Raw genomic sequence first — 56760 nt, 5'->3', positions numbered from 1 at the left:
CAGGAGAGTGGTCGACTGTGGCGGAGCTCACGCTGCCGCCGGCGGAGTCGGTTCGGGCGGCTCCGAGGCGTCAAGCGACACGCCAGTCGGCAGCGATGCGGGCTCTTCGAGGTTGCCGTCACGGTCGATGCCCCGCCGCTGGGAGGGACGGCTCGAGGCCAGTTCCTGCTCGTGGACCTGCATGCGCTCGGCATAGCGCTGCCACTCGACGAGGATCTTCACGATGAACGCGGTCATGCCGAAGCTCAGCGCGAGCCATGGCCCGGTGCCCCACCAGTGATCCAAGCCGAATCCCGCCGCTGCGAATATGGCCGGCGTCACGACGATCTCGATGGCCTTGGCCAGACCGTCCTCGCTGCCGTTGCTGACGACGGGGCCGCGTGCCATGCGCACAGGCTACGAGCGTCAGCGGTCGTAGGGCGGGTGGTCCGCGCAGAGCTCGGCGACCTCGGCGCGCACCTGGGCGATGACGGTCTCGTCGTCGGGGGTGCGCAGCACGCGCGCGGTGAATTCGGCGATCTTTGCCATCTCGTCAGGTCCCATGCCTTGGGTGGTGACCGATGGGGTACCCATACGCAGGCCGCTGGTGACGAAGGGCGAACGGGGGTCGTCGGGGATGGCGTTGCGGTTCAGCGTGATGCCGGCCGCATCGAGGGCCTCCTGGGCCACCTTGCCCGTCAGTTCGGCGTCGAAGGTGCGCAGGTCGATCAGCAGCAGGTGGTTGTCGGTGCCGCCGGAGACCAAACGGAAGCCGTGATTGCCGAGCGCGTCGGCCAGCGCCGCGGCGTTCGCGACGATGCGCGCCTGGTAGTCGGCGAACTCAGGACGGGCGGCCTCGGCGAAGCCCACCGCCTTGGCCGCGACGGCGTGGTCGAGCGGCCCGCCTTGGCTGCCGGGGAACACGGCTGAGTCGATGCGCTTGGCGTATTCCTGGGTGGACAGGATCGCTCCGCCGCGCGGCCCGCGCATCGTCTTGTGCGTGGTGAACGTGACGATGTCGGCGAACGGGACCGGGTTCGGGTGCACCCCACCCACGATCAGCCCCGCTATGTGGGCGGCGTCGAACATGAACACCGCGCCGATCTCGTCGCAGATCTCGCGGAACGGTGCCGGGTCGATGCGGCGGGGATACGCCGTGGCGCCGGCCACGATCAGCCTGGGCCGGTGCTCGCGGGCCAGCGCTGCCATGGCCTCGTAGTCGATGCGCTCGTCGCTGCGAGTCAGCCCGTAGCTGACGAAGTTGTAGAGCTTGCCGCTGGCATTCACCGGCGACCCATGGGTGAGATGACCGCCGTGATCCAGGCTCATGCCCATCACCGTGTCGCCGATGTCGAGCATGGCGAGGTACACCGCGGCGTTCGCCTGCGACCCCGAATGGGGCTGCACGTTCGCATGCTCGGCACCGAAGAGCGCCTTCACCCGGTCGATGGCGAGCTGCTCGGCGGTGTCGGCGTTGGCATTGCCGCCGTAGTAGCGACGGCGCGGGTAACCCTCGCTGTACTTGTTGGTGAGCACGCTGCCCGTGACCGCCATGACCGCGGGCGAGGCGAAGTTCTCCGACGCGATGAGCTGGATCGTCGTCATCTGGCGCTTAAGTTCGGCTGCCAGCACGGCATCGATCTCGGGATCGCCGAGCGGTGCCCAGCTCGCTGCAGTGGGGTGCGTTCGGGTCATGAAGCTGTGTCTCCTTGCGATGTTCGTCCTGCCACGTTTTGCTTCCCGCTCATGTTCGCTCCGCTCACGGGCCGCTCGGGCCACGACGGCGCCTCTCGGCGCAGCCTCTCGGGATGGTCTCAGCGCCGGCCGAGTGCGTCGATCTTGTCCACCCGTCGCTGATGCCGTCCGCCTTCGAACGCCGCTGCGAGGTACGCATCGAGTGCGGCTACCGCCCCGCCGGGATCGGTGAGGCGAGCGCCGAGGCAGATCACGTTGGCGTCGTTGTGCTCGCGGGCGAGTCGGGCCGATGTCTCGTCGTGCACGGTGGCCGCGCGGATGCCGTCTACCTTGCCGGCGGCCATCGCGATGCCGATGCCGCTGCCGCACACGGCCACACCGAGGTCTGCCGTCCGGTTCGCCACCGCCTTGCCGACGGCCTCGCCGAAATCGGGGTAGTCGACTGACTCCGGGCCGTTGGTGCCCAGGTCGACCACCTCGTAGCCGCTGCCGCGCAGGTGTTGCGCCAAGCGATCCTTGAGTTCCCAGCCGGCGTGATCGGCAGCGAGCGCGATGACGATCTCGTTCGGGGCGGACGAGTTGCCCTGTGCCACGGCGCCAGTCTCGCAGCGCTTGCCGCCGCTCAGGTGCCGGTTTCGGTAGGAATTTCAGGGAATTCCAGCGCAACGGCGGGGACGGCGCCGGCTCGCAGGATCACCGGCTTGTCTCCGGTGACATCCACGACGGTGGAAGCGGTCTCCCCCGCCGCGCGGCCGCGGATGACCTGCCCGGGCGCCTTCGTTTCGCCCTGGCGAGCGGCCAGGAGCGCTGCTGCCTCGGAAGCATCGGCCGGTGTGGGCAGACCGTGCCGGTTCGCGCTGGTGCCCGTTACCGGCCCGACGTCGTCGATGAGCCAGCGCAGCCAGCCCAGCGCGGGTGCGCGGACGCCCAGCGTCTCGCGGCCGTGCAGCGGGTCGGCCCCGCCCCGGCGTTTCGCGACCAGCGTCAGGCCGCCGGGCCAGTGCTGCTCGGCCAGCACGCGGGCGGCCGGGCTGAGCTCGACCAGCTCATCGGCCTGAGCCAGCCCCGAGACCAGGATCGGCATCGGCTCCGTGCGAGGACGCTCCTTGGCTTCGCATACCCGGGCCACGGCCTCGGTGTCGGCGTAGCGAGCCATGACCCCGCAGAGGGTGTCGGTGGGCGCGACCACAAACCCGCCCGCGCGCAGCCATTCGACGGCGGCGCTGAGCTCGAGCTCATCGGGCTCGGCATGGGGGCGCGACGCAACCAGCACTCGATCGGTGCCGGCCAGGTCACACTCGATGCGCACGTCTTCGTAGCCACGGGCGATCGCCATGGCGGTGGCCGCTGGGGCCTGCGTCGCCCCGAGTTCCAGCACCAGCAGGCCTCCAGGTGCCAGCCAGCCGCGGGCATCGCCGATGATCGCACGGAGCGCGCTCAGCCCGTCAGGCCCGGCGTACAGCGCCTCGTGCGGCTCCCAGTCGTCGATATCAGGAGCCAGCACCTCGCCATCGGCGACGTACGGCGGGTTGGAAACTACCAGATCGAGCCGTCCTCGCAGGGGCCCTGCGGCGCGGCCGTCCGCATGCGGATCCTGAACGCCAGCCAGGGCTTCGAACCAGTTTCCCTGGTGCAGCGAGACGCGACTCGCCGCGCTGCCCAAGCCGGCCAGGTTGGCCGCGGCCAGCGCCAGCGCGTGGGCGGAGCTGTCGGTGGCGAACACCCGGGCGTCGGGAACCTCGTTCGCTATCGACAAGGCAATCGCGCCACAGCCTGTGCCGAGGTCAGCAGCGTTCAGTCCGGCGGGATGCCGGTGCCGGGCTCGCCCGTTGAGCCAGTCGATGGCGGTGCCGGCAACCACCTCGGTTTCGGGGCGCGGGATCAGCGCCCGGCTGTCCACTGCCAAGTCGAGCATTCGGAATCCCCAGCTGCCCAGCACGTACTGCAGCGGTTCGCCCGCCACCCGACGGGTGGCCATGGCGTCGGCGTGCGCCACCATCCGCACGGTCATCGGCGTCTGCGGTGCCAGTGCAACCTCGGCGGCACTGGTGCCGCTGGCCTCCGCCGCGATGCGGCGCGCGCTCACTTCGGGCTCGGGCACGCCGGCTGCTGCGAACTGCTCGCGCAGCCCGCGGTACAGATCGCCGAGCGTCAGCCCGTCTTTAGAGGACACAGTCGAGCCTGCTGTCGAGCCGGGTCGGCTCACCCGCCGCCGTCGGCGACTGCAGCGGCAAGCTGCTCGGCGCGCTCCGCGCTCGCGAGGGCGTCGATGATCTCGTCCAACTCGCCGGCGAGCACCCGATCGAGCTTGTAGATCGTGAGCCCGACACGATGGTCGGTGACGCGGTTCTCCTTGAAGTTGTAGGTGCGGATTTTCTCGGATCGGCCGCCGCCGCGGACCTGGTCGCGCTTGTGAGCAGCTACCTCGGCAGCGTGAGCCTCCTGCTGCAGCTGCAGGAGCCGGGCCCGCAGCACGCGCATTGCCTTGGCCCGGTTCTGCAGCTGGCTCTTCTCGTCCTGCATCGACACCACGACCCCGGTGGGCTTGTGGGTGATCCGCACCGCCGAGTCAGTTGTGTTGACCGACTGGCCGCCCGGGCCCGACGAGCGAAACGTGTCGATGACCAGATCGTTGGGATCGATCTCGATGTCGACCTCCTCGGCTTCGGGCAGCACGCTGACTGTCGCAGACGATGTGTGGACGCGGCCTTGGGACTCGGTGACCGGCACGCGCTGCACCCTGTGCGGCCCTCCTTCGTGCTTCAGCGAGCGCCAGACATCAGGGCCGCGCACCGCAAAGGCCACATTCGTGAACCCGCCCATATCGCTGTCCTGGCTGCCCAGCAGCTCCAGCGACCAGCCGGACTGCGCCGACGCATACGCCCGGTACATCTCGAAGAGATCGCGTGCCCAGATGTTGGCTTCCTCGCCGCCCTCAGCACCTTGGATCTCCACGATGACATCGCGCTTGTCGTTCGGGTCCTGCGGCAGCAGCAGCACCTTGAGTCGCTCGTCGAGCTCAGCTTCCCGCGCAGTCGCCGCCTCCAGCATCTCGGCGGCTTCGACCGCGTCGTCGCCGTCGCTGGCATCGAAGAGGTCCTTGGCGGCCGTCGCATCAGCTTGGGCTTGGCCGGCCTCGTGAGCCACATCGATGATCTCGCCGATGCGCGCGAGCCGTCGGCCGAGATCGGCGAACTGCGAACGATCGCCGGATGCCGCACCCTCGCCCAGCTTCCGTTCGAGTTCGGCTCGCTCGGCTTCCAGCGCGTCCAGCCGCAGGGATTCCAAGGCGCCCGACACGCGTTCAGGCTAACTGGGGGGTTTCAGGCCGGATCAGGCGCCCGCGGTTGACAGCGTGCGCCATTCGTCGTCGATCTCGGCGATCTCAGCGGGACTGTCCAGCCTCGCAGCCATGGCCCTGATGACGTCATGTGCGTCGCGTCGCGGCAGCGCAATGGTCAATTCGGCGTCAGGATCGAGGAACAGCCGGGCGTCTGCTGCGAACGGCACCACGTCGAGGTCGATGCCGACGCAGACCACCACGACGAGGCGGCGGCCATCGGGCGTCAGGCCATATGCCACCGCCGGCGACAGTTCCTTGGGACCCCCTCGGGGCACTGGCGGCGATGCCGCCCGCAAACGGCCAGCGTCGACGAGTTCTGGCTGGCGGATGAGCAGCGAGCGCAGCCAGCGAGCCGCACCCATCCGGTTGAGCGGGTGCGGCGATGCGCCCGGCGAGCGGTGAGTTCGCACGACTTCGGCGACCCGGCCGATGGCCTCGGCGGTGGGCTCGTCGGCGTGCAGCAGCGCGAAGGCCTCCCGGTCATGCGCACCGACGCCGACCTCGATCTGCCACGCAGTCGCAGATTCGTGGCCGTCGTGGGGGTCGATGTCGCCGCTGCCCTCACTGGCGTCGCTGGCTTCGGCAGCCGGCGCAGCGGGGACGACGCGGGCCACTTCGAGACCCTCGACCTCACCGGTGATGACGCCGTGCTCGACCGCAATCTCGACACCGGCGCTGGCGAGCAGCGACACGAGCTCAGGCACGCGCGGCGGCGTCGGTTCGACCGGTCGGGGCGCCGGTTCTGCGGCCGTCGCGCCCGCACCCTCGATGCTCCAGACCACGGGCGCCGGCACGAAGCACGCCGCCCGTCGAGCGAGCACACCGCTGTGATCCTCAGCGAAGATGTGCACGTCATCGCAACCGGTCCGCTCGGCCAGCGCCAATGCGCCGCCGAGCGCACGTTCGGGGCGCTCCTGCGCGAGGCACACCACCGCAGGCTCAGCACCGGCGGCCACGGCGAGCGCGCCGTCGTCGGTACCCGAGACCTCGGCCAACTCCACATCGAGCACGCTGCGGGCCAAGGCTCTCAGCTTGGCCGCGTGCAGGGCCCGGATGCGATCAGCGTCAAGCGTCATCGCGGCTGCCGGCCGTCACGAGTCGTGCCTGGCCGTTCGCGATGCTCGGCGCGCACTGGGGCCGCGTGGTGGCCCGACGGCGTCAGCTTCGCCGCTTGCGCTGACCGTAGCGACGCTCGAATCGTTCCACCCGGCCCGCCGTGTCCACAATCTTCATCTGGCCGGTGAAGAAGGGGTGGCTGGCGCTGGACAGTTCAACGTTGGCCAGCGGGTACGTGTTGCCGTCTGTCCATTCGATCGTGTCGCTGGTCTCGATCGTGGACTGCGTCAGGAACGCAAAGTCGGCGCTGGCATCCCGGAAGACCACGGGCCGGTAGTTCGGATGGATGTCGCTCTTCATCGTGTTTCCTGATTCGAAGGCTCTGGGCCAATCAGCCTAAGGACTCCGGGCCTTGGCGACGAGTTGGTCAGCGGTGATCGCCGAGGCTGAAGCTGCGGTCGCTGTCGAGGGAAACCTCGCCCGCGTCCAGCTCAGCGGTGCCGGGCAGGCCCTCGCCGAGCGCGATCTCCAGGTTCGCAGCCTCTTGCAGCCGTGCCGCCACGAGGTCATCGACCTGGTTGCCCGTCGAGGTACGCGCTGTCGCCAACATCGTGATGGAACCAGCGTCTTCCAGGTTGCGGGCGCCGCCGAAGAATCTCAGTGTCGAGGTGATGGCCGCACCCACGGTGTCGGTCGGCTGATGTCTCCCGTTGCTCCCGGCCGCGTAGGCACGCGCAAGCCGCGTCAAGCCGTCGAAGAGGATGACCACGTCGGCACCGGCCTCTGCCATGCGCTTCGTGCGCTCCAGCGTGAGCTCGGCGACCGCAAGGTGCTCCTCGGGAGGCCGATCGAATGTCGATGCCAGAACCTCGCCCGACGTCTCGAGCCGGCGCGTCATATCGGTGACGTCTTCGGGCCGCTCCGCAATGAGCAGGACAATCAGATGTACGTCGGGATGCTGATCGCCGACCGCAGCGGCCATGGCAGCGATCAGCGGGGATGCGGACCGCGTCCCGCTCGCGGTCAGCAAGCCGCGAGAGCCGAGTCCGATCAACGAGAGACGGTCGATGGCTGCCAAGGCACCGGCGCTCTGCTCGCCGGCCAGCGGCAACGCTTCGGTGGGCAACACCGGCGTGAGGTCGTCGAACAGCGCTCGTTCGGGTTGCTCGGGCGGCGGCTCGCCATTGAGCGTGTCGAGGCGCAGCAGCGCAGGGTTGCGCTCGCTGCGGGCGGCCGGGCGGCTGACACCGGTGATCCGGTCGCCGCGGCGCAGGTCGTACTGGCGCACCTGGCGGGCTGCGACGTAGACATCGTCGGCCGACGGCAGCGGGCCGTTCGTGCGCAGGAAGCCGTAACCCTCGTCGCGCAGGTCGAGCAGGCCGTCGCAGTGCACGGTCTCGCCGACAATCTGCGTGTCATCGCGCCCTCGACCTCGCCGGCGGCTCCGTCGGTTGCCTTCCTCGGCCACCGGAGCATCGGGCGCGGCCGCCGCGGAGTCGGCTGCGTCGCCGGCTTCCCCCTCCGCTTCGGCGGCACTTTCGGTTGACGCACGCGGGTCGCCCGCAGCTGCCGGCTGTTCTGCCGGAGCGTCAGCAGCGGCCCCATGCGCTGCATCGGCCGGCGGCGCGGGCGTGCGGGTGCGCTTGGTGACCGCCGGAGCCTCGGGCGCGGCCTCGGCGTCAGCCGAGCCGTCGCCCTGTTCCTCGCCGGTGCTCGCCTCGCCCTCGGGCGCCAGGATCGCGCCGATGATGGTGTTCTTGCGGGCGCGGGGCGCTACCTCAACGCCGAGCGCTGCGGCGATCTGCAGCAGCTCGTCTCGCTCCTTGGATTCCAGCAAGGCACGATCCGGCATGTCTGACATGGCTACCTCGCAAGCTCCCGCCTGCTCCCACCGCGCCCAGCGGGTGAGCGAAGTGAGTCTGTCTTTCCTGTGACAGGCCTTGTCGCCCGACCCAGCGATCCGGTCCCGCGACGCCCGAGCGAACCCTGCACTAGGGAACCGTCGATCAGCGCCGACGCTACCGCCAGCCGTCCCGTGCGACTACCGGCGGAGAGAGACACGCCGGACAGCGCAGCATTCCGCTGCTCCGGGAGACGGCGCTCTCCTATTCGTCATCAATCGCGCTGCCCGGTGCGAACGCGCCTCTGCCGCCGTTGCCCCAGCACGTCGCGGTGCCCTCGGCGCGCAGTGCACACGAAAAGTTCCTGCCGACGGCAATGTGGGCAAACGGTCCTGGGGGGACCTCGAGCTCGCCCTCATTGTTGTCGCCCCAGCACGTCACCTCGCCATCGAAGCCGAGAGCGCAAGCGTGCCAAGCGCCAGCCGATACAGCGACGAAGCGTCCGTCGGGCGCTTCTGCTTGGCCCCACAGGTTCGAGCCCCAGCACACCACCGTGCCGCCAGTGCGCAAGCCGCACGTCAAGCCGTCGCCCGCGGACACCGCCGCAAACCGGCCGGCGGGAGCGACAGCCTGACCTTGCGAGTTCGAGTCCCAACACTCGACCTCGTCATTGGTCGACACGCCGCACGCGTGCCCGTTTCCGACTGAGATCGAAGAAAACTGTTGCAACGGCGATTTCACGGGCCCTGAAGAGTCCCAACACAGCACGGTTCCGTCAGCTCGAAGGCCGCATGCCCTAGAGCCGCCTGTGCTGATCGCGCTCAGATGTCCGGGCGGCACGTAGTGGCGGCCTGTCGCGGTGTTGTGTGAGCTTCCCCAGCAAACGGCCGATCCGTCAGTCTTGATCGCACACGTGTGGTAGCGGCCGCCGTCGACTGCAGCGAACTGATCCGCGGGCGCGTCGAGCTGTCCATGGTGATTCTCGCCCCAGCATTCGGCGGTGCCGTCGCCGCGCAAGCCGCAGGCGTGCGATGAGCCGGTGCCGAGGAACGCGAATTCTCGCCCGGGCGCGCTGTCGCGGCCGTCATACTGGAGTCCCCAGCACACTGCGGCGCCGTCGACTCGCAAGCCGCAATTCCGGCCCTCCCGGGAGACGACGTCGGTGAACTCCCCGGCCGGCGCTTGAGTCCGGGACTTTTCTGGCTGCCCCCAGCAGGCAATTTCCCCGCTAGCGCGCAACGCGCACGAATGAAACGACCCCATAGCGATCGCCGTATAGCGGCCCGCCGGCGCCCTCGACTGGCTGGCTCGGTTGTCGCCCCAGCACGCCAACGTTCCGTCTCCGCGGAGTCCACACGCGTGCCAGCCGCCGGCTGCGATGGCAACGAATTCGCCAGATGGCACACCCCAGTCCTGTGAGTACTCCCGCCCCCAGCAGTGAGCTGTTCCGTTTGTGCGCAAACCGCAGGCGACGCCACCGTCATCGCTGACAGACATGGACACGAAGGGTCCTCGGGGTGCCTTGACGCGCCCGAGGAAGCTTCCGCCCCAGCACTCGATGTAGCGCCCGACCGTCAGGCCGCATGCCGCATTCTCGACGGCTTCGACCGCCGTGAACTGCAGGGATGGCGGTTCGGCTTCGCCGCTGTCGTTGGCACCCCAGCATGCGGCCTTGCCGTCGGTACGCAGGCCGCATGCGTGCCAACTGCCCGCTGAGACAGCGACGAACTCACCAGCGGGCACGTCAGTCTGACCCTTGTGGTTCCAACCCCAGCATTCGAGCGACCCCTCGGTGTGCACGCCGCAGGAAAAGCTGTTGCCTGACGCAACATCTCGGAATGTTCCGTCGGGAGCATCGGCTTGACCCGAGCTGTTCGATCCCCAGCACCCGATTGTCCCCTCGGCCTGCAAGCCGCACACGTGGTTTGCGCCGGGCGCCAAGAGGGTGTAGCGCGCCGACGCCGGATCAGCGCGAGAGACATCGAGTATCCCCACGGGCTGGGTGTCGTCGGACTCAGGCTCTTGCGGATCAGCTGCCTCTGTGGGCCGGTCGGTGACCGCAGTGGAGTCAGTTGCCCCGGCGCCGTTCCCGTCATCGAGGAGGTGTTGGCCGACGTCCGACTCGCGGACTTCATCGATCGGCTCGGGTGCGATCAGCACTGTTCCCCTCGCTTGCTGGGGCTCCCCGCGCAGTGCCTCGTCGCCCCCGCCGACGGTTGGGGTGGCGTTGACCGTTGCGCTCCTGCCGGTCGCATCGGCGCCGTCGACGTCTGGTGACCTGTCAGCCAGCAGCACTGCGATGAGCAGCACAACGAGCACCGCCAGCGCTGCAAACTCCCACCGCATGACGGACGCCGCCCGACGTTCCTCGTTCGAATCGCTCAACACATCGACCAGACTCGGCCGGTACGAGTCTGTCAGTCGGCACCCTCACCTACCGACCGAGGCAGCATTGGCGGCGACGCGCCGCTATCTGGAGACTCAGCGGGCGCAGCGGGCGGTGACGAAGTCGCGGAGGGTGGCTAAATCGTTCGGAAGCGCGGTGAGGTGCTCTTCGCGGCTTGCGAGAGCCGCTAGCGCAGGAGGAATCTCAGGTTGTTGACCAGTGGCCTCGAGTACTGCTTCGCCGAACTTGGCCGGGTGCGCGGTGGCCATGACTGCGATGGGCGTAGTCCAGCCGTCAGTGGGAGCATCGCGTCGTGCCACGGTCAGTGCTACGGCCGTGTGGGGATCGATGAGCCGCTCGTCGACCTCGTTCACTGCTGCGATGGTGGCCGATACCTCGTCCTCGCTCGCCGAGCCAGCATCGAAGCCCGCTTGCAGGCCGTCCATCACGTCGAGCGTCAGCGTCAGCGAGTTCTCGGCCCGAAAGTGGGCCATGTCGGCAGCCAGCGCAGCACCTTGCCGGTCCCCTAGCTCGAACAGCAGCCGTTCGAAGTTGCTCGACACCTGGATGTCCATCGCAGGGCTGGTGGAAGGCCGGACCTCGGTGATGGCCATTGCGCCGGTGCGGTAGGTGCGGGCCAGGATGTCGTTGTGGTTGGTGGCTACCACCAGACGGTCGATGGGCAGACCCATGCGCCGGGCCACATCGCCTGCGAGCACATTGCCGAAGTTGCCGGTCGGCACGCAGAACGACACGGCCTGCTCGGGAGCGCCGAGCCTGACTGCGGTCGTCACGTAGTAGACGGTCTGGGCCGCGACGCGGGCCCAGTTGATGCTGTTCACCGCGCCCAATCGCATTCGCTCGCGGAATGGCCGGTCGGCAAACAGCGCCTTCACCAGGTCCTGGCAGTCGTCGAATGTGCCGTCGATGGCCACGTTGTGGATGTTCGGGCTGTCGATGGTGGTCATCTGGCGTCGCTGGATCTCGGTGACCCGGCCAGCGGGGTGCAGCATCACCAGCTCGATGCCTGCCCGGTCGCGGCACGCTTCGATCGCTGCAGAGCCGGTGTCCCCCGAGGTGGCTCCGACGACAGTCATGAAACTGCCGCGCCGGTCCAGCTCGTGCTCGAAGAGCCTCCCGAGCAGCTGCAGCGCGACGTCCTTGAACGACAGCGTCGGCCCCCAGAACAGCTCCACCAGGTGCTCGCCAGCCGCCAGCGCGCTGAGGGGAACGACATCGGTGTGGGTGAACGTGGCGTAGGCGTCCTGTACGAGCGGTGCCAGGTCGTCGGGGCTCAGTGACGGCGCCACGAACGGTGCCAGCACCCGTGTCGCCACCTCGTGGTACTCCAGCTCGGCAAAGTCCCTCAGATCGCTCGCGCTGAGCGCGGGCAGTTCACGGGGCACGTATAGCCCGCCGTCGGCGGCCAAGCCTTCGAGCAGCACGTCGCCGAAGTCCAGGACCGGGGCGTCACCCCGCGTGCTCACGTAGCGCATGGTCGCCTCGGCAGATCCCGGCAGTTACTCGCCGATCACGCGTATCGCGTTGCCGATACGCCGCACCGCGTCGAGATCGCGCACGTCCCGCAGTGTGGAGGCCACGTCAGCTTCGCGGGCGCGGTGGGTGATGAACTCCAGGTGAGCGATGTCGTCGGCTGCCCCTGCCCGGGTGGTCTGCTCGACCGAGCGGATCGACACACCGTGCTCGCCGAACACGCCGGCCACCGCAGCGAGTACGCCTGGCTTGTCGGTGACATCGAATTGAAGGTGGTACGCGGTGTAGGTCTCGTCGATGGGCCGCAAGCGGGCCGCAGCGAGCGGGCCGAAGCCGTCGCACACGCCGCGGCGAAGATTCTGCGACACCGTGATGAGGTCGCCCAGCATGGCGCTGGCAGTCGGGAACCCGCCCGCACCGCGCCCGTACAGCATCAGGTCGTCGACAGCCTCACCCTCCAGAAACACCGCGTTGAAGGCATCGCGCACCGAGGCCAGTGGGTGGTCGACCGGCACCATCGCCGGGTGTACCCGCACGGCGATCTCGCCGTTCTGACGCTCGGCCACGGCAAGCAGCTTGATGACATGGCCCATGCGGGCGGCTGCTGCGATGTCGCCCTTGCCGATGCCGCTGATGCCCTCCTGGTAGACGTCGCCGGCCACCACCTTGGCGCCGAACGCCGTCATGGCCAGGATCGCCGCCTTGGCGCCCGCATCGAAGCCCTCCACGTCAGCGGTCGGATCGGCCTCGGCATAGCCCAGCCGCTGCGCCTCGCCCAGCACGTCGGCGTAGTCGGCCCCGTCCTCGGTCATGCGGGTGAGGATGTAGTTGGTGGTGCCGTTCACGATGCCCATCACGCGGGCAATGCGCTCGCCGATGAGCGAGTTGCGCAGCACGCCGATGAGCGGGATGCCGCCGGCGACAGCCGCCTCGAATGCCAGGTCGACGCCGTTGGCAGCAGCCAGGGCGAACAGCTCCTCGCCGACGTTGGCGATGAGCTCCTTGTTGGCCGTCACGACCGGCTTGCCTGCACCGAGTGCGGCGCTGACCAAGTGCCGAGCCGGCTCGATGCCGCCCATCGCCTCCACGACGACGTCCACATCGTCGTCCACCACCAGCGACTCGCTGTCGCGGGTCAGCACGCCCTCTGGCAGCTCCACTGTCCGCTCAGCACTGAGATTGCGGACCGCGACCCGGGTGACTTCGAAGTCCAGCCCGGTGCGGCTTGCCAGGTGCGCTGCATCGCGCCGCAGGATCGCAACGAGCGCGGCACCGACGTTTCCGCAGCCCAGGATGCCGACGCGCAGGGGCCGTGGCCCGGCCGCATGAGCGGCAGAGGACGGCGCAGGCTCGGCAGCAGCTTCAGGCACGGCCGAAACGGTACCGCCAGCGCACCGGCACCCCCGCAACGATTTTGCCGAGCACCCTCGCGTCGCTTGTCGGCCTAGGCGGTCACACAGCCGTCCCACTCGAGGATCGGCTGTGCGTTTCCGGATCGTCGTCTGATCTCTCGGCATTGGCTTGCGATGGCGGAACCGGCGCCAGATAGCCGACGACCAGCAGCACGATTCCGACGCCGATGAACGAACCGGCCTTCGGCAGCGCGGCCAGGCTTGCGAGGTCGACCAAGAACAGCTTGATCACTACGACGCCCATCCAGGACGCGCCGACGATCCAGATGCGCCGGTCGGCCGCCCTCACACCGACGACCATCGCCGCCAACGCGGTCGCAGCCCACAGGATCGACAGTGCCACCTGCAGCTCAGTGGAGTACACGAGTGACCTCAGCTCGAACGGCACGTCCGCCCAGTGGTGGACCGTCCGAGCAGCGCTCATCGTGAGCACTGCCACACCCGCCACGCTGAGAGCCGCGAGCCAGGGTGTCGCCGCCAGGCGCAGCAGACTCCCGATGGCAGGTGTCAGGCTGTCCTCATCAGCAGACAGCTCGGCGACCATCTCGCGCTTCCATCTCAGCAGCAGGATGACCGAGGCCGCGGCGAAGATGTCGATCGGATTCAGGATCGGCAGGAACAGCAGCGGATCGACAGCTCCAGGGTGGTTCACCACAGCAATGCCTGCACCCGCAGCAGCCGTCCAGACAACCGGAGTAATGCCATACAGCAGGCAGCAACGCCAGCCGTCGCCCACGATCCATGACGCGACCGGACGGGCACGCACGGTTGCCTCCAGCCACAGCAGCACCGCAGCAGCGGCGCCGTAGAGCGGCCATTCACCACCAGCGACCTGTTCCAACTGGCCGTACACCTCAGCGGCCAGGAACACGCTCAGCACGCAGTACAAGCCGCCGTAGAGTCCGGTTGCATTCAGCCGGTCGCTGCCGGTGCACAAGAACGCCACATAGGCCACGATCATGATCGGCCACGCTGTCCAGCCCCAGTCCGCAGACGGGTAGTCCTTGGTGGCCAAGGCGATCACCAACGCCACGCCGAGCGTCGGCAGCATCAGCACGCCGGCCCACTCCAGCTCGTTCCACCGCAGCGATCGACCAGCGGTCACCAACGCTGACAACGTGCCAACCACCAGCAATGACAATCCCCACAACCGGTAGTCGTCAGTCACCACCCAGATCTGCGCCGCGACGGCGTAGAACCACCAGCCGACACCCCACAGCAGCGACAGCCACATCAGCGGGACACGGAGTTCGCCGAGCGCGGAGGACGACCGGTAGACGATCACGGCGCTCGCAACACCGCAGGCAGCCAGCAATACGGCAACGCCGAAGTACTGGTTGAGCAACGGGGTCTCGTCTGCCCAGAAGCTCAGTGCAGACGCGCCATTCGCACCTTCCGCAGCCAAACGGTCCTCAACCGACCGAATGGCATAGACCGCGCCGGCAGCGAACTGCAACAGGGTGCCGAGCACCGCTCCAGGCACCATCCGGCGCCGCGCTGCGAACCACACCAGCGCCGCTCCTTCGAGCGTCCACAGCGCCGACAGGGCAAAGGGCCCCGCCCGCACCCACATCTCCACGGATTCGGCGAACAGGAACCAACCTCCGCCCAGCGCCAGGGCCGAGTACATGACAGCGCGCCAGGCATCATCACGGCCGCCGACGAATCGGGAGACAGCTGTGGCGCTGGCGATGCCGCACACCGCCAAGAACACCGTGATGGCGAAGTACTGATTGACGACCGGCGGCGTGTCCGCCCAGAACTCGAACGAGCCAGGCGACCGACCCGCAGCGTCGTCGCTCAGCTTGAACCCGGCCGCGACGGCCGCCGCTGCCTGCATTGCGATGCCCACGACCGCGACCGGCATCAAACGGCGTCTCGATGCGACCCACGTCAGGGCAGCGCCCTGCACCGCCCACAGCCCGACCGTTGGCAGCAATCCAAGCCGTAGCCAAACAGCGGCAGTCTCAGCAAAGAGGAACCAGCCCGCACCCCACACCAGTGCCAGGTTCTGCGGCCATGGCCGCCAAGCCGCGAAATGCGACGACCGGCGCAACGACTCTGCACTGGCGAGTCCGCAGGCCGTCAGCATGGCCGCGCCGAGCGCGTACACATTGATCACCGGTGTGGCCTCAGCCCAGAACCCGAAGACTGCGGGCGAGTCCAAGTCGACGGAGTCGGCCGCAAGCCGCACCCCGTACGCGACCGCAGCGATGGCCTGCAGGACAGTGCCGCCGAGCAGCGCCAACCGCGAGCCCCACCGTGAGGCGGCCCACACGAGCACCGCACCCTGCACCGCCCAGATGGCTGAGGTGGCCGACGCGCCCAGGAACAGCGGAACGGCCGTGGCGCAGAACACCACGGCGAGCGCCGCGTAGGCGACCTCGATCTGCTTGCCCGTGCCCCTCAGACGACGCGAAAGCTGCTGGTACGCGGCGTGCACGACAGCGAGCGCGGCGCTGCTGACCGCGACCCCGTAGCGCAGGTGGCTGACCAGCAGCGCCTGCATCGCCAGCCCGGCGAATGGTGTGCAGAACACCAGCGGGGTGATCCACGTGTCCTTGATGCCGACGGGCTCGTCGCGATCCGCTGGCACCGGCGGCCACGCCAGCGGCACAAGCGTGTACAGCAGCACGAAGAACGCCACGAACGGCTGCAGCTGCATCCAGTCGCTGTTCCCCTCGCGGGCAAAGAGCCACAGCCCCGCGACGACGAACGTGAAGAGGTAGCCGGACAGCACCAAGGTCGGCCATGCCATTCGCCTGCCCACGGCTACGACGGCGACGCCGAGCACCGCATAGAAGCCGAACACCTCGAAATGATCCTGAGGCCACGCGAAGGCCAGCAAGGGCGCGGAGAAGCCGCCGACGAGCCCCAGCATCGCCAGCGTGAGCGAGCCTTGGATCATGGCCAGCGCACCGGCTGCAACAGTGATCAGCACCACCGCAACTAGGGCCGGCAGCGGTGCCAGCAGGTCGTACAGCGCGTACGCGGCCAGTGTCACCAGGTACAGAACGGCGATCCCGCCTCCCTGCAGACTGCGGCCGTAGATCGGTCGTCTCGTTCGTTGATGCCAGCCGAAGCCCAGCAATCCGAGCCCGAACACCGTCGCTGCTGCCAGACGGATCTCGATCGTGAAGTCCACCCAGCCGCGCACAGCCGCTTCCCGCAGAAGGAAACCGAGCCCGATCAGCGAGACGATGATCCCGATCTTCACGGGCGAGTTGCCGGTCAGTAGCCACGTACGCGCACGGGCAACAGCACCTGCGACCCAGCCCGGCTCTGCGGGCCGCGCCGGCCGACGAGGCACCCGCTGCCGTCGAGCCGCGGGCAGCCCCGGCCGGGGCACGGGAGCTGGTCGCCGCGCCCCGGCCGCCGGTGCAGGTCGCGGCGCTGGCGCCGGGCGCGGTGCTGTCGCTGGGCGGGGCGGTGGCGCCGGACGCGGCGCGCGGGGCGGCGGCGCCGGTGCGGACTCAGCTTCGGACACTTCGGCAGGCGGCTCCCGCTCACGCTGCGGCTCAACCTCGTGCTCGAGTTCCTGTGCGCCGTCTGATGCAGATTCGAGCTCGGACTCGGCCTCAGGCGAGTCGGGCTCGCGTTCTGGCTCGGGCGCACTCTCGGGTGTTGGCGGACGATCTGGGTCGGGCGCGGGAGTCGGGTGCGTAGTTCCAAGAGCCTCTTGCAGCGTCTCCGACGACGTGGGCGGAGAATCAGAGCGGCGCAGGCCCTCGACCGATCGTTCGAGCGAGTCCAGGCGAGAGCGCATCTGACGAGACCCGATGTCCCGTCCGATCAGGTAGCCGATGGCAGCCCCCGCGGGGATGCCGGCGGGACCAGCAGCCGCGCCGACGAGCGCACCGACGACGGCAAGGACAGCCGGGAGCACTCAGTCAGCCTGAGTTCGGTCGAGGCACGGAACACCCCCGTAGCGCGGCCTGAACGACGACGCCCAACACAGCCGCACCGGACCCGCAGCGAGGGCCCGAGCTATCGCCCATCCCACAAATCTATGTCCAGACGCAATACTCGGCGTGTGAGCGACTCCCAACGTCGAGCCGCAGACGCCCTGCGCCGGCTGAGATTCGGTCGACGAGTGCAGGCGCAGTACGCCGACTTGCGCGACAACTGCGAAGCGTGGGCCGACTATTTGGCAGAGGCCGAGTCGACCCATGTGCGCGATGGCCTCGATTGACGAGTTCTGGCTTGCCGATTTCGGCGAGCCATACCCGAACGAGCCTGTCTCGCTGCGGCCTGGTCCCCGGCTACGGCGGGGTCAGAGAACGTCGAGGGCGAGCATGTCGTCGACGGTCTCGCGACGGATGACGAGCTGGGCGTCGCCGCCGTCCACGAACACGACTGCCGGGCGGCCGATGCGGTTGTAGGGCGCGCCCATCGAATAGCCGTAGGCTCCCGTCACCGGCGTGGCAACGAGATCGCCCGGGGCGAGTCCCGCCGGCATCGGGGCAGAGCGCACGATCACGTCGCCCGACTCGCAGTGCTTGCCCACTATCCGCACTCGATCGGGACGGGGCTCGCCCGCACGAGCGGGCATGAATGCGGTGTAGTCGCTGCCGTACAGCATCGGGCGCGGGTTGTCGCCGTAGCCGCCGTCGACGGCGACATAGGTGCGCACACCTGGCACCTCCTTGATGCTGCCCACCGTGTAGAGCGTGACCGCGGCCGCAGCCGCGACGGCACGCCCGGGCTCGGCCACCAGACGGGCTTCGAAGCCATAGCGCTCGCTGAGCGATCGCCAGCGCTCACGCAGCGCTGCCCCCCATTCGGTGATGGTGGGCGCCTGCTCCGATTCGACGTATGCGACGCCGAGTCCCCCGCCGATCGACAGCTCCTCGAGACTGCCAGCAGCTGGACCAGCGTCACCGAACAAGGGCGCTGCGAACTCGGCGACGACATCGAGCGCTCTGGCCAGGCTCTCCACGCGGAACACCTGGCTGCCGATATGGCAGTGGAGGCCCACGAGCTCGATCGACGACATCTCGGCTGCACGTTCAACGGCGGCGACCGCCACTCCCTGCCCGATGCCGAAGCCAAACTTGGAGTCGGCCTGCCCGGTCGAGATGTACTCGTGCGTCTCAGCCCGGACACCCGGAGTGACCCGCAGCAGGACTCGCGGCACTGCCCCATCGGCACGGTGCAGCTCGTCGAGGCGGTCCAGCTCGGCAGTCGAGTCGACCACGATGCGGCCCACGCCTGAATCGCGCGCCATCGCCAGCTCGGCGACCGACTTGTTGTTGCCGTGCAGCACGACGCGCTGCGCCACGTCGCTATCAGCTGCGGCGGCGTCGCCGTCGAAGGCTCGCAGGACCGTCTGCAGCTCACCGCCGCTGGCGACGTCGATGTCCATGCCCTCGGAGATGGCGAGCCGGGCCATGGCGGCGCACAGGAAGGCCTTGGCGGCATAGGCCACCCCCCCGTCGAAGGCCCCAACGGCTTCCCGGCAGCGGGCGCGCAGGTGTGCTTCGTCGTACACGAACAGCGGTGTGCCGAATTCGGCGGCGAGGTCGACGAGGTCGCAGCCACCGAGGTGCAGATGCCCCTGCTCTGAAACGCGAGCGGTGTCGGGGAGCAAGCGCAGCGGAATCGGGCCGCTGGGATCGTCGCCCGGCGCCTCGCCTTCAGCGGCCGCCGTGCTGTGCGGTTCAGTGATCATTGCCAGACCGTCGCTTCCCGCTCACATCGCCTCGGGCGCATCCACGCCGAGCAGGTCGAGGCCGATCGCCAAGCCGATGCGCGTGCCCTCGGTGAGGCAGAGCCGGGCATCACGCACCTCCGGCGACACTTCGCTGTGCAGGATCGGGCAGTCGTGGTAGAAGCCGTGGAACGCAGCCGCCAGGTCGCGCACCCAAGTCGTCACCTTGTGCGGCGCTCGCTCTCGGAGCGCGATCTCCACCACCGACGGCAACACTTCGAGCGCCCGCAAGAGCGCCAGTTCCCGATCGCCGGTGAGCGGGGAGAGTTCGGTGCCTGGCGGCGGCCGGGGGGCAACGCCGTCGGCTTCAGCGCGACGGCCGACCGACGCGATGCGAGCGTGCGCATATTGCACGTAGAAGACCGGGTTCTCCGCAGCCTGCGCCGAGAGCAGGTCGATGTCGATGGTCTGGCGGGAATCGATCGACTGCAGCAGGAACGCGAAACGCGACACGTCGGGACCCACCGCGTCGATGAGCTCGCGCACCTCGACCATCGTGCCGGTGCGCTTGGACAGCTCGATGACCTGGCCGTCGCGCATGAGGGTCACGTTCTGGCCGACGATGGCCTCATAGGACTCGGCGCGATGCCCGAGCATCTGCATGGCCGCCGCAATGCGCGGCACATAGCCGTGATGGTCGGCACCCAGCACGTCGATCACGCGGTCACCGCGGCCGAACTTGGCGTGGTGGTAGGCGATGTCGGGCACGAAGTACGTGGGCTCGCCGTCACTGCGACGCAAGACCCGGTCCTTGGCATCGTCGAACTCGCTGGTCGCGAGCCAGACAGCGCCGTCCTCTTCGTACACCCGCCCTGCATCGCGAAGCCGCTCGATGACATCGTCCATGGCGCCCGAATCCACGAGCGATGCCTCGCTCTGCCAATGGTCGAAGCCCACGTTCATCGCCGCTAGCGACTCTGCGACGTCGCGCAACGCCCGCTCGCGGCCCCACGATGCCGCAAAGGCGGTGCCACCCCGGGCCTCGAGCGCGGCCCGAGGACCTGAGTTGTCAACTGCGGTGTCTGCCACAAGCTCGACGGCCAACTCGTTCGCCCACTCGGTGACGTACTCGCCGTGATAGCCGTCATCGGGTACCGGTTCGCCCGCCAAGCGAGCCGCCAGCGAACGCCCGAACAGGTCCATCTGCGTGCCGCGGTCATTGACGTAGTACTCAGTGACGGTGTCGTAGCCGCAGCGGCGGAACAGGCGGGCGAGGCTGTCGCCGAAAGCGCCCCAGCGGCCACCGCCGGCATGCAGCGGGCCGGTGGGGTTGGCAGACACGAACTCCAGGTTCACTGTCTGCCCGCTGCCAACATCGAGGCGTGCGTACTGCTCGGTGCCCTCCCGCAGCACCGCGCCGAGTACCTCGTGCAGCCATGACGGCGCCAGGTGCATGTTCACGAATCCGGGTCCGGCCACCTCGGTTCGTTCGAGATGCGGCAAGGCGGCGCCGTCGAGCTCCGCGGCGAGCTGCTGGGCCAGCTCGCGAGGCGCCAGCCCCGCTCCCTTCGCGCTCACCAATGCGGCGTTAGTCGACCAGTCGCCGTGATCGGTGCGAGTCGGGCGTTCGAGGCCGATGCGCGACGGGTCAGCGTCGACGCCGAGGCGCGTCAACGCTGCCGAGATAGCGCCTGTCAGCGCTGCTTCCATCACCACAGCTCCATCACCGAAGCGAACCTATCCCTGCCGGATGCCGAACCTCGGGACAATTTCGGGCACCAGCCCGATGCTCGTCGCCGGAGCGGGGCGCGACGGCGGTCGGTAGCTTGACCGGTCGGTGAGCCCCGGCAACCGTCCGGGCGTGCAGCCCTCGTAGCTCAGGGGATAGAGCAGTGGCCTCCGGAGCCATGTGCGCAGGTTCGAATCCTGCCGAGGGCGCTCAGCCGGTGGCGGACCAGCCAGTGAGCTCGGTGCGCTGGATGACGATGGCGGCGCCGACGGGCGGCTCCGCGGCGTACTGCGGGTAGCGCTTGCACAGCAGCTCGATCGCATGCCGGTGCTGCGCACCCTCGGTGTGCACCGCAGCGCGCCCTCGCAGGCGCACCCACCACAGGCGCTCCCAGTCTGTGTCGTCGTAGTGCTCGATCAGCATCGTGACCTCGGGGAAGCGCCGAACATTGTCGAGCCGCTTGAGGTCCATGGTCGTCTTGGGCTTGTGGTCGACCGCTGTCACCACCACGTCGTCCTCGAACGCATAGGTGCATGGCACCAGGTCGACGCGACCGTCGGACCGGATCGTCGCGAGGGTCGCCACCCGTCCCTGCTCGAGCAGCTCCAGCAGTTCAGCCTCTGTCACGGCGCGCCACCCTAGAGCCCTGAGCAGCGGTTTCAGCTACCAGGCAATCGACTCGTAGCGCTACGGGGCACCTGACGTAGCCTGTGACCATGACCATGACCGAGTCACCTCCGACTCCCAACGGGGCGCCGCAGCGCTGGACCTTCCAGTGGAAGGAGCTGTACGACGAGGTCATCACCACCGGGCTGTGCACCGGATGCGCCGGCTGCGTGATCTCCTGCCCGCACGACGTCATCGGCTACGAGCACGTGCAGGGCGGGTTCACGCCATTCCACCTCGAAGAAGAACTCGGCCTCGAAGACTGCGGCCACGGCCAGAAGGGCTGTACGAGCTGCACCCGCGCCTGCCCTCGATTCCGCACATGGGAAGACGAGGCCGACGACTTCATGTTCGGCCGGCACCGCACCGTCGACGAGCCATCGGGTGTGTTCAAGGACATCATCCTGACTAGGGCGTCCGACGACTTCGTCCACGAGATCGGTCAGGACGGCGGGCTGGTGTCGGCGATCCTCATCTGGGCGCTCGACCATGGCTATATCGACGCCGCCCTCACGTCGTACGTCGGCGAGGGCGAGGGCAACCAGTGGACCGCCTCGCCGGGCGTGGCCTTCAACCGCGACGACGTATTGCGCGGCGCGGGCAGCCGTTACACGTACTCAGCCAACACGCTCGCCTACGACGAGGCAATGGAGGCCGGCGCACAGAAGATCGCGCTGGTCGGCATGAGCTGCCAGAGCTCGATCGTGCCGGTCGCCAAGTCGCGCAAGGTCGGCAAGGTCGGCAACCGCTTCGTGCTGAACATCGGCTTGCTGTGCTCGAAGTCGTTCGACGAAGCCATCTTCGAGGAGTTGTTCGAGCAGAAGTACGGTCTCGACCGCCACCGGATCCGCAAGACCAACATCAAGGGCGTGTTCCAGATCTGGACCCACGACGGCGGCTACTACGAGATCAACCTCAAGGAGTGCCACGCCTGGACCCGCGAAGGCTGCAACCACTGCCCCGACTTCGCCGCCGAGCATGCCGACATCTCCACCGGCGGCATCGGCAAGTACAGCGACTGGACCCTCACGATCGTCCGCACCGACATCGGCCGCGAGATCATCATGAAGATGCTCGCCGACGGCTCGCTGATCGGGCGCCCCGGCGACGAGGATCCGGGTGCCATCGCGCTCATGCACAAGCTCAGCGAGAAGTCGCGTGTCCGCTGGCCAAAATTCGCGTGGGACAAGCCCGCCCTGCTGCCCGAGCCCACCAAGAAATAGGGGCTAGAGGCAGAGGTTCAGGAAGTCGACGATGCCGGGCTGAACCTCGTTGCTCGCGAGGAACTCGTTCAGCCGGTGGGCGGGGATGACCTCCTGAGCACGGGCCAGCGAGCAGGCGCACAGGCTCCTCATCCGGTCTGAACCGGCCGAGCACGCGTCCAGGTACGTCTGCCGTTGGGCATCAGACCATTCGGGCGGCGGCTCGGCCTCACGGCAGTCCACCAAGGCGGCCGCCAGTTCAGGAGAGAACTCCAGCGCACCCGACATGCGGTCCTCGAACACTTCGAGATCGATGACCGTCAGGCTGCCCTCGATGCGGTCGGCCGCACAGTGGCAAGGCCCGACGAGACCCGCGTCTCCCACGCACGCATCCATGAAGGCGATGAGCGGTTCGATCGCGAGCAACCCCGGTGCGCCATCGACGGTGACGGTCGGCGGAACCAGCGTGCCGGGATTGCCAAGCAGCACATCAGCGTCGGTATCGCCGGTTGCCGGCTCCACCTCGATCACGGTGGCCGAGCACGCCAACATTCCCGCCGATGCCAGCAAGGCAGCCAACAGACATGCACCCCGCTTCAGGTGGGGCCTCATCGATTCAGCCAGGCGACAGATTCGCCAGCCGGCGCGCATCGCGGAGCACCGTATCGGCCATGTCCGCAGTGAGGCGGCCGGTGAAGGTGTTCTGCTGGCTGGGATGGAACGAGCAGATGATGCGGGAGATGCCGGCGAGCGGCGGAGGCTTGGCTGACCCGTCGGCGGCAGGCACGTCGGCGATCACACCGTGGCCGAAGCGGGGCCGGGGCCGCACGCCGCCGATCGTGCACAGCACGCCGTACGCGAATGCGCCTAGGGCGACTGCGACGCGAGCATTGACCAGCAGCGCCAGCTCGCGCTCGAGGAATGGCCGGCAGGCGTCTCGCTCGGCAGGAGCAGGCTTGTTGGCCGGCGGCGCGCAGCGCACCGCCGCCGTGATGTACGCGTCGCGCAGCGCTAGCCCGTCGCCGGCGTGCACGGAAGTCGGCTGGTTGGCGAAACCGCAGCGGTGCAGGGCCGCATAGAGAAAGTCACCCGAGCGATCGCCGGTGAACATCCGGCCCGTGCGGTTCGCGCCATGTGCAGCCGGTGCCAGGCCGACGAGCACGACCGCTGCGGCAGGGTCGCCGAAGCCGGGCACGCCACGGCCCCAGTAGTCCTCGTCGGCGAATGCCGCCCGCTTGTCGGCGGCGGTCTGCTCGCGCCACGTGACGAGGCGGTCGCAACGCCTGCATGCTGCGACCTCGTCGTTGAGCAAGCGCAAGGCCGCGTTGCTCGTGACATCGCCGGGCGAGCTCGGTGGGGCGCTCACCCTGCGAGTGTGCCAGGCAAGTAGCTTCGACCCGGTGCCGAACCGAACTCGACCCACATTGCTGCTGTTCGTCCGGCACGGACTCACGCCGACCACCGGCGTCGAGCTGTACGGCCGACGACCCGGAGTGCACCTGTCAGAGGCCGGAACGCAGCAGGCGCAGCGTGCCGCGGAGCGCATCGCCGCAGGCGGTCGCCGGGTGGCGGCTGTCTATGCCAGCCCGCTGGAGCGTGCCCAGGAGACGGCCGCGCCGATTGCTGCCGCTCTCGGACGCCGCGTGCGCACCCATGACGGTCTCAACGAGGCGGACATGGGCCGATGGACCGGCCGCAAGCTCAATCAGCTGCGCAAGCTGGCGGCGTGGTCGCAGGTGCAGCGCTACCCCAGCGGCTTTCGCTTCCCCGGCGGCGAGACATTCCGACAGATGCAGGCGCGCATAGCGGCCACGGCGAGCGAGCTGGCGGCCCGCCATCGCGGCGCCACCGTGGTCGCCGTCAGCCACGCCGACCCCATTCGGGCGCTGGTGGCAGACGCCATGGGCACCCATCTCGATCTCTTCCAGCGGATCGTGGTGTCGCCGTGCTCGGTGACTGCGATCCTGTACACCGCTGACGGCCCCGTCGTGCTGGCCACCAACAGCACGTCCGATCTCGCAGCATTGGCTCCGGCATGAGTGACGATTTCGACCTCCGCAATCCCGACACGTTCGTGGCGGGCACCGTCGGGCCGCCCGGCCAGCGGATCTTCTTCCTGCAGGCAACTGAGGCCGGCCATGTGGTCTCGCTGAAGCTGGAGAAGGGGCAGGTCTGGGCGCTGGCGAACCTGCTCAGCGAATTGCTCGAGGGCGAGAGCTACGAGGGGCCCGCGGCTGCTTTCGGCGAGCTGGTCGAACCCGTGACCGCCGCGTGGACCGTCGGCCGCCTCGCCACCGGCATGGACACCGAGGGCAAGGTGATCGTGGTCATCGCCGACGAGATCGATGACGATGACGACGATCCCGAAGCCGACTCGGGCGCTGCGGGAGAGATGTCGCCCGAGGACGACGAGCGCACCGGCGGTCGAGCCCGCATCCATCTCGACTACGCGACAGCACTCGGATTCGCTCAGCAAGCACTGCTGCTCGTCGAGGAAGGCCGCGACTTCGGCATGCGCAACGGGCACCGTCCGCCCCGCACCTGATGGCTCCACGACCCAACGGTTCGGCATGAACGAACCGGCCCCGCACCATGTGCTGCCCCGGAGCGAAGACGGTGAGCAACTCGAGTTGCCCGTCGTTTGGGACGCGCCCACCACCGTTGCCTTGGAGGTGCTGCAGCAGGGCGACATCTCGATCCTGGGACGGATGCCGTACAGCAGCAACGCCACCTTCTTGGTGCGCATCGACCACGCCACCACGCCGACGGCCGCGATCTACAAGCCGGAGCGGGGAGAGCGGCCGCTGTGGGATTTTCCCTCCGGCCTGTACCGGCGCGAGATCGCCGCATTCGAGCTGTCTGAGGCTTTGGGATGGCACGTCATTCCGCCCACGGTCGAGCGCGACGGCCCGCTCGGGGTGGGGTCGGTTCAGCTCTTCATCGACGCGGACTTCACAGAGCACTACTTCACGCTGGTCGCCGAGGACCGGCACCATGGCGACCTGCGGCGGATCTGTGCGTTCGATCTCATCGCCAACAACACCGACCGCAAGTCGGGTCACTGCTTGGCGTCACGCTGGGGACCGATCTACGGCATCGACCAAGGCCTGTGCTTCGCCAGCGATTTCAAGCTGCGGACGGTTATCTGGGACTTCGGGGGCGAACCGTTCGACGACGAGCTTGGCGCTTCCATCGGAGCGGCCGCCGAACCGCCCGCCGATCTCGCGCAATGGCTTCGACCTGACGAACTCAGCGCGCTCGCTGAACGCGCCGAGTGGCTCGCCGACTTCGGCAGATTCCCTGATGACGACGGCGGCCGCCGCTGGCCTTGGCCGCTGGTCTGACGAGCGGCTCAGCGCGACTTGAGGGCTTCTATCAGCGCCGGCATCACCTTGTGAACGTCGCCGACGATGCCCAAGTCGGCAACGCCGAAGATCGGCGCTTCGGGGTCCTTGTTGATGGCCACGATGTTCTTGGAGCCCTTCATGCCCACCAGATGCTGGGTGGCGCCTGAGATGCCGCAGGCGATGTAGACGCTGGGCTTCACCACCTTGCCGGTCTGGCCCACCTGCTTGGCATAGGGAACCCAACCGGCATCCACGATGGCGCGCGAAGCGCCGGACGCGGCCCCCAGCAAGCCCGCCAGCTCGTCGACCATCGAATACGCCTCGGGCTGGCCCAGCCCCCGGCCGCCCGACACCACCACAGCGGCGTCATCGAGCTGCGGGCCCGAGCGCTCCTCGGCATGGCGACCCGTGACCGTCGCACGTCCCGCTTCGCCGGGGTCGACTGAAGCCACGCTCTCGACCGCAGCCGCCCCGCCGCCGCTGGGCTCGGCCTCGAAGCTCTTCGGGCGGAACATCGCGAGCGCCGGTGCCGGCGCCCGGTACGCAGTGAAGATATTCTGCGTGCCGCCGAAGATGGGCTCCTCGGTGACGAGGCCCCCATCGACGATCTCGGCGCCGACGTTGTTGGTGGACACGGGACGATCCGCCAGCACTGCCAAGCGGGCGGCGGTGTCGCGCCCGTCGGTGGTCTGGCCGAAGAAGACGGCATCGGGCGAGGTGGCTTCGATGTGCCCGGCCAGCGCCGCGGCAGCGTGAACGCCGACCAGCCCGTCGCCGAGCCCTTCGAGTGCGTACACGGTCGACACGCCGTGCGCGCCCAGCTCGGCAGCCATGGTCTCGCCGTGTGCCGGTGCGAATGCGGTGACGGTGTCGGCCAGCGTGCGGGCCTTGGTGGCCAGCTCCAGGGTGAGGCCGGAGGCACCGTCGGCGTCGCCTTCAGCGAAGAGCAGAATCTGTGCAAGCGTCATTGCGGGTGGTTCCAGTCGGTTTCGTGGGTGAGTGGATCAGGGAGCTGAGTCAGCCGATAGCTGGCGGGCGGTTCAGATGACCTTGAGCTCGGTCAGGAACTCGACGATGTTGGCGTGCGCATCGCCCTCGTCGGTGATGATCTCGCCGGCCTCGCGCTCGGGCGCATCGGTCACCTCGACCGTCTCCTGTCGAGCCCCGGCCACGCCGACCGCAGCGGCATCGATGCCGAGGGCTGCGAGGTCCTTCGAGTCGACCGGCTTCTTCTTGGCCGCCATGATCCCCTTGAACGAGGGGTAGCGCGGCTCGACCACGCCCGCGGTGACCGACACGACGGCCGGAAGCGCGCACTCCACCTGGTCGTAGCCGGCCTCGGTCTGCCGCTGGACGCTGGCGACGCCGTCGGAGATCTCGATCTGCTTTGCGAACGTGATCGACGGCAGCCCCATCACGCCGGCGATCATCTCGGGGACGGTGCCGGTGTACCCGTCGCTCGACTCGACGCCCGCGAGCACGAGGTCGGCTTCGAGCTCGGCGATCGCGGCACCCAGCACCTTGGCAGTGCCGAGCGCGTCGCTGCCGGCGAGCGCATCGTCGCTGATGAGCACCGCATCGTCGGCGCCCATGGCGAGCGCCGTCCGCAGACCGCTCGTCTCCGAACGCGGTGCCATCGACACCAGCGACACCTGGCCGCCGCCGGCGGCCTCGGCGAGCTGCAGCGCCATCTCGACGCCGTACGAGTCGGATTCGTCCAGGATCAGCTTGTCGTCCCGGTTCAGCGTGCCGGTCTCGGGAACCAGCTCGCCCGGGATAGCCGGGTCTGGGATCTGCTTGACGCACACAACGACCTTCATGGCCGGGCAGTCTGCCGACTCACGGCTTCGTTGCCACACCCATTGTTCGGTAGTGCTCGCAAGCTCCAGCTTTGTCTCATGGCGCCCACACGCTCGCGTCGGCGCTGCAGCCCATTCACTCACGGTCTCGTTGCCGAACCTGTTGCTTGATGGCGCTCGCAGGCTCGCGTCGGGGCGAGACTTGCGCGGTGCGTGTCCTGCTGCTGGTCAACGATTCGGCATCGTCGACCACGGCCCGCACGCGCGTGCTCATCCACACGGCGCTTTCGGAGCGGCACGACACCGAGGTGGCCTTCACCAACCGGCGAGGGCACGCGGCTCGCTTGGCACGCGGGGCGGCCACAACCGGCACCGACGCGGTGGTCGTGCTCGGCGGCGACGGCACGCTCAACGAAGCCGCCAACGGGGTCGCCGGCACCGACTGCGTGCTCGCCGCATTGCCGGGCGGTTCTACCAACGTGTTCGCACGGACGATCGGCACGCCCGACGATCCGCTGGCGGCAACCGACGCCGTCCTTGACGCATTCGAGATCGGCAGCATCACCTCAGCGGGGCTCGGACGCACCTCGGGTCGTTACTTCCTGTTCCACTGCGGCATGGGGCTCGACGCTGCGATCGTGGAGCAGGTCGAGCGGCACCCGACACTCAAGCGCTATCTCGGCCACCCGCTGTTCCTCCTCGCGGGCATCGACACGCTGTTGCGCCGTTACGACCGCCGGACCGGCACGCTGAGCGTGCGTACAACGGCTCCAACAACGGCGACGATCGACGGTTGCTTCGTTGTCGTCGCGGCGAACACCGACCCCTACACCTTCCTCGGGAGCCGTCCAGTTCGGATCGCCCCCGCAGCAACGCTGCGCACCGGACTGTCGGTGGTGGGACTGCGGTCGCTCCGATTCGCCGACGCGCTAGACGTGCTCTCTGCGGTGTTCCGCGCCAACGGCAGCCTGAGCGACACCGATCCGAGCGTCGTGCAGCGCATCGACGACGTGCGCGACGTCACCGTGACCGGGATGCATCCCTTCGGTCACCAGCTCGATGGTGACCACCTCGGTGCCGTCGACGAGCTCCAGCTCGAGTGGGTACCCGACGTGCTGCGACTCGCCATCCCCGCCGCATCTGGCTAAGACACTGAGCCCGTAGGCCGAGCCACCGGCTGAGCAGCCGTCAGGCGATGGTGCGCAGGGGGATCTGCACCACGGCTTCGGAGCCCGGCGGGGGCGTCCGGCGCCGAACCTCGAAGGTGCCGCCGAGATCTGACCCGCACAGCGCCCGGACGATTGAGGTGCCGAGCCCGCCTGGGCGCTGCGAGTCGTAGTCGGCCGGGATGCCGACACCGTCATCACGCACAACCATCGACAGCAGATCTGCCGACGGCCGCGAGATCTCCACCTCGACGTGGCCGATGGGGCTCTCGTCGAGCGCCGGCGCCGCCTCCAGCGCCTGGTCCTCGATCTCCCACAACTGAGGGAAGGCGTGGTCCACGGCATTCTGGAGCAGCTCGTTTAGCACCACGGCCAGCGAAGTCGCTGTCTGCGATCGCAGCATCCCCGCTTCGCAGGAGACGGTGAAATCGATGGGCCGCTCCGGGAACGTGATGCTCTGGCGCATCGTCTCGGTCAGCGTCTCGGCGACATCGCAGAAGTCGACATCATCGGTGGTCTCGGTCGACAGAGTCTGGTGCACGAGAGCGATGGCGCGGATGCGGCGCACCGCCTCGTCGAGCGCCCGGTTCGCCTCGCGCGATTCCAAGCGACGGGCCTGGATGCGCAGCAGCGACGAGACCGTCTGCAGGTTGTTGGTGACCCGATGGTGAATCTCTCGGATCGTGGCGTCCTTCGAGATGAGCAGCCGGTCACGGCGGCGCAGCTCCGTCACGTCACGCAGCAGCACCAGGGCGTTGCGCACGGGCGTGTCGGTGAGCGGCAGCGCCTGCAGTTGCACCGTCACCGACTGGTGCTCCACCTCGTCCACCACCGGGATCCCGCCGCTCATGGCCCGCCCCACGACGTCCGGTCCGAGATCAAGGTCTCGCACGCGGCGCCCCTGCACATTGCCGCCAACCCCGATGCGGTGCAGGGCGCTGACCGCATTGGGCGTGGCGAATCCGATGCGTGTCGTCTCGTCGGTCAGGAACAGCCCATCGCCTACCCGCGGGGCTTCTTCGTGGGTGACATCGGCCCCCCGATACGGAAATGAGCCGGCTGCGACCATGCGTGCGAGGCGTCCGAACGTCGCGATGTAGGTGCGCTCGAGCTCGCCGGGATCGCGGATGTCGGTGAAGCGCGGCGTCACCTCGCTGCTCATCACGGCAATCGTCACGCCGTCGAACGTCACCGGCACCGCAGTGATGCGTGCCCGCCGGTCGCCTGGCACGCGCAGGCCCTCGCCGGTGACGATGACGCCGCGGGCGAATGCCTCTGACACCAATGGCCGCTCGCCGGCGGCGACGCAGAGCCCGATGTGGTCGTCGCGGTACAGCGTGCGGCCGGTCGTGGGCCGGACTTGGCCGATCACGGTCAGCGGTGTCTCGGGGCCGAGCCGGCGCCACGGACGGGGCGGTCCGTCGGGGTGGTTGGTGTCGGCGTCGGCGATTTCGTCGGGAAGTTCGTCGAGTGCAGTCACCTGTCCGGGCACGAACAGCAGCAGGTCCGAAAACGACAGGTCGGCCAGCAGCGACCACCATGCGAGCAAGCGGCGCAGGTGCTCGCGCGGGCCATCGCGGGTGTTGTCGCGCACGTTGTCTGCGGGCAGCGGCCGATCGGCGGGCGCCCGCATTCGAATCTCAGTCGGCTGCGAAGCCGATGCGCCGATCGCCGGCCGGACCCAGCTCCAGGTAGGCGAGCTTGTCGATGGGCACCCCGACGCGGCGCCCGCTGCGATCATTCAGCCAGAGCACTGTGTCGTCGCCGCTCAGCGCACCTTCGAGCGACGCCGCCGCGTCTTCAGCAGCCTCGTCGTCGATTTCGACGCTGAGCTCCCGACCGCCGTGCGTGATGCCGATCCGGATGTCCATACCCGCAGGCTATCGGTGGGGTCTGCGGCAACCGGCTGCTGAGGGCGACAACGCAGCGCAGTTCGAGTCTTCCGGCGAGGGTCAGGAGCTGCAGGAGAGCTGGCTGCAGCCGACTCGGGTGCGGGCCCAGTCGGGGCGCAGTGCCGCGTAGGACTCCCGGTCGGGCTGTTCGTCGTAAGGGTGGCGCATGACGTCGAGCAGCTCCCCGATGGCCTCGGGGCGGCCGCCGGTGGCGGCGTCGATGGCGAGCTGGGCCAGGTAGTTGCGGAGGACGTACTTGGGATTGACCCGGTTCATCGTCTCGGTCCGTGCGGCGTCCGCGATGCCGAGCGCTCGCAGCCGTGCCGCGTAGCGCTCGACGAACTCACTCGTGGCTGAGCGGTGCTCGTCGGTGACCTCGGAAGGCTGGTAGTACGCGTCGGCGAGCGGGGCGATGCGCTTGGCCGGGTCGACGCCCTCGACGGTGTCGACGGTGGCGAGCCGTCGCCAGAAAATCGTCATGTCGGTCTCGACCAGCCGCAGCACCTCGAGCACCCCGGTCGCCAGCTCACGGTCGGCCTCGGTCGCCAGCTCTGGCAATCCCAGCTTGGCGGCCATCATCACCGACCATTGCTCCTCGAAGTAGGGCACGTAGCCGTCGAGGGCTGCCTGCAGCGGCTCGGCCTCGCCCACCAGCGGGTACAGCGCATTGGCGAGCTGCATGAGATTCCACTGCGCGACGGCCGGCTGCGTGCCGAAGCGGTAGCGGCGGTGGGCTGCGTCGGTGGTGTTCGGAGTCCAGTCGGGGTCGTAGTTGTCGAGCCAGCCGTAAGGGCCGTAATCGATCGTGAGGCCCAGGATCGACATGTTGTCGGTGTTCATCACCCCATGCACGAAGCCCACCCGCAGCCATTCGCACACCATGTCCGCCGTGCGCCGCACCACTTCGTCGAAGAAGCGCGCATACCGCTCCGGCGACGAGCTGCCGGACTCGGTGTCGGCGGCCAGGTCAGGAAAGTCGGTGCCGATGACAAAATCGGTCAGCGTGCGCAACGTGTCGATATCGCCGCGGGAAGCGAAGATCTCGAAGTTCCCGAACCGCACGAACGAGGGCGCCACCCGGCAGACCACAGCCCCGGGCTCGAGCTCGGCGTTGCCGTCGTAGAGCATGTCGCGCATCACCATGCCGCCCGTCGCCACCAGGCTGAGCGCCCGGGTGGTCGGCACGCCGAGATGCGCCATGGCCTCGCTGCACAGGAACTCGCGCACCGAGCTGCGCAGCACGGCCAGGCCGTCGGCCGTGCGGGAATACGGCGTGGGGCCGGCGCCTTTGAGCTGCAGGGTCTGGTGCTGGCCGTCGCGGTCCACCACTTCGCCGAGCGCGATCGCCCGGCCGTCGCCGAGCTGACCGGCCCAGTTGCCGAACTGGTGGCCGCCGTAGCAGTGGGCATGCGGATCCATGCCGTCGAGCAGCGTGCTGCCGCCGAACACCGCGGCGAACTCCGGGTCGCTCGCCAGTTCGGCGTCGAAGCCCAGCAGGTCGAACATCTCCGCACTGTGCGCCAGCAGGTGCGGTGCAGGCACCGGTGTCGGCTCGACCCTCGAGTAGCACGCTCCCATCACCTGCCTGCGGGAGTTGCCGGCGTCGGGGTCGGCGGGAAGCGCGGCGGTGAAGCGGTTGTCGAAACTGAGCTCGTCGAGCGAGCCGATCGGCATCGCCGCCGTGACGCTCACAGCAGCTTCAGCCCCTCGTTGTAGCGACGGGTCGGCAGATGCTCCTCGCAGAGCAGGCGCGCCATGTCTTGAAACACACCGGCCGTCTCGCTGTCAGGGTCTGCCGCGGCGATCGGCATGCCCTCGTCGCCGCCCGCTCGCAACTGCGGCACCAGCGGCACCTGGCCGAGCAGCGGCACCTCCAGCTCGTCGGCCAGCGCTTGGCCGCCGCCGGAGCCGAAGAGCTCGTAACGCTTGCCGTCGTCGCCCGTGAACCAGCTCATGTTCTCGATCACCGCCCGCACCTGCAGGTTGACGCGCCCCGCCATCTGGGCGGCGCGCTGGGCCACCTTCTGCGCTGCTGGCTGCGGCGTGGTCACCACCAGCATCTCCGAGCGGGGCAGGAACTGTGCCAGCGAGAGCGAGATGTCGCCCGTGCCGGGCGGCAGGTCGATCAGAAGATGGTCGGGCTCGTCCCAGAAGACATCGGTGAGGAATTGCTCGAGCGCCTTGTGCAGCATCGGGCCGCGCCAGATCACCGGCTGGTCCTCTCGTGCGAAGAAGCCCATCGACATGCATCGCACGCCGTGTGCTTCGGTGGGCACCACCATCTGGTCGATCACGGTGGGCGGGCGCTGCACGCCGAGCATCCGGGGAATGGAGAAGCCCCACACGTCGGCGTCGATAACCGCGGTGCGGGTGCCGCGCTGGGCCAGCGCTATCGCGAGGTTGACCGTCACGCTCGACTTGCCGACGCCGCCCTTGCCGCTGGCCACCAGCAGCACGCGGGTCTTGTTGCCGGCCTGGGCGAACGGCACCTCACGGCCTTCGGCGTGCCCGTGGCCGGCATGAGTGCCGGCTGACGCCGCGGGGTCGCCGATGAGCTGAGCCCGCAGCGTCGACTGCTCGGCTTCGTCCATGACGGTGAATTCCACGACCACGTCGTCGATGCCGTCGAGGGCGCATCCCGCCTCGGTCACGGCGTGCGAAACGTGGCCGGCGGCCGGCCAGTCGTTCGACGGCAAGGCCACGAGCACCTGTGCCGCACGCCCGGCGACTGCGGCGGCCCGCAGCATGCCCATCTGGCCGATGGGCCGGCGCAGCTCAGGGTCGATCACGTCAGCCACCGCAGCGGCCAGCTGCTGGTCGGTGACGCTGGCTGGTCCGCCGTTGGCGGCTGACCCTCGACGCTTGCCCTTCACTGGGTGCCCCTGACCGGTTGCGATCGCTTGCCGCGTGGTGACTGCACCGGCGTTGCAGCCGCACCTGCCGCTCGCCAAGCACGCTACTGCCGCAACCCGATAATCGGTTCTGTCGACTAGTACGCAGTGTTTCCATATGCGCCATGGATGCGAATGGATGCGCTCGCTGGAGGTCAATGCAAATTCACACTTGATACATTGTTCATAATGAATGTGAATAATGAAATCAGGTGGCAACTAGAAAGAGAGCTTGAAGCTGAAGCAGTCCGCATTCTGCGAGCGATCCCAGAATTCACCGTCACCGTCGAGCACGGCCGCGCCCAGCGCGCCGACGCAATCGTCCGACACGGCGGATCGACAACGCCGGTAGCGATAGAAGCCAAGACTCGGGTCAATAGCGCCACGGCTCACCAAATCACCCACCATGCACGCCAGCTCTCGATGCCGATGGTGGTGATAGCACGCGAGATGACAACACGCGCGAGCGAGATCCTCGCGGCCGAAGGCATCGGTTCGATCGACGGCCTCGGCAATATTCGCTTGACGCTGCCGGGACTCATCATGAGGATCACAGGTGAGCGACGCCCCAAGCGCGCCCCTCCTCCGACACGCCTGTCGGGCAAGTCCAGTCTGGTGGTTCAAGCGATGCTCTTGGATACGAAGCGCTCCTGGCAGGTCACAGAACTGGCGAGGCAGGCAGGAGTGGCAGTCGGGCTCGCGCACCGAGTTGTGCGGCGCCTTGACGGCGAAGGCGTCTTGGAGTCTCAAGGAGCCGGACCAGCCAAGTCACGACGCTTGGTCAACCCCACTGCGTTGCTTGACCTATTGATCGAAGAACACCGAGATCGTCCGCTGCGAACGCTCACGTACATGCTTGAAGCCGGTGATGGGCGGCCGGCAGAAGCACTCTGTTCCGGACTCGATGCAGCCGAGGTCGAATATGCGCTCACGGGAGCAGCCGCAGCTGCGCGTGTCGCACCGTTCGTGACAAATGTCCTCGTCAGCGAAGTATGGCTCGGGGCTCTGACGGACCCCAGCGCCATTTGCGAGCAGATCGGCGCACTCGAGGTCGAGTCTGGGCCGAATGTCGTGTTCCTCCAAGTACGCGACGACACACCGCTTGCCTTTCGCGCACGCGAAAGCGATGCGTGGATCACCAATCGCGTCCGGCTCTTTCTCGATCTCAGACGTGACCCGAGGCGAGGGCGCGAGCAGGCAGACCACCTGCGCCGCGAGCTCATTGGCTTCTGATGACCCCAAGTCACCAGAGCGAGTACGACGCCGCGACGACGGACCTCTGTGAGCGCGTCCTCGTCACCTTGCTCGGCGACATCGGCCCATGGGGTGAACGGGTGGTGCTCGTCGGAGGTCTTGCCCCGCGCTACATCGTCGGAACATCACCATCCCCTACCAGCCCCCACGCAGGCACGACGGACGTTGACCTCGTCATCGAACTCGCCGTGGGCGAATCCACTGAGAGCTACGACACCCTTTACCGCAACGTCGAGCGCTCGGGATTCGTTCGGGGTCAACCGGACTACAAGTGGCACCGCCGCATAGAGGAGGCCGTGATCGAAGTGGATTTCCTCTGCGAAACCGATGCCGTAGAGCCAGGCCGGATCCACAAACCCAGCGACGGCACGGGTTCCAAGTTCGCTGCCTTCAATGCCCCCGGCGCCAGCCTCGTCGCACAGGATTTCTTTGAAGTGAGTGTGACTGCGGAGCGCCTCGACGATGGGGGGACCTCAACGGTGACCTTGCGAGTTGCGGGTCTATGGAGCTTCGTGGCGCTCAAGACGCTCGCCTTCCAACAGCGCCATCACAACAAGGACGCCTACGACCTGATTTACACGCTGAGGAACTACCACGGCGGGCCCAGGGCGGCGGGATTGGCTGCCGCCGGCAGCCCCATTCGTCGCGCCCCGAGGATCCAAGAGACCCTTGACTCGATGCGGGCACGATTTGAGACTCCCGAACACGATGGACCGTCGGCGTATGCCAACTTCCTCGCTGCTTCTGATGACGCTGCTGCACATGCCCGTCGCCAAAACGAAGCAGTTCTCGTCGTGCGGGAGTTCCTCGCTGCTCTCGGCGGCTGAACACTCTCGCGGACGCTTCGCGGTGGGTTAGTCGAGTTCGGTTTGCGTCTCGGCGATCGCGTCGTTGAGGGCGACGGCCATAGCAGGGGGCGGGTTGCGTCGCAGTTGCAGCGGCGCGGCCGTCGACTGCGTGCATACCGAGGCGACTCATGACGAGTCGGCCAGCCGGATGTCATCGAATCCCAACATGAATTAATGTCGATGCCTCAGCCAAACGTGTGCATATGCACATAACAGATGGAGTCGATGTGATAACGACAAGTGCGCTATCGCGCGGTGGTAGCCGCCCTGCTTCTGGCAGGCAGCTTCCTGGTGGCGGTGCCTGCCGCAGCCGATGACTCCGGGAGCATGGACCCCGGTAACGATCTGCTGAGCGACACCTGGGACAAGCAGCCCTCAACCGGCGAAGGTGACGGCGCCGGCGACGACGATGGGATCGAGGGGTTGCGACCAGGGGGGCCGATCGGGCCAGTTGGCTCCACCGGCGTGCCCACATATGGGGCTGTCTGGGCACCCGGTGAATTGGTCCCCACAGCCGTCGAGATTCTCTTCGACAATGCCAACGTCGAATTGTTCACGCACGAGCCCGAAGATCGATCTTTGTTCGCTGCCCTGCTCTTGATCCACAGCCACGAGGCACCCACCGAGTATCGATTCGAGAATGCGGTGCCTGATGGCCATACCGCTGAATTGCAGCCGGATGGTTCGGTGAGGTTCTTCGACGCCGACGGCAACGAATCGGGCGGTATCGCTTCGCCGTGGGCCCTCGACGCCAACGGCGAGGAAGTGCCCACCCGCTACACCCTCGACGGCGCAACCCTCGTTCAAGCCATTGATCACGAAGACGCTGCTTACCCCGTGGTTGCTGACCCGGCGTGGTTTCTAGCCGTCGTCGTGCTGGCACGGCTCGCGGCTCCCACGGCTGCGGCGGTACTGACGGCTTGCGGCCCAGCGCAGTGCGTGGCGGCGGGCAGGACCGCCGGCGGAGCTGTCTACAACCACGTCAGGCCCCGTGGCGGATCATCCAGCGGAGGCCGTCCAACCAATACCCCGACGTGCAATGCAAGAAATCCGAGTGGGTGTTGAATGGGCGACGAAGCATCTCTTTGATGCAGGGTCGCCTGTTGTAGCACTTGGAATGCGGGAGGTGGTTGAGTCGATGGCACGGGCAATAGAAGCGTGCCGCAGGGTCCGCTGGTCTGACGGACGTCCTGTCAGTTATTCGCAGGACCGCGTCGCGCTTGGCCTCCACCTGTGGTCGTTGATATCGGGGATCACGGTGACCATCCTGTGGATTAGCTCTTCGAGTTGGGCGGCGTGGTGGGTGTTGATACCGCTGAGCATTGCGAACGGCGTCGGGTTCGAATTCGTCGCAAGGATCCGCTTGCGTCGCGCCGTGCTGCGGGTCGAAGCCCTCGGCAGCGCAGGGCGAGCACTGGTCAAGATGGGTCCCGGGCACTGGATCAATCAGCAGATCAATCGCTTCGACGACTATGGGATTCGGCTCTGCGACCGGAAGGCGGAGGAGTTCCAGGCTCGAGCCGAGATGGCGCTGGCCAGCGGGAAGCAGAAGTCTGCTGCGAAGTACCTACGACGTGCGGAGCGCGAGCGCAAGTACAGCAAGTGGGCTAGGCACTTCGCCGAGCGCCATCCTCATCCATTCTGAAGTAGTCCAAGCAGCTGGCTGAGCCCTCTAGAGGAAGTGCTGTGGTCGGCTATTCGAGTTCGGCTTGCATTTCGGTGATTGCGTTTTCGAGGGCGGCGGCCATTGCGGGGGGCGGGTTGCGTTGCAGCGCTGCGCCGTAGTAGCCGATGGCAGCTTCGAGGTCGCGCTCGATGAAGCGGGCGGTGTAGCCGCGGAAGACCCACGGATCGAATTCGCTGGGGTCGAGCGCTACGGCAGCGTCCAGCGACGCGATGCCGGCGACGATGAGCTCGCGGTCGGGGATGCGAACCAGCAGCCAGCCGCGCAACGCCAGTGCCTCAGTGTCGCTGGGGTCGTCAGCTAGGACGCGGTCCAGATCCACGAGCGCCGACTGCAGATCGCAGTCGGCTGCGGGAGCATCGGTTGCCTCGCCTGCGCCGGACGGGTCCTGCGATGACGCCGATTCGCAGTGACGCAGGTGCAGGCGGGCCGACAGTACGAGCGCGCCGCGCAGGTCGGGATCGAGCCGGAAGATCTCCTCCAGCGTGGCGCGGGACTCATCAAGCTGGTTTGCGGCGAACTGACGCTGCGCATCAAGAAGCAATGAACGGGCCGAGCGGTCGATGTCGCCCGTCAGGGTCTCGCCCGAGAGGCGCAGCCCTGCCGAGCGCGCCACCAGTACCCCAGCCACCGCGCCGACGAGCACCAGAGCGCTGACCGTGATCACCGTCGCGCTGCGCCAACCGGTTCTGCGACCACGGTCGCCCGGCGGTTCAAGGTCGCCTGCTGCTGTGGATCCGTCGCCGCTAGCCCCGTTGCCGCCGGCGCCGTCGCCATCAGACCGATCCCCGTCAACTTCGGCTGCGCCGGCCCGAGCCTTCCAGCGGCGGGTCGCGGCCCACAGCCCTGCCGCAGCCGCGGCGAACGCAGCCACCGGCAGCGCCCACACCAGCGTGCCCACCCCCTCCCCCGGCGGCAGCGCGTTCACGTCGTCGCCGTAGGCGGCGGCAAGATCGGCCCGGATCTCGGTGTCGCTGCGGCCGGCATCCACCCACATATCGATCTGGCGGCGCATGGCCGCCGCAGCGGGTGCGTTCGACTCGAGGACGCTCTGGCCGTCGCAGACCGGGCAGAGCGTCGCCTGCTTGAGCTCGTACGCACGCTCGGCCTCTGTCGCTGGCGGCCGCGACGCCGTCGCTGCGAGAACAGCGGCGATGAGCGCCACAGCGGCGACGGCCAGCCAGCCGATGCGGCGCAGTCCTGAACCGCTCCGGGGCGCCGCAGTCGGCTGAGCTGGCGAAGTCGTGCCCGAGTCGCTCATGGCTGGTTCACGAACCCGGCTGCGGCGCGGCATCCGCGCTCGCAACACCCAGCAACAGTGCGATGACCGCATCGGGATCGTCAGCGCTGATCTGCCCCTGCCAGCGAGCCGCCACGATGCCGTCGGGTGTGATCAGGAACGACTCGGGTGGCCGCAGCACGCCGAACTCGACTGCCCAGCGGGAATCGGGGTCGTCGACGACCGACCAGTCGCCGCCGAGGCGCTCGTAGAACGCAATCGCGTCGGATGTCCGGTCGCCGAACGGCACCGAAACCAGGGCGCCATCTTGGGAATGGCGAGCTGCCCACGTCGCGAGCGCAGGGTGTTCGCGGTCGCACGGCACGCACCACGACGCAAAGAAGTTGACCAGCACCCACCGCGGATTCGACGACAGCGGGCCCACGGCATCGATGTCGAAACGCGCCACGTCATCGGGACCGATCCGCACTCCCGGCAAGGCCTGCGCGCCGCCGGCGTCGAGGAACGATTCGGGCGGCCAGATGAGCTCACCTCGCAAGGGCGGCACCAACTCGCCGATGAGCGGGCTCGCGGCACGGATACTGCCGCCATCAGAATCACGTGTCGCCAGCAGAGCGATCAGGCCGGCGGCCACCAGACCCACGAGCACTGCAGCAACCCGCACCCACGAGCGGCTACGTCGCCTTCCCGAGTCGCTGCTGTTGCCGGATGGAGCCTGCGGCTCAACGCTCGACGCATCGTTGGATGGCGGCGTCACGACTCGCGCACCCCGACGGAACCCGCGGTTGCGGGAGTGCCGCGGCGCGGGACGCGGTCGCGTGCGCCGATGCGGGTCGGCACCAGGGCAGCGGCAATGCCAAGCACGAGAACGGCGCCGCCCAGCCACATCCATGCCACAAGTGGCTTGATGAGCACGCGAAGCGCTACGTCGCTGTCTCCCTCTTCGGGGATGGTGGCCAGCGACAGGTACACATCGTCGATCAGGCTCGTGGCCACAGACGGCGTCGAGATCGGCTGGCCGAATTCGGCGAATCGCGTCACGGCCGGCTCGAAGATGCCCCGGTCTTCGACGTCCACGCGCACGCGCACAACCCGGTTGCCGCTCTCGATCTCATCGGTGAGCCCCAAGTAGGTCACCTGGTGGCCCGCGACCACGCCGGACTCCCCCGGCGACAGCGTGAACTCGCCTTCAGACCCGTACGCGCTCGACGCGATGAACCCGAAGGCGATCACGGCGACCCCGATATGGGCGATCATGCCGCCGCCGGTGCGTCCGAGCAGTCCGCGCCAGCCATTGCGCCGCACGCCCAGCCACAGCAGCCGCGCAGCGCTGCCGATGACGAAACCGCCCATGCCCAGCGCCAACACTTGCCACAGACCGTGCGCTCCGGCCCACACCGACAGCACCATGGTCAGCGCCCCTGCCGCTGCAGGCCACACGAGCCGCTTCGAGCGAAGCTCCGCCGGGGTGTCGCGCCAGTTCAGCGCCGGCGACAGCGCCATGAGGCCGAGCAACGCGATGCCGACCGGCGCAAGCATCCGGTCGAAGTACGGCCGCCCGACCGCCAGGCGCTCGGACGCGACCGCCTCGGCCAGGAGCGGGAACACCGTGCCGAGCATCACCACGAATGCTGCGACGGCGAAGAGCAGGTTGTTGCCGAGGAACGACCCTTCCCGGGACCAGATCGATCCCAGGCTGGCCGGGTTTCGCAGCGCCTCGCCGCGCCACGCCACCAGCACCACCCCGCTCACCACGATCACCGCAAAGAACGCCAGCAAAATCGGCCCCAGCGATGACTCGCTGAACTCGTGCACCGATTCGAGCACGCCCGAGCGCGTGAGGAACGTGCCGAAGATCGTCAACGCGAACGTCACGATGAGCAGCGACAGGTTCCACACGCGCAGCATCTGGCGGCGCTGCTGGGTGATGAGCGAATGCACGAATGCAGTCGCGGTCAGCCACGGCAGCAGCGAGGCGTTCTCGACGGGATCCCACGCCCAGTAGCCGCCCCAGCCCAACACCTCATAGGACCACCAGGCGCCCAGCATGATGCCTGCGCCCAGGCTGCCCCATGCCACCAGCGTCCAGCGGCGGGTGTCAGCCAGCCAGCGGCTGTCGAACTGGCGCGTGACGAGCGCAGCCACCGCGAACCCGAACGGCACGGTGAACCCGACGTACCCCAGGTACAGCATCACGGGATGAATCGCCATCAGCGGGTGGTTACGCAGCAGCGGATTCAGGCCGCCGCCGTCCGCTGGCGGGTCGGCGAGCGTGCCGAACGGGTTTGCCGGACCGGCGAGCAGTGCGAAGAAGAAGATGCACACGCCCAGCATCACCGCAAGCGCCCAAGCAACCGTCGGTTCTGATGTGCGGGCGCGGAAGCGCCATGCCGCAGCGCCCACATAGCCGCACAGCACCAGCGCCCACAGCAGGATGGATCCTTCGAGCGCTCCCCACAGCGTGGCGATCTTGTAGATGAGCGGCGTGGCGATAGTGGAGTTGCGCGCCACGTAAGCGAGCGAGAAGTCGTCGCTGAGCAGGGCGAACTCCATCGCTCCCACGGCCAGCACGCAACCGCCGGCCATGGCCGCGATCCATGCCAGCGCCTGGCGGCACCGCTCGGGCTGAGAGAGCGCTCTGGCTGCAACCAGCGTCCCGGCACCGCCGAGCGCGCTGACGAGGCCGACGGCCACGCCGAGCGTGCCCAGCACGGCGATCACAGCCGGGGCACCTCGAATGGGCAGTCGTCGAGGAAGCCCTCGGGCGGCTCGTCGGGATCACCGATGCGATCCGCATTTGCCGCGGCGTACTCGTTGGTGTGCTTGACAAGCATGTTGTCGCTCGAGAAGAAGTGCGTATCGCGGCCGGCGACCGTCACGACGTTGCCGGACACCCAGCGCCCTTCCAGCACCACCGGTATCCAGGGCGACTCGAACAGATCCGGAGGATCGACCGAGTGGCGCACCGCGACCGATGCGCAGTTGTGGATCACCTCGAAGGTGGTCACGCCGCCGTCGACAGCGACTGACGACGGCACCACCCGTCCCTGCAGGCGAAAGCGGCGGTCGCCCAGCTCGACCCGCTCCGCGATCGCCTCGTCGGCATTGCGGAAGAACAGCGTGGCGTTGCGCAGGCCTGCAACCGTCGCCGCCCCACCGGCGATGAGCAGCAACAGCACGAAGGCGCCGATCACGGCCTTGCGCCGGCGTCCCATTTGCCGGCGCACCGCCGCGCGCTCATCGGGCGCCTCCAGCGGGTGCCGGGGGCTGAGGTCAGTCATGGGGACGCGACTCGTCGGCGGCCTCGGGCACGGGGCCTCGCGCGCCGATCCCCAAGTCCCGGCCGAGCGTGCGTCCACGGCGAATGACCCAGCCGACATAGGCGACGGTTGCCGCGGCTGCCAGCACGTAGCCCGAGAACACGTTGGCCGCGTGCGTCATCGGCCCGCCGCCTGTTCGTCACGGCGCTGGGCGAGGAGTTCTTCCAGCGATGCCTCTTCGGCAAGCTCCTCGAGGCGCAGCACCCGGTAGCGGTGAATGCCGATCCACAGCGCCACCACCGTGAACGTGGCCCAGGAATACAGGAGCGTCCAGTACATCTCGCCGGTGATGTTGCGTTCGCCCCCGGGCTGGAGGTTCAGGCTGGCCTCTTGATGCAGAGTGCGCCACCAGTCCACCGAGTAATGCACGATCGGCAGGTTGACGACCGCAATGAGCGCCATCACGGCTGACCTGCGGGCACGGGCACGCGATTCGGCCGGGAGCCGGCGCAGCGCCAAGTACCCCAGGTAGGTGACGAACAGCAGCACGGTCGTGGTGAGCCTGGCGTCCCACTGCCAGTAGGTGCCCCAGGTCACCTTTCCCCAGAGCGACCCGGTCACCAGCGTGAGGGCCGTGAACAGCACACCGAGCTCGGCAGCAGCACCGGCCACGCGGTCCCACCGCCGGGCCTGCCGATCGGCGATGACGCCGTGGGTGCCGCCTGCGCCGCTGCGAGTGCGCCACAGCACCCTGGCGCTGGCGAAGGCGGTCAGCACGAAGCCCCCATAGGCGACCCAGATGGACGGCACGTGGACGTACATGAGCCGCACCGAGTCGCCTTGGACCGCATCGGGGGGCGAGATCCACAGCGCCAGCAGCGCCATTACGCCCACAGCGGCGATCGCGACCACGCCGAGCACCCGGGTTGCGACGCTGCCGGTCATCGACAGCGAGCCGGCTCGCTGCGCCTGCTGGCGAAGGTCGGGCTCAGGCGTCTCGATCATCGGGTGACTCAGGCGTCTTCCAGCAGCGGACCGGCTGCGGCCCAGCCCACTGCGATGTAGGTGACGAGCACCACTGCGAGCAGTGCTGTCCAGCTCCAGCCTTGGTCGGCGCTGGTCCCGAGCGCCACGTCGAACGCCCGGGTTCCGGCCAAGAGCACCGGTGCCGCCACCGGGATCAGCAACAGCGGGAGCAGGGTATCCGCCGACCGCAGACCTACCGTCATCGCCCCGTACAGCGTCCCGCAGATGGCGAACGCAGCCATGCCGCACAGTCCTGCAGCCACGATCAGCAGCCAATCCTGGACCGACACCGAGTAGAGCACCAGCAGGCCAGCGGCGGCGAAAACGCCGACAAGCACGAGTTGCAGGGCCAGGGCCGCCGCCTTGCCCCAGAGGATGGCCGCGGGCGCGAGTCCTCCCAAGCGCAGAGCATCGAGGTTCCCGCCTTCGGCTTCGATGTCGAAGCTGCGCTTGGCCCCGAGCACTGCCCCGAAGAGCACAGCCACCCAGAACAGGCCGCCCGCCCCCGCACCCAGCAACGAGGGGTTCGCGTCGAGCGCGAACGCGAAGACGACCAGCACCAGCAGCACGGTCGGGACGATCTGGACGAGGGTGACGCGAGCCCGCCACTCGATGGTCAGGTCCTTGCGGCAGACAAGCCAGATCTCACGCCACATCGGTCGGGCCATTGGTCTGTGACACGGGTGCAGTCGGCTCGACGCGGCCGCCGGCCAGCATCACTTGGCGAGCGGCCGCAACGCGGGAACGGCCGGTCTCGTGCGTTGCGAACATCACGGTGGCGCCTGCGGTGACGGCGTCGGCCAGCAGCTCGTCGAGCGCATCCCGGCTCACGGTGTCAAGCCCGGCATGGGGCTCATCCAGCAGCCACAGCCGCGGGCGCGCGATGGTCAGGCACGCCAGCGCCACCCGCCGTTGCTGACCTTCCGACAGCCGTCGAATGGCAACCTCGCCGAGACGGCCGCCGAGTGCAAAGCGCTCGATCGCGGCCGACACTTCGGTCGGCCCAGCACGGTGAACGTCGGCGCAGTGGCGCAACTGGTCGTCCACCCGCAGATCGCCGTACAGCGGTGACCGATGCCCCAGCAGTCCGACGTAAGGACGCACGGCGCGACGCTGCGCTCTCAGGTCAAAGCCGAGCACCTCGGCACGCTCGCCCCGCACGGGCACGAGCCCCGCGCAGGCCCTCAGCAACGTGCTCTTGCCTGCTCCGTTGGGTCCTCTCAGGCACACCATCTCGCCGGCTTGCACGCTGAGATCCACTCCCGCCAATGCGGGAAAGCGGTCCAGCAGGGCAACGACGCCCTCGAAGGCAACGGCAGCGCCCACGAAGCGCCAAGGCTACGGCCGCACCGGGGAACCGGGGCTCAGGACGTGGCGACCACCGCAAGCACATCGCCTTCGGCGACGGAGTCGCCTTCGGCCACACGCATCTCTGCGAGCGTGCCGCCTTCGGGCGCCGCGACCGGGATCTCCATCTTCATGGACTCGAGGATGAGCAAATCGTCGCCGGCAGCGACGGCGGCGCCCACCTCGGCGACCACCTTCCACACAGTCGCAGTCAACTCAGCTCGAACGTCCAGCACGTCGTCTCTCCTCCACAGGCCCGGGGCGAAGGGCCGGCGCAAAGCTACACGGCCACCTGCTCCCGCATCCCCGAACGCTCGCGCGCTACTCGGTATCTTCGGAACGCGGTGTCCTTCATCGCGCTCCTGACCCTCATCGGACTCGGCGTCGGCTTTGCTGTCGCACTCGTTACCGGTGGCACGCCCTCCGAGATTCTCAGCAGGATGCGAGTGGTGCGCATCAACCATTGGCCGGTGCTGGTGCTCGGAGCAGTGCTGTCGCTCGCCGTCGGGCTGGACACCAACATGCTCGCCGGCCGATTCGCCCTCGGCATCTCACTGGCGCTGCTGCTCGCCGGATGCCTGCTCAACCGGCAAATCGCCGGCGCGAGCATCGCCGCAATCGGCATGGCCGCGAATCTCGGCGTCCTCCTGGCGAACGGCTACGTACCGGTGAGCGAAGGTGCTGTCGTGGCCGCGGGCATCATCGACTTCGACGGGATCGACCGGGTGCTGCTCGGCGCGGCACGCCAGTGGTCGGACGACGCGACGATCGCTGCCTGGCTGGGCAGTGCGATCCCGCTCGCGCCGCTGAAAGACGTCATCACGCTCGGCGACCTAGTGACCGCCGCCGGCTTGGCGAACGTCGGATTCCGGCTGATGTGGCCCGGGGCCCGGGTTCCGCAAGGACTGGCGGCGGTGTCGCAGGGCGGCTTCGACGACTACGACGACGATTCAGTAGTGCTGAGGCCGGCAGGGCAGCGCACGACCTTGGAGCATCCCCCACTGATCGGCTCGACTGCAGCGGCAGCTCCCGAGGCGCCTGCACCGGTCGCTGCCCCGGCCGAGCCCAGCCCGGTGCCCATACCCAGCGAGCCGGCCTGGGCCTCGAGGGTCGAACCGGCACCGTGGCCGGCCCCCGCTCCGTGGCCTCATGAGCCGCAGGCCGATGAGCCAAGCACCTATCAGGCAGGCGAACCCGAACCCCCCTCGGGCGAAGAGCCCACCGAGAGCCACGATCCTCAGCTCTTCGGAGCCTGAATCTCACAACATGCCGAGATAATGGAACGGTGGACGAGGTTCTCGCTCGGCGAGCTCGGCTGAAGCGGATCACCAGCCTGGGGCAACGGACCGGGTACGGCCTCTATGCCGCATCGCTCATCTGCGGCGCCATCGGCATCCGCTGGGGATACACGCCGCTGCTCAGCACATTGATCGCCGTGGCACTCGTGGTGGGCTCGATGCTGCTCGCGCCCACCATCATCATGAGCCACGGCATCAAGGCCGCCGAGCGCGAGGAGCGCCAAGCGGCTGCCGCCGGATCTACTGAGTAGAAGAGGCTCTTGATGTCAGACACTGCGGGCACTGCCGCCGCGGCCGGCAACGAAACGGCCGGAGCCCTCGATGGCATACGCGTGGTCGATCTCACCACCGTGCTCATGGGGCCCATGGCGTGCCGCATGCTGGGAGATCACGGCGCCGATGTGATCAGGGTGGAATCGCTGGACGGCGACTCCACGCGCAACGGTCTGCCTGCCCGGTCTGCCGGCATGTCCGGCTTCAGCCTCAACATCCAGCGCAACAAACGCTCGCTGGCGCTCAACCTCAAGTCCGATGCCGGTCGTGCAGCCATGCAGCGGCTGCTCGCGAGCGCCGACGTGCTGATCACCAACATGCGGGCCGCCGCACTCGAGCGTCTCGGCCTCGACGCCGAGTCCCTGCGAACTCAGCATCCGCAGCTCATCTGCTGCCGTGCGAACGGCTACGGCAGCGGGGGCCCGTACAGCGACAAAGCGGCATACGACGACGCCATCCAAGCCGCGTCCGGCCTGTCGAACCTGATCGGCCGCATCGCAGGCGAGCCCGGCTTCGTCCCGTCGGTGATCGCAGACAAGGTCACCGGGCTGCACGTGGTGGAGGCCGTGCTCGCGGCCCTGTTCCATCGGGAACGGACCGGCGTGGCCCAGGCCATCGAAGTGCCCATGTTCGAGACGATGGTGGCCTTCAACCTGGTGGAGCACTACCGCGGCGCCGTGTTCGAACCGCCCGAGGGACCGTTCGGTTATGACCGGCTGCTCACGCCGCACCGGCGGCCCTATCCCACGGCCGACGGCTGGGTGTGCCTGCTGCCCTACAACGACGCGCAGTACCGAGCCTTCTTCGCGTTCGTCGAGCAACCTGAGCTGGCTGATGATCCGCGCTTCGCCGACCACAATTCGCGGATCGCTCACATCGACGAGCTGTACGCACTATTCGGGGAGCTCTCGGTGCGTCGCACCACCGACGAGTGGATCGCCTACTGCGATACCCACTCGATCCCGGCAGCGAGAGTCATGGACTTGGCAGACCTTGACGCGGATCCTCAGCTCGCCGCCGTGGGCCTCGTCAGCATCTCGGAACATCCCACCGAAGGCGCGTACCGCTATGTGGCCGATCCGGTGGTCTACTCAGCGACGCCGACTCGGCTGCGCCGCCATGCCCCGCGGCTGGGCGAGCACGCGCTCGAGATTCTCAGCGAGCTGGGCTACGGCGGCGGCGAGATCGACGGGCTGCTCGACCAGGGCGTCATTGTGCTGCCGGATTGATCAGTCGCTGCGCCCGCCAATGCCCTTCTTCAAGGCGCTGATTGCAGCGTCTCGAACCGGGATGAAAGCAACGAGAACTATGGCAGTCGCTACGTCCATGCCAAAGCGGTTCAGCGACAGCAGTTCCATGTTCGCTCCGAATCCCAGATTGAGCACATCGTTCGCACCGTTGATCTGAGAGATCAGCACGAACAGGTACGCCCAAATCAGGTTCAGATTGCCTCCGATAATCGGAATCGACTTCAAGGTGTCGTTCACCTTGACCGTGTCGAGGACGCTGTCCACGACCACCATCGCACCCTGGAACACCATGCCCAGGATGATCAGCGTCAGAATTGTCGCCATCATGCCAATCGACCCCCTTTGGTCGGCAGTACGGCTGAAGTTGCCGACCGCCCCCGCAGGCGGCAACCAACGCACACACTAGTCAGTTTCATTGCTTTTTTGTGACAATTTCATGACAACCCCGGATACATTGGCGAAGTACTTCGCATCTGGCGGGTGCCCGGGATCGGCCTCTGGCGCAGCGCGCCGGTAGCTTTGCGGCGCATGACGCAGGTGCCCGACAAGCCCACCGTCGACGGGCTCGAGGCGAAGTGGTCACAGCGCTGGGAAGCCGACGGCGTGTACCGCTTCGATCGCACCGCCACCCGCGATCAGGTATTCAGCATTGACACGCCGCCGCCGACCGTGAGCGGCTCGCTGCACATGGGGCACGTGTTCAGCTACACCCACACCGACAACATCGCTCGTTACCGGCGCATGGCCGGCTACAAGGTCTTCTACCCGATGGGCTGGGACGACAACGGCCTGCCCACCGAGCGGCGCGTCCAGAATTACTTCGGGGTGCGCTGCGACCCGTCGCTGCCCTACGACGAGAACTTCGAGCCGCCTGCCGACGGCGGCGACGCCAAGGCAGTGGAGGCCCGCGGCGAGCTGGCGATCTCGCGCCGGAACTTCATCGAGCTGTGCCACGTGCTCACGGCCGAAGACGAGCACGCCTTCGAGGCCTTGTGGCGCCAGCTCGGGCTGAGCGTGGACTGGTCTATGACCTACGCCACCATCGACGAACGCTGCCAGCGGATCGCGCAGCGCGCATTTCTCGGGAACCTCGAACGCGGCGAGGCGTACCAGATCGAAGCGCCCTCGCTGTGGGATGTCACCTTCGGCACTGCTGTGGCCCAGGCCGAGCTCGAAGACCGCGAACGGCCCGGCGCCTACCACCGCATTGCATTCGGGCGCACCAGCCCGGAAGGATCACGCAACGGCACCGTCGAGATCGAGACCACCCGGCCAGAATTGCTGGCCGCATGCGTGGCGCTCGTGGCCCACCCCGACGACGAGCGCTACCAGCCGTTATTCGGCTCCACCGTGCTGACCCCGTTGTTCGGGGTGGAAGTGCCGGTGGTGGCGCACAAGCTGGCCGAGCCCGACAAGGGCACCGGCATCGCCATGATCTGCACATTCGGCGACACCACCGACGTGACGTGGTGGCGCGAGCTGGACTTGCCCGTGCGGGCGATCGTGGACCGGCGGGGCCGCATCACCCCCGACCCGCCGCACGGCATCGACGGTGCTGCGGGCCGCGAGGCGTATGAGCACCTGGCTGGCCGGACGGTGGGAGGCGCTCGCACCGCAACTGTCGAGTTGCTCCGAGCCTCCGGCGATCTCATCGGCGAGCCCCGCCCCATCACCCATGCCGTGAAGTTCTTCGAGAAGGGCGACCGGCCGCTGGAGATCGTGTCGAGCCGCCAGTGGTACATCCGCAACGGCGGGCGCGACGCCGAGCTGCGGGACGCCCTGATCGCCCGCGGCTCGGAGATGACGTGGCACCCGCCCTACATGCAGGGCCGGTATACCAATTGGATCGAGGGCCTGAGCGGCGACTGGCTGATCAGCCGCCAGCGCTACTTCGGGGTGCCGATCCCGCTGTGGTACCCGCTCGACGACGCGGGCGAGCCGATCATCGAACAGCCGCTGGTGCCCGACGGCGGCGTGCTGCCGGTCGACCCGAGCAGCGATGTGCCGGCCGGCTACGACGAATCGCAACGGGGCCAGCCGGGCGGTTTCATCGGCGATCACGACGTGATGGACACGTGGGCCACGTCGTCGCTGACGCCGCAGATCGCCTGCGGGTGGAGCGAAGACCCGGATCTTTGGGAACGCACCTACCCGATGGACATGCGCCCCCAGGGCCACGACATCATCCGTACCTGGCTGTTCTCGACGGCAGTGCGGAGCCATCTCGGGCATGACTGTGCCCCCTGGCACCACTGCGCCTTGTCGGGCTGGATTCTCGATCCGGACCGCAAGAAGATGTCCAAGTCGAAGGGCAACGTGGTGACGCCGGTGGACCTGCTCGACACCTACGGGGCCGACGCCGTGCGCTACTGGGCCGCCAACGGCCGACCTGGCACCGACACGGCCTTCGACGAAGGGCAGATGAAGATCGGCCGCCGGCTGGCCATCAAGCTGCTGAACGCAGCGAAGTTCGCTCTGACGCTGACCGGCGGCACGAGTCCCGGGGCGGCCACGGACGCCGATCCGGACGGTCGTGCCGGCCCAGTGCGCAACGCCCTGGACGCGGCGCTGCTGGCTGAGCTCGCCGGGCTGGTGCGAGGCGCTACCGACGCCTTCGAGAACTTCGACTACGCCCGGGCGCTCGAGCGGTCGGAACAGTTCTTCTGGCGATTCACCGATGACTACGTGGAGTTGGCCAAGGGCCGGGCCTATGGCGGGCAGGGCGACGAGGCGGCAGCCGACGCGCATCTCACCCTGACGACGGCGCTCGACGTATTGCTGCGTCTGTTCGCGCCGTTTCTGCCATTCGTCACCGAAGAGATCTGGTCGTGGTGGCGCGGCGGTTCAGTGCACCGGTCGACGTGGCCCGACGCGGGCGAGATCGAAGCGCTGGTTCGTGACCGTCCCTCGGGCGCGTTCGAGCTCACTGCGTCGGTGCTCAGCGAGGTTCGCCGAGCCAAGACCGAGGCCAGGCGCAGCCTTCGGGTGCCCGCAGAGCAGGTGACCGTGAGTGCCGCGGATGAGCACATCGCCACACTGGAGCAGACGCGAGCCGACTTGATCGATGCCGGACGCATCGAGAGCCTGACGTTCGTGGCGGACGGCTCGCTGGCGCATCCCGAAGTCAGCGTGACGCTGGCGCCGGCCGACGCCTAGATCATCGCTGCAGCTACAGATCGCTGTCGGCGCCGTCGGTGTCGGGGTCTTCGGCCTCCATCGGCGACGCCACGGTCTCGAAGGCGCTGACGGGCCGCTCGCCGCTCTCGCCATCGGGCTCGCCGCTGCGCACCCAGACCGTCCGCTGCGGGAACGGGATCTCGATGCCGGCCTCGTCGAATGCGGCCTTGATGCGCCTGCGCATCAGGCGCGCCGTTGCCCACTGTTCAGATGGCTCGGTCTTGAGCATGACCCGGATGGTGACGGCATCGGCACCGAAGGCCTGCACTCCCGACAGGGTGGGTTCTTCGAGCACCGTGGTGCTCTCGCCTTGCTCCTGCCACACCTCGTCCGCGACTCGCTTGATGATCGCCATGGCCTCGTCGAGGTCGGTGTCATAGGCCACGTCGAGGTCGAGCGGCACCCGGGCCCACAGCTGCGACATGTTGCCCACCCGGGCGATGGCGCCGTTGGGCACATGCCAGACGGTGCCGGCGATGTCGCGCAGCCGTGTGGTGCGCAACCCGACCGACTCCACCGTGCCGACGGCGTCGCCGAGGTCGACCACATCGCCCACGCCGTACTGGTCTTCGATCAGCATGAACACGCCGGTCAGCAGGTCGCGCACGATCGACTGGGCGCCGAAGCCGACGGCGACGCCGATGATGCCCGCGCCTGCGATGAGCGGCCCGAGATTCACGTCGAATTCGCCGAGCAGCATCATGAGCGCGACCGCCCAGATGATGGTGGTGGCGATGCTCTTGAACAGCGTGCCCAGCGTCGTGGCCCGCTGGCTGGCGCGCTCGGTGCGCTCACGCAGCTGCTTCATCTTCTCGGCGAGCCGCTCTGGGTCCCAGGTTCGGCCCTCTTCGGCGGTGCGGGCGGCCTCGTCCTCCTCGGCGTGCTGCTTGTCCGACGCGATGCGCTCCACCATGTGATCGATGGCGCGGCGCACGACCCGCCGGGCGATGACGGCCAGCAGCAAGATGATCAGCACCGTGAGCGGCTTGTCCACGATCCAAACAGAGGCCGATGCAAAGCCCTCGCTGCCCGTCCAGTCGTAGATGCGTTCGCAGACCCAACTGGGCTCGGGGCCGCACACTTCGTTGACGCGACTGACTTCCAGCAACGCGTTGACCGCGTCGGTCGCCGATTCGGCCTGTGCAAGTAGTCCGGTCATCTGAGGGAGCCTAAGCCCGGAGGTACCGGCAGGACTGCCGGAGTTTGGCAGCCCAGATTCACGACACCGATGTGGCGGCGGCAGAGCTTACAAACCAAGCTGCTAGTGATCTCCAATTCGATACATGAATAACTTGTAAAGTGCTATATTGATACCCTTGTCTCAGTGCGATTCCGCATGAGTCACGGGCAGCTGCGAAAGCGAGAGCGCCTGCGATGAATGACGCTGAGTCCCTCGCCACCGACAGTCCACCGTCTGATCGGCTGACCATGCCCGGCTACCGGCAGCGGGTCATCGAGACTCAGATTGCCCAAGCGCTGGCGCGGGTGGGCGCCGTGCTCATCGACGGGGCACGAGCATGCGGCAAGACGTGGACCGCCCGCCACTTTGCGCGCAGCGAAGCCCGAATCGACGACCCGGCGTCACAGCTGCTTATCGAGACTGCGCCCGAGTCGCTGCTGGCGGGTGCCTCGCCTCGACTGCTCGACGAATGGCAGATGGCGCCATCGCTGTGGAACCGGGTGCGCCGGGTCTGCGACGACCGCAGCCGGCCCGGCCAGTTCATCCTGACAGGATCGGCATCGCCGAGCGACGAGATCACCCGCCACTCGGGCATGGGGCGCATTGCCCGCATCCGAATGCGCCCGATGTCGCTGTACGAATCGGGGCTCTCCGACGGCAGTGCGTCGCTGCAGTCGATGTTCGACGGCGATACTGCTGCGGCAGTGCCCCGCGATGATGTCTCGCTCGTTGATGTCGTCGACGCCATCTGCCTCGGAGGCTGGCCCGCCAACGTGGGCGACAGTGCTGGTGCCCGAGGCGAAGCATCTGGCGCCGGCGGCGCGATCGGCGACTACATCAACGAGGCAGCGCGGGTGGAGGTTGCCGAAGCAGTCGGCGTGCGGCATCAGCCCGAGGCGCTGCTGCGACTGATGCGTTCGGTGGCTCGCAATGTGGCAACCGAAGCGAGGCTCACCGGCTTGGCCGCAGACGCTGGCGGCGACTCGGCACTGGCGAGCGCCACGGTGCGTTCGTACCTGTCCGCATTGGAGCGCATCTTCGTCGTCGAGCGGCAGCCGGCATGGTCCGTAGAACTGCGCTCCCGGGCCTCGTTGCGCAAATCGCCCAAACTGCACTTCGTCGATCCTTCGCTGGCGGCATCGTTGCTGCGAGCCACGCCGACGCGCCTCATGGCCGATACGCCTGCGCTGGGATCGCTGTTCGAGTCGCTGGTAGTGCGAGACCTGCGGATACTGAGCCAGGGCATCGGCGCCGACGTTTACCACTACCGCGACAACGTCGGCCTTGAGGCAGATGCGGTCATCGAACGGCGTGACGGAGCGTGGATCGGAGTACAGGCAAAGCTGAGTCCGGGCCGCTCCGCGGTGGATGCAGCGGCTGCATCGCTGCTGCGCCTGCGTGACAAGGTGGCTCGCCGACGCAACGCTGACCTGGCTGCACTGCTGGTAGTGACCTCGACCGGGGCGGCCTACCGCCGCACCGACGGCGTCATCGTCGTGCCCGTGACCTCGCTCGGCCCCTGACCAACAGGCGAGCGTTCACTTCGATGTCTTTGTCTCAGGGCAATGCCGGGTGAGGCAAGGGCAGCGGCAATGCCATTCAGCGATTGCTCATGGCAAGTTGACTACCGCAGCGCGAGCCGCCTCAGCGCGTTCGACTGTGCCGCGGTGGCAGGTCAGCAAGATGGTCTGATGCTGCTCGGAGAAATCTCTCAGCAAGCGGACACACCGCTCGGCACGATCATCGTCGAGGCCGACCAGCACATCGTCGAGAATCAACGGCAGCCGCACGCCAGTGGCCTCGCCCTGTTCGGCCACCGTCGCCAGTCGCAGCATGAGATACAACAGCGAGCGCGCTCCGAAGGACTGTCGCCGCGCCGGATGCTCGCCGTGGGGACCGGCCACCCGCAGCAGATCGTCGATACCGGACTGCTTCTTGGCATGCATCTTGTCGTCGGGGGGCGGCAAGACAATGCGAAGGTCTGTCCAGCCGGCCAAATTCGAGTCCCACTGCCGACACTGCCTCAGCAGCTCTGGTTGCCGTTCCTCCAGGTAGTCCTCGGCGGTGTCGGGCAGCAGCTCAGCCGCGAGGCCATGCCCGAGGCCTTGCACTATCTGGGCGCGAATCGCCGTGATCAGCTGGGCGCGTAGTAGCCGGTTAGCTGCGGCCTCGTTCGATAACCGCTTCAGGTCGTCTGCGTTCTGTTTCAGTTCCTCGACCTTGTCGTCAACGCTGGGGCCCCTTCGGCGAGTTCATCTAGCCCCTTCTCCAAGACGAGAATCTGTTCGCGCAACGAGTCGGGATCGTCCTCGGCGACGTGTTCAAGGGCAGCACCAGCGGCGCGGTAGGGCCGTGACGCCCGAGGGTGCCCGCATCCCCGAGGGGACCCCTGCGGGGCCACAGCCGAGCTACCCGCAGGGGCGCAGGGGTGAGTCTCGCGCTTCACACACGACAGCCCCCCACAGCCCCGATGGCACCGGCCCCCGGCGCTGCCCCAGCGGGCACCGGCAGGGGGCCACTCCGTGCTACCAGACTCGCCCCCCGGCGCTGCGGCAAGCCTGCGCGCAGCCGTGACAGCGTTTTGCTCGAGCCGCACAGCCCACCCCGTACCACGGGGCACCAACGGGCCGCATCGGCCCCGAGAGTGTGTGAGCGCAAGACCCCCCCCGCCGGTACCCACGCCCAAGCGCACAGCGCCGGTGCCATCACGCCCCCTCGCCCCGCCGCAGCGGCCCTATCCGGCAGAGCAGGGCACCCACGGGGGCACGGGGCGCACGCCAACAGCGCAAAGGTCCGCCCCCGAAAGGGCAAGGCGGACCTTGACGGCGAAAAGCACCGCGGCCCTGCGGGCCACGCCAACCGACCCCGAACGGGACCGGTGGGCCCGACGTTAACCGCGTCAGTTTCGGCTAGCTGCCGCTGTCGGCTTGATGTCGTTGGCCGCGCTTGGGGGCGGGGGTGCGTCGGCGCTGCCAATTGGCGTACGCCGGACAGGCGATGGCGAGCGAACCGATCATACCGACCGTCGCCACCATGCTGCCCAACGGGTCCACCAGCAACCACCACGCGGGCACGATGAGGCATAGTGCCAAGCGGGCCAGCCCCTCGCGGCCGTCGCGGGGCCGCACCCAATTCCAGCGCCAGCTCCAGCGGCTTGCCGGTGGTGTGTGGTTACCGGGTTCATGGCCGGGCGGCAGCGCGGACCGCGGCCTGTGCCACCGCTGCTTGCGCTGGGCTGTCGTAACGGTCTCGGCCATGGTGACATGGTAGTTCGTTGCGCTCATGGCCTATGTATGCCTCTCGCTCATTGCTAGCGGTTCCCTCACTAGCACTTCGATTGCACGCCCAGCGAGCACTGATAGCGGTTGGCCGCTGCCTGTAGCCCTGCGCGGTTGAGCTTGCCGTTGACGAAGTCGCGCATGGCCTGATCCCAAGCCTCCTTGGGCGTCTGTTCGGGCGTGCTGGCCCCTGCGCTGTCGCCGCTGCTGCTGCTGTCGCTGCCGTCGCTGCCGTCGCTGCCGTCGCTGCCGTCGCTGCCGTCGCTGCCGTCGCTGCCGCCGCTGCCGCCGCTGCCGCTGCCGCTGCCGCCGCCGCTGCCGCCGCCGTTCGGCCTCGGCCCGTTGACGTCGACGACGGCGAGACCGAGAGCGGCCAGAACGCCCGGGCCGCCGAACAGGCCCACAGCGAAGATCCCTGCAATCTTCTCGTTGTCTGACAGCGTGTCCCATCGGGTGATGAATTCGTTGTAGCCATCTCTGGTGCGAAGTATCGACAGGCCTGGCGCCAGCTGCACGTCCACGCCGCTGCGCTTTTCTGCTTCCTCAAGTGCATTCAGCGCTCGGTCGATGGCGTTCACCACGGCTTTGGCCTCCTCGCTACTTCCCTCGGGCATTTCCCAACTGCTCCGGTCGGAGGCTTCCCAAATCTCCTTGGTGGTCTTGATGAGACCGTCCCACGCCTTTCTGGTGGCCTTCGTGACCCCGTCGCTCGTGCGGCAGTCCTGCGAGCCGTGGCCGCCGTGCTCGGTCTGCCCAGCGGGGCAGTGCGAATGGTCGGCCCGGTGGCAGGCGCCGTCAGCGGTGCCGCCCCCGAGAGGGTGCCTGTGGCGCTGGTATCTCTCCGTCGAGGCTTGGTATGGGGTGCACGGCTTGACGGTGTAGGTGGCCGTCTGTGGGTCTACGGGGTCGTCGTCGCCCTCTTCGTTGTCTTCGGCTTCCTCGTCGCCTTCGCCCTCTTCGGCTTCCTCGTCGCCTTCGTCGCCGCCGCCTTCGGTCCCGTCGTCGGCTTCCGTGCCGTCGCGGTTGGAGTTGTCGGAGGGCACCGGCTGACAGTTCGGCGGGGTGCCGGTCGTGCCCGACGGGCACGTGTTCGCATCACGGTTGGAGTTGTCGGAGGGGATCGGCTGACAGTTCGGCGGGGTGCCGGTCGTGCCGTCCGGGCACGTTTTCGGAGTAGTGCGGGAGTTGTCAGACGGGACCGGCAGACAGTTCGGCGGGGTGCCGGTCGTGCCCGACGGGCACGTCTTGGGCGGCGGCGCCGTCGTGGGCGGCGGCGCGGTGGTCGTGGTGGTGGTGCGCGGCGTGGTGTCGGGCGGGGGTGAGTAGTTGGTCGATGTCTTGGGCTTGGGCTTGGGATGTGTGTGGGGGACGGACTCGTTCCAGCACTGGCGGCCCGCGAAGGGGTCATAGGAGCAGCGCTGGATGGTCTTGGTGTGCGCGTCGGCGGGTTCGGCGCTGACGAGCGGCACTACCGCGAGCACGGCAGCGAACGTGAGCAGCGCGGCGAGCGCAGCTCCTAGGCGTTTGGGCATTGGCGGGTTCCTTCCGGACGGGTTGGCGTGTGGGTGATCCGCGCGCACGCCGGTCCCGGAAGGGGACCCATGCAACTGATGCCGCCCGACGGGCCGGCCTGCGCGCGAATCGTTCACTTCAGGCACAGTCCCCGAATGGATGAACACACATATGAACTTGACGAATTGAAGGCAATCTCGTATGCGCGGGTATCTACGGGGTCTCAGGCCGCGTCGGGCCTGAGCACCGACGCGCAGCACCGCGCCGTGGAACGGGCCGCAGCTGCTCAGGGCTGGCAGATCGTGGAGCGCATCACCGACGGCGCCGTGTCAGGCACGACCCCCACCCAGCAGCGGCCGCTGCTGCAAGCAGCACTCGAGCAACTCCGCGACGGCCACGTCCAGGTACTCGCCGTAGCCCGCTCGGACCGCCTCGCGCGTTCCACGATCGAGCTGCTGCGCCTCTACGAACGCTCCCAGGCCGAGGGCTGGACCCTCGCCGTGCTCGACTTCCCCGCGGGCCTCAGCGGCCCCGAAGGCCGCATGTGCATAGGGTTCCGCGCCCTCGTCGCCGAATTCGAATCCG

Annotated in this window: 54 protein-coding genes, 1 tRNA gene and 1 pseudogene (2 of these 56 running past the window's edge); 19 read left to right on the top strand and 37 right to left on the bottom strand. The window is 68.0% G+C overall.

Going from position 1 to position 56760, the window contains the following annotated elements; translation table 11 throughout:
- The 13 genes from ACOGXD_RS09645 to ACOGXD_RS09585 all read right to left on the bottom strand — a co-directional run.
- Positions 1 to 31, bottom strand: the start of a protein-coding gene (locus tag ACOGXD_RS09645; protein ID WP_419914568.1) for an ATP synthase subunit I. 407 nt of this gene lie to the left of the window's left edge; only the first 31 of its 438 coding nucleotides appear in the window; it begins with the start codon at positions 29 to 31; the stop codon falls past the left edge of the window.
- A complete protein-coding gene (locus ACOGXD_RS09640) occupies positions 28 to 387 on the bottom strand; it encodes a hypothetical protein (RefSeq protein WP_419914566.1) in 360 nt (119 codons plus the stop codon). The genes ACOGXD_RS09645 and ACOGXD_RS09640 overlap by 4 nt, the downstream gene beginning before the upstream one ends.
- An 18-nt stretch (positions 388 to 405) precedes the next feature.
- Positions 406 to 1674, bottom strand: a complete 1269-nt coding sequence (gene glyA / locus ACOGXD_RS09635) for a serine hydroxymethyltransferase (RefSeq protein WP_419914564.1) — start codon at positions 1672 to 1674, stop codon at positions 406 to 408.
- A 119-nt stretch (positions 1675 to 1793) separates the two neighbouring features.
- Positions 1794 to 2234, bottom strand: coding sequence for a ribose 5-phosphate isomerase B (gene rpiB / locus ACOGXD_RS09630; RefSeq protein WP_419917387.1), 441 nt, complete (start codon positions 2232 to 2234; stop codon positions 1794 to 1796).
- 62 nt (positions 2235 to 2296) lie between these two features.
- Entirely contained in the window at positions 2297 to 3847 is a 1551-nt protein-coding gene (prmC, locus tag ACOGXD_RS09625; protein ID WP_419914562.1) for a peptide chain release factor N(5)-glutamine methyltransferase, read from the bottom strand.
- Positions 3848 to 3876: 29 nt separating this feature from the next.
- Positions 3877 to 4962: a peptide chain release factor 1 gene (prfA, locus tag ACOGXD_RS09620; protein ID WP_419917386.1), complete on the bottom strand. Its 1086-nt coding sequence runs from the start codon at positions 4960 to 4962 to the stop codon at positions 3877 to 3879.
- Between the two features lie 45 nt (positions 4963 to 5007).
- Complete coding sequence (locus ACOGXD_RS09615) at positions 5008 to 6093, bottom strand: hypothetical protein (RefSeq protein ID WP_419914560.1); 1086 nt, start codon at positions 6091 to 6093, stop codon at positions 5008 to 5010.
- An 82-nt stretch (positions 6094 to 6175) separates the two neighbouring features.
- A complete protein-coding gene (locus ACOGXD_RS09610) occupies positions 6176 to 6433 on the bottom strand; it encodes a type B 50S ribosomal protein L31 (RefSeq protein ID WP_323671809.1) in 258 nt (85 codons plus the stop codon).
- A gap of 67 nt (positions 6434 to 6500) precedes the next feature.
- On the bottom strand, positions 6501 to 7934 hold the full coding sequence (locus ACOGXD_RS09605; RefSeq protein ID WP_419914558.1) for a hypothetical protein: 1434 nt from the start codon (positions 7932 to 7934) through the stop codon (positions 6501 to 6503).
- Positions 7935 to 8178: 244 nt separating this feature from the next.
- Complete coding sequence (locus tag ACOGXD_RS09600) at positions 8179 to 10302, bottom strand: RCC1 domain-containing protein (RefSeq protein ID WP_419914556.1); 2124 nt, start codon at positions 10300 to 10302, stop codon at positions 8179 to 8181.
- A gap of 93 nt (positions 10303 to 10395) precedes the next feature.
- Positions 10396 to 11796, bottom strand: a complete 1401-nt coding sequence (gene thrC / locus ACOGXD_RS09595; protein WP_419914554.1) for a threonine synthase — start codon at positions 11794 to 11796, stop codon at positions 10396 to 10398.
- Between the two features lie 24 nt (positions 11797 to 11820).
- Positions 11821 to 13164, bottom strand: a complete 1344-nt coding sequence (locus ACOGXD_RS09590) for a homoserine dehydrogenase (RefSeq protein ID WP_419914552.1) — start codon at positions 13162 to 13164, stop codon at positions 11821 to 11823.
- An 82-nt stretch (positions 13165 to 13246) separates the two neighbouring features.
- Positions 13247 to 16423, bottom strand: a complete 3177-nt coding sequence (locus ACOGXD_RS09585) for a DUF2339 domain-containing protein (RefSeq protein ID WP_419914550.1) — start codon at positions 16421 to 16423, stop codon at positions 13247 to 13249.
- An 816-nt stretch (positions 16424 to 17239) separates the two neighbouring features.
- On the opposite strand from ACOGXD_RS09585, the gene ACOGXD_RS09580 reads away from it, so the two are divergent.
- Entirely contained in the window at positions 17240 to 17398 is a 159-nt protein-coding gene (locus ACOGXD_RS09580) for a hypothetical protein (RefSeq protein ID WP_419914548.1), read from the top strand.
- An 81-nt stretch (positions 17399 to 17479) separates the two neighbouring features.
- Here the strand turns inward: ACOGXD_RS09580 and lysA are convergent, their stop codons facing one another.
- Both lysA and argS read right to left on the bottom strand, forming a co-directional pair.
- Complete coding sequence (gene lysA / locus ACOGXD_RS09575; protein ID WP_419914546.1) at positions 17480 to 18877, bottom strand: diaminopimelate decarboxylase; 1398 nt, start codon at positions 18875 to 18877, stop codon at positions 17480 to 17482.
- Between the two features lie 21 nt (positions 18878 to 18898).
- Positions 18899 to 20566 carry an arginine--tRNA ligase gene (gene argS, locus ACOGXD_RS09570; protein WP_419914544.1) on the bottom strand — a complete coding sequence of 556 codons (1668 nt, stop codon included), beginning with the start codon at positions 20564 to 20566 and terminating at the stop codon, positions 18899 to 18901.
- 156 nt (positions 20567 to 20722) lie between these two features.
- Between argS and ACOGXD_RS09565 the strand changes: the two genes are divergently transcribed.
- Positions 20723 to 20794, top strand: a tRNA-Arg gene (locus ACOGXD_RS09565).
- 1 nt (position 20795) lies between these two features.
- On the opposite strand, the gene ACOGXD_RS09560 is transcribed toward ACOGXD_RS09565, so the two are convergent.
- On the bottom strand, positions 20796 to 21212 hold the full coding sequence (locus tag ACOGXD_RS09560; RefSeq protein WP_419914542.1) for a TIGR03668 family PPOX class F420-dependent oxidoreductase: 417 nt from the start codon (positions 21210 to 21212) through the stop codon (positions 20796 to 20798).
- An 89-nt stretch (positions 21213 to 21301) separates the two neighbouring features.
- On the opposite strand from ACOGXD_RS09560, the gene ACOGXD_RS09555 reads away from it, so the two are divergent.
- Positions 21302 to 22474 carry a Coenzyme F420 hydrogenase/dehydrogenase, beta subunit C-terminal domain gene (locus ACOGXD_RS09555; RefSeq protein WP_419914540.1) on the top strand — a complete coding sequence of 391 codons (1173 nt, stop codon included), beginning with the start codon at positions 21302 to 21304 and terminating at the stop codon, positions 22472 to 22474.
- Positions 22475 to 22477: 3 nt separating this feature from the next.
- Here the strand turns inward: ACOGXD_RS09555 and ACOGXD_RS09550 are convergent, their stop codons facing one another.
- Positions 22478 to 23032, bottom strand: coding sequence for a hypothetical protein (locus ACOGXD_RS09550; protein WP_419914538.1), 555 nt, complete (start codon positions 23030 to 23032; stop codon positions 22478 to 22480).
- A gap of 37 nt (positions 23033 to 23069) precedes the next feature.
- The gene (locus ACOGXD_RS09545) at positions 23070 to 23819 is read right to left on the bottom strand and encodes a uracil-DNA glycosylase (protein WP_419914536.1); all 750 of its coding nucleotides are present in this window, start codon (positions 23817 to 23819) and stop codon (positions 23070 to 23072) included.
- Positions 23820 to 23853: 34 nt separating this feature from the next.
- Here ACOGXD_RS09545 and ACOGXD_RS09540 point away from each other — a divergent pair, with 34 nt between their 5' ends.
- Genes ACOGXD_RS09540 through ACOGXD_RS09530 form a run of 3 tightly spaced genes read left to right on the top strand, consistent with a single transcriptional unit; the run spans position 23854 to position 25797 of the window.
- Positions 23854 to 24492, top strand: coding sequence for an MSMEG_4193 family putative phosphomutase (locus tag ACOGXD_RS09540; RefSeq protein ID WP_419914534.1), 639 nt, complete (start codon positions 23854 to 23856; stop codon positions 24490 to 24492).
- Entirely contained in the window at positions 24489 to 24998 is a 510-nt protein-coding gene (locus ACOGXD_RS09535) for a DUF3090 family protein (protein ID WP_419914532.1), read from the top strand. The genes ACOGXD_RS09540 and ACOGXD_RS09535 overlap by 4 nt, the downstream gene beginning before the upstream one ends.
- Before the next feature lie 25 nt (positions 24999 to 25023).
- Positions 25024 to 25797, top strand: coding sequence for an SCO1664 family protein (locus tag ACOGXD_RS09530; RefSeq protein WP_419914530.1), 774 nt, complete (start codon positions 25024 to 25026; stop codon positions 25795 to 25797).
- Positions 25798 to 25805: 8 nt separating this feature from the next.
- Here the strand turns inward: ACOGXD_RS09530 and ACOGXD_RS09525 are convergent, their stop codons facing one another.
- Together ACOGXD_RS09525 and ACOGXD_RS09520 are read right to left on the bottom strand one after the other, a co-directional pair.
- Positions 25806 to 26768 carry an electron transfer flavoprotein subunit alpha/FixB family protein gene (locus ACOGXD_RS09525; RefSeq protein ID WP_419914528.1) on the bottom strand — a complete coding sequence of 321 codons (963 nt, stop codon included), beginning with the start codon at positions 26766 to 26768 and terminating at the stop codon, positions 25806 to 25808.
- A gap of 72 nt (positions 26769 to 26840) precedes the next feature.
- Entirely contained in the window at positions 26841 to 27620 is a 780-nt protein-coding gene (locus ACOGXD_RS09520) for an electron transfer flavoprotein subunit beta/FixA family protein (RefSeq protein WP_419914526.1), read from the bottom strand.
- Between the two features lie 149 nt (positions 27621 to 27769).
- On the opposite strand from ACOGXD_RS09520, the gene ACOGXD_RS09515 reads away from it, so the two are divergent.
- Complete coding sequence (locus ACOGXD_RS09515; RefSeq protein ID WP_419914524.1) at positions 27770 to 28747, top strand: diacylglycerol/lipid kinase family protein; 978 nt, start codon at positions 27770 to 27772, stop codon at positions 28745 to 28747.
- A 40-nt stretch (positions 28748 to 28787) separates the two neighbouring features.
- On the opposite strand, the gene ACOGXD_RS09510 is transcribed toward ACOGXD_RS09515, so the two are convergent.
- From ACOGXD_RS09510 to ACOGXD_RS09495, 4 genes are all read right to left on the bottom strand, one after another.
- Complete coding sequence (locus ACOGXD_RS09510; RefSeq protein WP_419914522.1) at positions 28788 to 30398, bottom strand: sensor histidine kinase; 1611 nt, start codon at positions 30396 to 30398, stop codon at positions 28788 to 28790.
- Positions 30399 to 30405: 7 nt separating this feature from the next.
- Positions 30406 to 30636, bottom strand: a complete 231-nt coding sequence (locus ACOGXD_RS09505; protein WP_419914519.1) for a DUF3107 domain-containing protein — start codon at positions 30634 to 30636, stop codon at positions 30406 to 30408.
- A gap of 81 nt (positions 30637 to 30717) precedes the next feature.
- Entirely contained in the window at positions 30718 to 32331 is a 1614-nt protein-coding gene (locus ACOGXD_RS09500) for a protein adenylyltransferase SelO (protein ID WP_419917385.1), read from the bottom strand.
- Between the two features lie 14 nt (positions 32332 to 32345).
- Entirely contained in the window at positions 32346 to 33530 is a 1185-nt protein-coding gene (locus tag ACOGXD_RS09495) for an Mrp/NBP35 family ATP-binding protein (RefSeq protein WP_419914517.1), read from the bottom strand.
- A gap of 153 nt (positions 33531 to 33683) precedes the next feature.
- On the opposite strand from ACOGXD_RS09495, the gene ACOGXD_RS09490 reads away from it, so the two are divergent.
- The 4 genes from ACOGXD_RS09490 (at position 33684) to ACOGXD_RS09475 (ending at position 37295) form a co-directional block, all read left to right on the top strand.
- The gene (locus ACOGXD_RS09490; RefSeq protein ID WP_419914516.1) at positions 33684 to 34781 is read left to right on the top strand and encodes a hypothetical protein; all 1098 of its coding nucleotides are present in this window, start codon (positions 33684 to 33686) and stop codon (positions 34779 to 34781) included.
- Entirely contained in the window at positions 34781 to 35629 is an 849-nt protein-coding gene (locus ACOGXD_RS09485) for a hypothetical protein (RefSeq protein WP_419914514.1), read from the top strand. Before ACOGXD_RS09490 ends, ACOGXD_RS09485 begins: the two co-directional genes overlap by 1 nt.
- 276 nt (positions 35630 to 35905) lie before the next feature.
- A complete protein-coding gene (locus ACOGXD_RS09480) occupies positions 35906 to 36715 on the top strand; it encodes a hypothetical protein (RefSeq protein ID WP_419914512.1) in 810 nt (269 codons plus the stop codon).
- Between the two features lie 61 nt (positions 36716 to 36776).
- Complete coding sequence (locus tag ACOGXD_RS09475) at positions 36777 to 37295, top strand: hypothetical protein (RefSeq protein ID WP_419914510.1); 519 nt, start codon at positions 36777 to 36779, stop codon at positions 37293 to 37295.
- A 49-nt stretch (positions 37296 to 37344) separates the two neighbouring features.
- On the opposite strand, the gene ACOGXD_RS09470 is transcribed toward ACOGXD_RS09475, so the two are convergent.
- The 9 genes from ACOGXD_RS09470 to ACOGXD_RS09430 all read right to left on the bottom strand — a co-directional run bounded on the left by ACOGXD_RS09470 (position 37345) and on the right by ACOGXD_RS09430 (position 44443).
- Positions 37345 to 38595, bottom strand: a complete 1251-nt coding sequence (locus ACOGXD_RS09470) for a cytochrome c-type biogenesis protein CcmH (protein ID WP_419914508.1) — start codon at positions 38593 to 38595, stop codon at positions 37345 to 37347.
- Between the two features lie 7 nt (positions 38596 to 38602).
- A complete protein-coding gene (locus tag ACOGXD_RS09465) occupies positions 38603 to 39238 on the bottom strand; it encodes a TlpA family protein disulfide reductase (RefSeq protein WP_419914506.1) in 636 nt (211 codons plus the stop codon).
- 89 nt (positions 39239 to 39327) lie between these two features.
- Positions 39328 to 41295, bottom strand: coding sequence for a heme lyase CcmF/NrfE family subunit (locus tag ACOGXD_RS09460; RefSeq protein ID WP_419914504.1), 1968 nt, complete (start codon positions 41293 to 41295; stop codon positions 39328 to 39330).
- Positions 41292 to 41855: a cytochrome c maturation protein CcmE gene (locus tag ACOGXD_RS09455; RefSeq protein WP_419914502.1), complete on the bottom strand. Its 564-nt coding sequence runs from the start codon at positions 41853 to 41855 to the stop codon at positions 41292 to 41294. The genes ACOGXD_RS09460 and ACOGXD_RS09455 overlap by 4 nt, the downstream gene beginning before the upstream one ends.
- Entirely contained in the window at positions 41848 to 42015 is a 168-nt protein-coding gene (locus ACOGXD_RS09450; protein WP_419914500.1) for a hypothetical protein, read from the bottom strand. The genes ACOGXD_RS09455 and ACOGXD_RS09450 overlap by 8 nt, the downstream gene beginning before the upstream one ends.
- Positions 42012 to 42839 (bottom strand): cytochrome c biogenesis protein CcsA, encoded by an 828-nt coding sequence (gene ccsA / locus ACOGXD_RS09445; RefSeq protein WP_419914498.1) that lies wholly within the window; start codon positions 42837 to 42839, stop codon positions 42012 to 42014. The genes ACOGXD_RS09450 and ccsA overlap by 4 nt, the downstream gene beginning before the upstream one ends.
- An 8-nt stretch (positions 42840 to 42847) precedes the next feature.
- Complete coding sequence (locus tag ACOGXD_RS09440; protein WP_419914496.1) at positions 42848 to 43516, bottom strand: heme exporter protein CcmB; 669 nt, start codon at positions 43514 to 43516, stop codon at positions 42848 to 42850.
- On the bottom strand, positions 43506 to 44186 hold the full coding sequence (locus ACOGXD_RS09435; protein WP_419914494.1) for an ABC transporter ATP-binding protein: 681 nt from the start codon (positions 44184 to 44186) through the stop codon (positions 43506 to 43508). Before ACOGXD_RS09435 ends, ACOGXD_RS09440 begins: the two co-directional genes overlap by 11 nt.
- A gap of 38 nt (positions 44187 to 44224) precedes the next feature.
- Entirely contained in the window at positions 44225 to 44443 is a 219-nt protein-coding gene (locus ACOGXD_RS09430) for a biotin/lipoyl-binding carrier protein (protein WP_419914492.1), read from the bottom strand.
- A gap of 108 nt (positions 44444 to 44551) precedes the next feature.
- On the opposite strand from ACOGXD_RS09430, the gene ACOGXD_RS09425 reads away from it, so the two are divergent.
- Genes ACOGXD_RS09425 through ACOGXD_RS09415 form a run of 3 tightly spaced genes read left to right on the top strand, consistent with a single transcriptional unit; the run spans position 44552 to position 47007 of the window.
- Positions 44552 to 45463, top strand: a complete 912-nt coding sequence (locus tag ACOGXD_RS09425; RefSeq protein WP_419914490.1) for a DUF5317 family protein — start codon at positions 44552 to 44554, stop codon at positions 45461 to 45463.
- Positions 45464 to 45492: 29 nt separating this feature from the next.
- Complete coding sequence (locus ACOGXD_RS09420; protein ID WP_419914488.1) at positions 45493 to 45756, top strand: hypothetical protein; 264 nt, start codon at positions 45493 to 45495, stop codon at positions 45754 to 45756.
- A gap of 12 nt (positions 45757 to 45768) precedes the next feature.
- Positions 45769 to 47007 (top strand): CaiB/BaiF CoA transferase family protein, encoded by a 1239-nt coding sequence (locus ACOGXD_RS09415; RefSeq protein ID WP_419914486.1) that lies wholly within the window; start codon positions 45769 to 45771, stop codon positions 47005 to 47007.
- On the opposite strand, the gene ACOGXD_RS09410 is transcribed toward ACOGXD_RS09415, so the two are convergent.
- On the bottom strand, positions 47008 to 47427 hold the full coding sequence (locus ACOGXD_RS09410) for a hypothetical protein (protein ID WP_419914484.1): 420 nt from the start codon (positions 47425 to 47427) through the stop codon (positions 47008 to 47010). It lies immediately after the preceding gene.
- 129 nt (positions 47428 to 47556) lie between these two features.
- Between ACOGXD_RS09410 and valS the strand changes: the two genes are divergently transcribed.
- Entirely contained in the window at positions 47557 to 50184 is a 2628-nt protein-coding gene (gene valS / locus ACOGXD_RS09405) for a valine--tRNA ligase (protein WP_419914482.1), read from the top strand.
- Between the two features lie 13 nt (positions 50185 to 50197).
- Here valS and ACOGXD_RS09400 read toward each other — a convergent pair whose 3' ends face one another.
- Positions 50198 to 51364 carry a mechanosensitive ion channel family protein gene (locus ACOGXD_RS09400; protein ID WP_419914480.1) on the bottom strand — a complete coding sequence of 389 codons (1167 nt, stop codon included), beginning with the start codon at positions 51362 to 51364 and terminating at the stop codon, positions 50198 to 50200.
- A gap of 326 nt (positions 51365 to 51690) precedes the next feature.
- Between ACOGXD_RS09400 and ACOGXD_RS09395 the strand changes: the two are divergent.
- The 3 genes and pseudogenes from ACOGXD_RS09395 to ACOGXD_RS09385 form a co-directional block, all read left to right on the top strand.
- A pseudogene (locus ACOGXD_RS09395) lies at positions 51691 to 51966 on the top strand (AAA family ATPase); the annotation flags it as partial.
- A 12-nt stretch (positions 51967 to 51978) separates the two neighbouring features.
- Complete coding sequence (locus tag ACOGXD_RS09390; protein WP_419917384.1) at positions 51979 to 52908, top strand: ATP-binding protein; 930 nt, start codon at positions 51979 to 51981, stop codon at positions 52906 to 52908.
- A gap of 69 nt (positions 52909 to 52977) precedes the next feature.
- Positions 52978 to 53535 carry a hypothetical protein gene (locus tag ACOGXD_RS09385; RefSeq protein ID WP_419914478.1) on the top strand — a complete coding sequence of 186 codons (558 nt, stop codon included), beginning with the start codon at positions 52978 to 52980 and terminating at the stop codon, positions 53533 to 53535.
- A gap of 759 nt (positions 53536 to 54294) precedes the next feature.
- Here the strand turns inward: ACOGXD_RS09385 and ACOGXD_RS09380 are convergent.
- A complete protein-coding gene (locus ACOGXD_RS09380) occupies positions 54295 to 54642 on the bottom strand; it encodes a hypothetical protein (protein ID WP_419914476.1) in 348 nt (115 codons plus the stop codon).
- A 68-nt stretch (positions 54643 to 54710) separates the two neighbouring features.
- On the bottom strand, positions 54711 to 56195 hold the full coding sequence (locus tag ACOGXD_RS09375) for a hypothetical protein (protein WP_419914474.1): 1485 nt from the start codon (positions 56193 to 56195) through the stop codon (positions 54711 to 54713).
- Between the two features lie 135 nt (positions 56196 to 56330).
- Between ACOGXD_RS09375 and ACOGXD_RS09370 the strand changes: the two genes are divergently transcribed.
- On the top strand, positions 56331 to 56760 hold the 5' portion of the coding sequence (locus ACOGXD_RS09370) for a recombinase family protein (protein ID WP_419914472.1). It continues 320 nt past the right edge of the window; 430 of the gene's 750 nt are visible here — the first part of the coding sequence; its start codon is at positions 56331 to 56333; the stop codon falls past the right edge of the window.

The sequence above is a fragment of the Candidatus Poriferisodalis sp. genome, assembly GCF_965204125.1.
Classification (GTDB): Bacteria; Actinomycetota; Acidimicrobiia; order Acidimicrobiales; family Poriferisodalaceae; genus Poriferisodalis.
Note: the sequence above shows the minus strand (reverse complement) of the source record. Positions and strands in the feature narration are given on the sequence as shown.

Excerpts from the sequence above, each read along its gene's own strand:
- ACOGXD_RS09605 (WP_419914558.1), bottom strand. The coding sequence starts at position 7,934 with ATGTCAGACATGCCGGATCGTGCCTTGCTGGAATCCAAGGAGCGAGAC.
- glyA (WP_419914564.1), bottom strand. The coding sequence starts at position 1,674 with ATGACCCGAACGCACCCCACTGCAGCGAGCTGGGCACCGCTCGGCGAT.
- ACOGXD_RS09525 (WP_419914528.1), bottom strand. The coding sequence starts at position 26,768 with ATGACGCTTGCACAGATTCTGCTCTTCGCTGAAGGCGACGCCGACGGT.
- ACOGXD_RS09450 (WP_419914500.1), bottom strand. The coding sequence starts at position 42,015 with ATGACGCACGCGGCCAACGTGTTCTCGGGCTACGTGCTGGCAGCCGCG.
- ACOGXD_RS09500 (WP_419917385.1), bottom strand. The coding sequence starts at position 32,331 with ATGCCGATCGGCTCGCTCGACGAGCTCAGTTTCGACAACCGCTTCACC.
- ACOGXD_RS09640 (WP_419914566.1), bottom strand. The coding sequence starts at position 387 with ATGGCACGCGGCCCCGTCGTCAGCAACGGCAGCGAGGACGGTCTGGCC.
- ACOGXD_RS09470 (WP_419914508.1), bottom strand. The coding sequence starts at position 38,595 with ATGAGCGACTCGGGCACGACTTCGCCAGCTCAGCCGACTGCGGCGCCC.
- ACOGXD_RS09400 (WP_419914480.1), bottom strand. The coding sequence starts at position 51,364 with ATGACCGGACTACTTGCACAGGCCGAATCGGCGACCGACGCGGTCAAC.
- ACOGXD_RS09530 (WP_419914530.1), top strand. The coding sequence starts at position 25,024 with ATGAACGAACCGGCCCCGCACCATGTGCTGCCCCGGAGCGAAGACGGT.
- ACOGXD_RS09505 (WP_419914519.1), bottom strand. The coding sequence starts at position 30,636 with ATGGACATCCGGATCGGCATCACGCACGGCGGTCGGGAGCTCAGCGTC.
- ACOGXD_RS09485 (WP_419914514.1), top strand. The coding sequence starts at position 34,781 with ATGACCCCAAGTCACCAGAGCGAGTACGACGCCGCGACGACGGACCTC.
- ACOGXD_RS09610 (WP_323671809.1), bottom strand. The coding sequence starts at position 6,433 with ATGAAGAGCGACATCCATCCGAACTACCGGCCCGTGGTCTTCCGGGAT.
- ACOGXD_RS09455 (WP_419914502.1), bottom strand. The coding sequence starts at position 41,855 with ATGACTGACCTCAGCCCCCGGCACCCGCTGGAGGCGCCCGATGAGCGC.
- lysA (WP_419914546.1), bottom strand. The coding sequence starts at position 18,877 with ATGATCACTGAACCGCACAGCACGGCGGCCGCTGAAGGCGAGGCGCCG.
- ACOGXD_RS09490 (WP_419914516.1), top strand. The coding sequence starts at position 33,684 with ATGGATGCGCTCGCTGGAGGTCAATGCAAATTCACACTTGATACATTG.
- ACOGXD_RS09380 (WP_419914476.1), bottom strand. The coding sequence starts at position 54,642 with ATGGCCGAGACCGTTACGACAGCCCAGCGCAAGCAGCGGTGGCACAGG.
- ACOGXD_RS09535 (WP_419914532.1), top strand. The coding sequence starts at position 24,489 with ATGAGTGACGATTTCGACCTCCGCAATCCCGACACGTTCGTGGCGGGC.
- ACOGXD_RS09520 (WP_419914526.1), bottom strand. The coding sequence starts at position 27,620 with ATGAAGGTCGTTGTGTGCGTCAAGCAGATCCCAGACCCGGCTATCCCG.
- ACOGXD_RS09515 (WP_419914524.1), top strand. The coding sequence starts at position 27,770 with ATGGCGCTCGCAGGCTCGCGTCGGGGCGAGACTTGCGCGGTGCGTGTC.
- ACOGXD_RS09385 (WP_419914478.1), top strand. The coding sequence starts at position 52,978 with ATGCCATTCAGCGATTGCTCATGGCAAGTTGACTACCGCAGCGCGAGC.
- ACOGXD_RS09555 (WP_419914540.1), top strand. The coding sequence starts at position 21,302 with ATGACCATGACCGAGTCACCTCCGACTCCCAACGGGGCGCCGCAGCGC.
- ACOGXD_RS09390 (WP_419917384.1), top strand. The coding sequence starts at position 51,979 with ATGGGGCGCATTGCCCGCATCCGAATGCGCCCGATGTCGCTGTACGAA.
- ACOGXD_RS09375 (WP_419914474.1), bottom strand. The coding sequence starts at position 56,195 with ATGCCCAAACGCCTAGGAGCTGCGCTCGCCGCGCTGCTCACGTTCGCT.
- ACOGXD_RS09440 (WP_419914496.1), bottom strand. The coding sequence starts at position 43,516 with ATGTGGCGTGAGATCTGGCTTGTCTGCCGCAAGGACCTGACCATCGAG.
- ACOGXD_RS09615 (WP_419914560.1), bottom strand. The coding sequence starts at position 6,093 with ATGACGCTTGACGCTGATCGCATCCGGGCCCTGCACGCGGCCAAGCTG.
- ACOGXD_RS09510 (WP_419914522.1), bottom strand. The coding sequence starts at position 30,398 with ATGCGGGCGCCCGCCGATCGGCCGCTGCCCGCAGACAACGTGCGCGAC.
- valS (WP_419914482.1), top strand. The coding sequence starts at position 47,557 with ATGACGCAGGTGCCCGACAAGCCCACCGTCGACGGGCTCGAGGCGAAG.
- argS (WP_419914544.1), bottom strand. The coding sequence starts at position 20,566 with ATGGAAGCAGCGCTGACAGGCGCTATCTCGGCAGCGTTGACGCGCCTC.
- thrC (WP_419914554.1), bottom strand. The coding sequence starts at position 11,796 with ATGCGCTACGTGAGCACGCGGGGTGACGCCCCGGTCCTGGACTTCGGC.
- ccsA (WP_419914498.1), bottom strand. The coding sequence starts at position 42,839 with ATGATCGAGACGCCTGAGCCCGACCTTCGCCAGCAGGCGCAGCGAGCC.
- ACOGXD_RS09415 (WP_419914486.1), top strand. The coding sequence starts at position 45,769 with ATGTCAGACACTGCGGGCACTGCCGCCGCGGCCGGCAACGAAACGGCC.